Origin of the sequence: Streptosporangium sp. CA-135522 (assembly GCF_050949235.1) — a bacterium.
GTDB lineage: Bacteria > Actinomycetota > Actinomycetes > Streptosporangiales > Streptosporangiaceae > Streptosporangium.
This window is the reverse complement of sequence record NZ_CP192026.1, coordinates 221,005-277,306: the sequence shown is the minus strand read 5'-3', so window position 1 is coordinate 277,306 and position 56,302 is coordinate 221,005. Positions and strand designations below refer to the sequence as shown.

Sequence of the window (56,302 nt, the reverse complement as noted above, 5' to 3'; positions counted from 1 at the left end):
GCATGTTCTAGCAGCGGATCTGAGCGCACCGAATATCAGCCATCAACACCTGCAGCCCAAGAACCCCAAAGCGGATCCTCACGTTGATGAGGTCCCGGAAGTTGTTCAGGCGGTCTCCGAGTTCCGGCGCTGTCCGTCACCGTTAGGTGCCAGCGTGATGAATTGGCCACCACACCACATGCCGAGCCGGCCGATGTCCTTCCTCATCAATATCACCGCGCAGAGTCGACCGTTCGGGAACGAACCCGTGGTTCACCTGTCCATAGGAACACGCCGGTGGGCACACAAGGACGCCAAACTCAGCTTCAATCGCGGCCATAGTGTCTACCTCCTGCCCGCTCTGCCATGGCTCCCCGGTCTCGTCCACTCCCGGAGTTTCCTCACCGCTGCCATCGAGCCATGGAGGAAGCCAGCGCCCGACACCGACGAGGGATTCGAGTACTCAGCCCGATGGTCTGGCGGCAACATCGGAAGGATCCTCCGCGAACTCGGACTCGATGACCGACTAGCCGACCCTGAACAGCTTAAGAAGGCGCCGGCCGACTTCCTGTCAGCCACAGATGCGGCAGCGTTGGTCTACCGAAACGGCATGTACTCCTTTGAACATCCCGTAGCGCCCGGCGCATCGTTGGCAGACAAAGTACCGCTGGTCAACTGGGTAACCCGCACCCTTTCAGATCACCTGACCCCGGTCGAGCCTCTCCCGAAGGGCAACACCGTCATCCTCGATGCCAAGGCCTTTAAGGCGGCCAAGTACAGTGCGGCATCCGACGCGCAGCTTAGAGCTGCGATTGCGGATACCGTGGGCAGGACCATCGGTATTGATATTTTCTACGACACCCAGCACACCAAGAACGACGCGCGCACATCCCTTTCGAATCTGCTCGGAATTGAGCTACCTGAGGAAACCAACCATCTTACAGGTAAACCCGAAACGATCAACACAGACGAACTGACTGTTCTCGCCACCGTTCGCCCAGTAGGTTCGTGGGGCGGCGCACTTGTCGGCGACGAGAGCATTACTGGTAACAAGGAGCGGATGCAAGCCGCAGTGAGCAGTCGCATCGATACGATCGAAACCTCACTCGGCGGCTCTGAGGTTCCCACCATCTCTCTAGTCGAGATCAAGGGCAAGAAGGCCTACTCGGGTAAGCAACGTGCAGCCGACCCTAAGTTCGCGATCAAAGTCGGCCTGTCTCGTACGGGTCGCCTAGCTCAATGCGTGACCGCGACACAAGGGCCGGACCCCCTTGAGGATGAACAAGGTACATCGGGCTCCGGTAGCGACCTAGAGAAGATGGCCAATAGCTGGTATGACTTGCTGCGGCAGCTCGGCGTCCGCAGCTCTGACTTTCCAGTGCGACTCGACAGAACCAAAATCAACGAGGCGCCAGCCTATTTGGCTTTCTGGCTTATACGTCAGAATCAGAATGGCTGGGAGGGAATCACGCGCCAGATTCCCGTCGCCGTCCTGATAGATCCGACCGGGCGAAAAATCCAAGCCTGCGCCCCCATGGTCACATGGACGCCGTTGCATCGAGCCCAGCATGAAATCAGCCGACACCACATGCTGACTGATCAGAAGCGAACTCCTGAGGAAATCACCCGCTTCTTTGAACGGGTCCTGCGAAGTGTCGCCCGCCAGTACCCATCTCTACTGCTGTTGACGTGCGCTCAAAACCTGCGATGGGGCTGGCCGCACCTCACAAACCCAGACATGGGAATGGATAAGCTCAAGTTCGGACAGAATCCTCAAGACATCACTCGCTATCCCGGCCTACGGCACGTTCGCGTGCGGACCACCGATCGAGACGAAGTGCCCGATTCCTATGCCGTCAATAGCAAAGAAGCCGGTCACGCCCCCTCCTATTGGATCGCCGACGATCGCACATTCTTTAGCACCGGCGAAAAGCCCGTCAGTGCAGTCAGGGCAGTCAAGACCGCTTCAAAGGTTGTCGGACGATGGAAGAAAGAGGAACTGCTCAACCATCACACCAGAGCTATGGTCTGGAACTCCCGCGCGCTCGAATACACCGTCGCTGCTATACAGCCCGGAGATGCGGCCGAGGATTGGGCAGCTCTAGCACACGACCTGCGCTGGGCAACTCCTCACTACGGATATTCGGTATCACTCCCTTGGCCACTGATGGTCGCCAAACAGCTCGCTCAATATGTCATGCCTGTGGAGCTCTCAGAAGATGCTGAGGACGAGGAAACTCCACCAGAGGTCGATGTCGACATGTAGCAATGGCGCCGGACGTCGAGCGAGTTCCCCTGCCGATCTCCTCGGCCACACTTGGCCGAGACCCTGTACACCATATGCCTCAGGTACTGTTGGGCTCGCAGACAGGAGAATTTCGCTATGAACGCTCCACCTGAAATCCGGACATGTGGGCGCCCAACTCGATCTGGCGCTCCATGCAAGGCACGGATCTATGGATCCGATCTCGCATGCGGTATTCACCTCAAACCCCACGAGCGCGAACTAGCCGAGGCTTACAAGCGAGGCTGGAACGACGGCTATAAGCGAGCTTCCGAATCGGCTCAGAAAGTTTCGTCAAGTCAGGTTGAGTGGCTCAAGCGTCGCATCGAGGAATTAGAGCAGCTCCTGGACGAGGCGACCCGTGTCTACGAAATCGGCGGTGACCAACTCGTCGAGGTGGGCCGTTACGCCTACCGATGGGCAGGGCAGCCCAAACTGGAAGTAGGGGAGCGGGTACTGCTGCCCCAGAACTGGGTGAGTAAAATGACCGACGGGCCGGGGCCAACTCTCGGAACCGTCACCAGGCTCGGGAGCACCTACCAAGGGGAACATGCTCGCATCGTCCGTCGAGCGCCAACCGAGCCCGCTGAGCAGAACCAGGGCGACAATCAAACACAAAGGGGCACGGCAGTATGACCCTGTACGCCATCGACCAGTCCCGGAACGTGCTCATCGCCACCTGGAGCGTCGGCTCGGCGACACGGCCATCACCGTGGCAGAACTGCCTCCTGATGTCCAGACAGACCATACCCTGCGCCTAGCAGAAGCCCTGTCAGGGCTCTCACGTACTTGCTGGCGTTTTAATCCGTAGGTTCAGGATTCGAATCCCTAGCGCCCCACCACCTCACATACCAGATTGCTTTTGTCCAAAGCTGAACTGCTACCTAGCGTCACCTCCTCCATTGAGGAGGAGGATCTGCAGCTTGTCGGTGACGTATCCACACGAATGATTGCCGTTGCTTCAGAGGTACGAATCCTCTAGTCGCAAGCGGAGTTCGGCTGCACGCACCCATGCTTCGCGGAACCCAAACTGGTCTTGGTGTCAATCCTGGGCCGCGATAAATGATTTATCGCGGCCCAGAAACTTGATCGTTGCAGAATGGGAGACCGCCCGATGATCGAACTGGGCGATTGGAGGACGACCCGACCACCCCGTTAGCGATGTCCTTTACTATGCACCACAGGCCTCGCTCGTGCCGGTCGAACGGAGGCCTCCCGGCGGCGGCACGACGCTCTCTGAATCGGCCACCTCGACGATGGCGTGGGCCCGCTCCTTCTCCACCTCGGCGATGATCTCCTCGGCCTCACGCTGTTCCAGTCCCCACCGACTCATCAGCGGGCGTCGGCCGACCCGCTGATTGCCCTCATTGAGGCTCTCGATATAGGTGAGCCGCGCCGCCTCGTACCGGTCGGTGGGCAGCACCGGCATCACGCGTTCCACCTCGACGAGAGTCTGGGCGGGCTGGCACACGTGGTCTTTGGCCGGCGTCTCGATGGACGGTTGCCGGGTGTTCCGGACGATCCACATGAGCAGTTCGTACGCGCCCGCGAAGGCCAGCGGTGCCAGAGCGCTGACCAGGCGCGACCCAAGTCCGCCGGACCAGCCGTGCGCCACGTTCGCCGCCAGCGTCACCGCCCCGCCCAATGCAAGCGCCACCCACGCCAGCACCGGCACACGTAGCCGACGACGCGAGCAATAGACCATCACCAGCGACGCCATGACGATCACACCGTCAGACATCGCCGGATACAGAATGGCCATGTCGTGCCGCTCACCCAGAGCGATCGCCAGACCATAGAAGTGGTGATACGAGACGTAGGCAGCCGCACCGGCGACCGCCAGCAGCACAGCCACCGCAAAGCCCAGAATGATCCGGTCCCCGTACTGATCGCGCTGAGTGCACTCGACCCAAGCCCCTTCGACCGGAACCACCTCCCCGGCAATTTCTGGTGTCGAGGGGTGGCGTACGGCCTGGCTTCCGGGCTGATCAGGTTGCTGGGATGCAGGTAGGGGTTCGGTGCTGCGATCACCGAGCTCTTGCCCCCTTACCACCGCTGCCCTGAGCGCAGTTGAGACCGCCTGTTGAGGATCTTGAACTGGCGGTTGCTGGGCTTCCCCGGCATGGGCGTGTGCTGCGAGGTAGGACCCAATCTCGTTGAGGTGGGTGTGGGCACCGCCCCCTCTCCGCGCGCCTATTCCGGACATGAGAGGTCCAGCCACGGAGCGTCGGTGCTGCTCAGGAGATGGGCGAACGGTTCAAGTCCCCCCTCGGACACATATCTTTTGCAAATGGTGGAGGTCAGGCGACAGCCGGGCCTCCACTGGTTGTTTCCGGGCCGGTAGGTCGGCGCCGGTCGGTCTGCGCACAGGCCTCGGGTTCCATGGGTTCTCGGGCTCCGTGGGTCCTCGGGCTTCATGGGTCAGGGGCGGCGGGTGCCGGCGAGCAGTCGTTCGCAGGCGTCGAGCAGGCGTTGCCGTTGCGGTCGTGCCCGCTCGGCGAACCCTCGCTGCTCGGCGGCGTACTCGGCCCGTCCCTCGGGCGTCTCGATCCGGATCGCCCGGTGGCCGAGCGAGCTCAGGTCGTACGGGCTGGCCCGCATGTCCACGGCGCGGATGTCACGGGCCAGCATGAAGCAGTCGGCGACCAGCTCACCGCTGACCAGCGGCGAGAGTTTGTACGCCCACTTGTACAGGTCCATGTTGGCGTGCAGGCAGCCCGGCTGCTCCAGTTCCTGCTGTCGCTGCCGTGTCGGCTGCAGCGCGTTGAGCGGACGCGCCTCGGGGGTGAAGAAGCGGAACGCGTCGAAATGGCCGCATCGTACGCCGCGCTGCTCCACGACCTCCGCGATCTCCTCTCCGCTGAGCCGCAGCGGCCAGGCGCCGTGCCGTACTTCCACGGTCTTGTAGACCATCGCCCACTCGTGCAGGCCGAAGCAGCCCAGATACGCCGGCCGTGACGCGGTGGCGGCCAGCAGCCGCGCGATCCACTCGACGGTGGATCCGCGCTTGTCCATCAGCGCCGCGGTGTTGAGTGTGGCTCCCTCGGGGGTGTCGAGGTAGTCGCGGCCGAAGTCGTGTGCCCCCTTCAGGACCACCCCGGCGCCCGGATGCCACTGCCGCAGCCGCGCCGGCCGGTGCCCGTAGTAGGTGAACAGGAAATCCTCGACGGGATGGGCCTCGCCCCGCGCCTTGCGCGCCAGGTGCGGGGCCGCCCACGCCTCGACCCGTCGCCGGTGGGCCTCCGCCCGGGCCTGCCACTCCTCCGGCTCCAGAACCTCCATCGCTGAATGGTATGCGCGGGCCGGTGGTGCCCGGCAGGCGGCTCGGACGCCCGCGCCCGAGAGGGCACCGGGACCGGCGCTTCAGGACCCTCCCCGCCCACTCGCCGTGGGTGGCCGTTGGGCGTCTCGGCCGGCAAGGCTTCTCGCTCTGACGACCGTTCCCGAGGTGCCCACTCGCGATCTTCGAATGGCGTCCGGGCAATAGTCGATCATCGGCTCGAATGAAACCCTCGCTACCGGTCCTGCCGGACGGACCTCGTGTTCACCGGTCGGCGGCGGGACGCGGTGTCGCCCGTGCGTGGTGGCCGACCAGCCGCTCCAGAAATCCGATCAGCTGCTCACGCTCCGGTTCGGTCAGCGGGGCGAGCAGGTCGTCCTGGAAGGACGCCAGGAGGGTGTCGAGCCGGCTCAGGTGGTCGCGGCCCTGCGGCGTCATGGTGATGACGTTGCGGCGGCGGTCGGCCGGATCCGGCGCGCGCTGGACCATGCCGCGATCGGCGAGCTCGTTGATGACGGCGACCAGGTCGCTGCGGTAGATGCCGGTGCGGCGGCTCAACGTCGACTGGCTGGCCGGGCCGGACTCCTGCAGGGCGACGAGGACGGCGTAGTGCCATTTGCGCGCGTCCACACCGGCCAGCCCGGTGCTCACCAGCCGGTCGGCCTGCGCCGCCGCCACGGACAGCAGCCGGCTCGGCAGCTTCCGCAACCGGACGGGTGTGGCCTGGTCATCGCCGAGATGCGTCATGCCGGTGGCTTCGGTGCTCATGTCGTCGATTCTAGTCACTTGCGTTAGTCCACCTAACGATATAAATTCATTCGTGGCACAAACATTAGAAGCACTAACAGATTGTTCAGGTGATCCTGATGCCCATCGTCGACGTGCTCGATTCGACCATCTACTACGAGGAGACCGGCCACGGCGCCCCGCTCGTCTTCCTCCACGGCAACCCGGCCTCCTCGCATCTGTGGCGCGATGTGCTGCCCGGGATCGGCGAGCCCGGCCGCGTGCTGGCCCCCGACCTGATCGGCATGGGCCGTTCCGGCAAGCCCGACATCGGCTACCGGTTCGCCGATCACGCCCGCTACCTCGATGCCTGGTTCGACGCGCTCGGCCTGGACCAGGTCGTGCTCATCGGCCATGACTGGGGCGGGGCCCTGGCCTTCGACTGGGCGGCCCGCCACCCGGGCAGGGTCCGCGGTGTGGCCTTCCTGGAGACCATCGTCCGGCCGATGGCCTGGGACGAGCTGGGCGAGGGCCCGCGTTCCCGCGCCGAGATGATCCGGTCCCCGCAGGGCGAGTCGCTGGTGCTCGATCGCAACTTCCTGGTGGAGACCGCCTTCACCGGAGGCGTGCGGACGCCCCTGAGCGAGGAGGAGATGGCGCCGTACCTGGCGCCGTATCCCACCCGTGACAGCCGCCGCCCGCTGCTGGAGTGGGCACGCTCGCTGCCGCTCGATGGCGAACCCGCCGACGTTGCCGAACGCGTCGCCCGCTACGGCGACTGGCTCGCACACAGCGACGACGTCCCCAAGCTGCTGCTCACCTTCGACTCCTCGCCGACCCTGCTCATCACGCCGGACGTGGCCGACTGGTGCGCGGCGAACATCGCCGGTCTGGAGATCGAGCACTGCGGTCCGGCCGGTCATCACGCGCCGGAAGACCAGCCCGAGGCCATCACCTCGGCGATCACCAAGTGGGTGGCCCGGAACGAGCTCCGATAGATCCGGCCGGCCCACCGGCCCGAGTCTGTCCGACGAGAACCGCTTCGCCGTCCAGGTGAACGCCGCACCCCCCTGTAGCCGTCCAGGTGAACGCCGCGCCACACCTGTAGCGGTGAGCCGCTCCATGCCTTCGCATCTCGTGCCGGACCCGGCTCACCCCACACGCCCGTGGGAGTGAGCCGCCGTTCGTGTCCTTCAAACGCGCAAAGTGGGGCGAAAAGTGATCTTCGTTACCTATGATGATCGCGTTTCATCGAGATGACATGTCGTGACATGTCGCAACTGGAGGACGTCATGCGACCTCGCTTAGGCGCGATGGCGCTGTTAGTAGCAACCCTGACAGCCGTTACCGACCTGGTGGCCGTGAATCCCGCAGCCGCGACCGCCCTTGCCGACCAGACGGTGACCGTCGAAGCGGCCGAAGACACCTATGTCAGTCAGGCCGGCCCCACCAAGCCGCACGGCAGCCACACCTGGCTCTCGGCCAACGCGGCCACGTCCGATGGCGCGACCAACACCGAGCGCCGCTCCTATATCCGTTTCACCCTCAAGGACCTGCCCGACGACGCCTCCAACGTCAAGCTGACGCTGGAGCTGCAGTCGGCCAGGACGACCGACACCGTCCTCGAGGTGCGTCCGGTCACCGGAACATGGTCCGAATCCACCATGAACTGGAACAACCAGCCGACCACCGGCGCGGTGCTGGCCACCACCAAGGGCCTGGTCAGCGGGCAGACGGCCAAGCTGGATGTCTCTTCCGCCTTCACCGGTAACGGCGACTATTCCTTCGCCGTCACCTCTCCCTCGAACGTCCAGAGCGTGCTGCACTCCTCGCAGGCCACCAGCGGCGAGGGGCCCAAGCTCACGGTGGCGTACGGCAAGGCGGTCCCGACGGTCCCGCCGGTCTCGGCCGGCCCGCTGCCGTTCGACCTGCCGTCGACCTCGGCACTGCGCGCGTCCTCCCACAAGGTGTTCGCGCACTACTTCACGCCGTACCCGGTCTCGCTGAACAACAGGGCCGGGGGCGACGACTACTACGCCAAGAACTACCTGAACCCCATCGGCGAGAGCGGCAAGCACGCGGCGTACGGCGGTCTGCTGCGTGACCGTCCCTTCCCCCGGGACGTGCTGTCCGGCGACTGGCAGCTGGCCGACATGAAGAAGGAGGTGCAGATCGCGGCCAAGGCCGGGCTGGACGGCTTCACCGTGGACGTGCTCTCCCTCACCAGCGCCCACTGGGACCGGCTCAAGACCTTGATCAAGGCCGCCGAGTCGGTCGACCCCGGATTCAAGATCGTGCTGATGCCGGACATGACCGCGCTGAACACCGACGCCGGCACGCTCGCCTCGGCCATGGCCGGTCTGGCCGCGTCCAAGTCGGTCTACCGTCTGGGCGACAACCGTCTGGTGATCTCTCCGTTCAAGGCCGAGCAGCAGAGCGCCGCCTGGTGGAAGAACTTCATGAACATCATGAAGAGCTCCCACGGCATCAACGTCGCGCTGGTCCCGGTCTTCCTGAACTTCTCGTCCAACGCCTCGGCCTTCGCGCCGATCAGCTACGGCTTCTCCAACTGGGGCAACCGCAGCCCGGCTCAGCAGAGCGGCATCGAATCCAACATCTCCAAGGCGCACGGCCTTAACAAGATCTGGATGCAGCCGGTCTCGATCCAGGACGAGCGGCCCAACCAGAGCATCTACGACGAGGCCAACAACACCGAGAACCTGCGCACGACGTGGGAGAAGTCCATCTCGGGTGACGCCGACTGGATCCAGCTCACCACGTGGAACGACTTCTCCGAGGGCACCCAGTTCGTCCCCTCGGTGCACAACGACTCGGCGTACCTGGACATCTCGTCCTACTACCTGACCTGGCTGAAGACCGGCAAGGCTCCGGCGATCGTGCGTGACACGCTCTACCTGACGCACCGCTCGCAGTTCGTCGCGGCCAGGCCGACGTCGGGTTCGCAGACCAAGTTCATGAACCCGCGCGGGGGCACCTCCACGCCCCGCGACAAGGTCGAGGTGCTGTCGTTCCTCACCAAGGCGGCCACGGTGAAGGCGACCGTGGGCGGCAAGGAGCAGAGCTACGACGCCAAGGCCGGTGTCCAGGCGCAGCTCTTCCCCTTGGCGTACGGGCTGAACAAGGCGTCCGTGGGCGCGGTGACGGTCTCGTCGCCGTGGGAGGTCAAGCGCAGCTTCTCCGTGCAGGACCTGCAGTACAACGCGGTCAGCAGCGGCCGTAAGTGAGCCTTTCGCGCCCGCCCGGGCCGGGCGGGCGCGAAACCGGGACTCGACCGGAACGGCCCACGACTCACGACCACCGGCGCGACGTCTGGGTCGCCCAGCGGCGTCATTCAGTAAGTAAGCGGCGCCCGGCGAGCAAGCGCGCCACCCGGTGAGCAAGCGGCGTCACCCGGCGAGGATGCGTAGGACGGGACGGGCCACCGCCGCCGGATCGTCGCCCAGGTCGGCGGGCAGCGCGCCACTCAGCCACAGGCTGGCGAACCCGTGTGCGAGCGACCAGGCGGCGATCCGGACGTCCCTGGCCCGCGACGCGTCGACGGGCACGGTCGCGGCGCCCCTGGCCAGCACCGTGCCGGCGCGCTCCCGCGCGGCGCTCACCTCGGGATCGTCGGCGTGATACAGCTCTGGCCTGAACATCACCTCGAAGTACCCCCGCCGTTCGACGGCGAAGCGTACATACGCCACCCCCATCTCCGTCAGGTCGTCGTCGGCCGCCGCCAGCGCGTCGGCGAACAGCGTGTAGCCCTCCGCCGCGACCGCCGTCAGCAACCCGCTCTTGTCGCCGAAGTGGTGCGCGGGCGCCGCGTGGGACACCCCGGCACGCCGCGCCAGCTCGCGCAGGCTCCACGTGGCCGCGCCCGTTTCGCCGATCGCCTCGACGGCGGCGTCGAGGACGACCCTGCGCAGATTGCCGTGATGGTAACTGATGGCACTCGCCTCCCTGGGAATAGAACTTGTCAGTGTCTAGTTTAGGTGCAACACTAACTTGCCACTGACAAGATTTGGAGTCTGACATGATCCCTCTTTTCGCCCTGATCGGCGGGTTCGCCGCCCTGCGGCTGCTGGGCGTGGCCGGAGTGGAGGCACTGGACGGCTGGCAGCCCGCGTTGCGCGGCGGACTGGCGCTGATGTTCGTGCTGACCGGTGTGTCCCACTTCGCGCCCGCACAGCTGCGCAACGACATGATCGCGATGGTGCCGCCGCAGCTTCCCCGGCCCGACCTGCTGGTCACGCTCACCGGCGTGCTCGAACTGGCGGGCGCCGCCGGACTGCTGCTGCCGCCGACCGCGTCCCTGGCGGCGGGCGCGCTCGCGTTGCTCATGCTCGCGATGTTCCCGGCCAACGTCTCGGCCGCCCGCCGTCGCCTCACCCTCAACGGGCGCCCCGTCACCCGGCTGATCCCCCGCATCCTGCTGCAGATCGTCTTCGTCGTCGCCGCCGTCGCCGTCATCTGAAAGGACACCCGACATGCCCACCATCCCCTGGATCACCACCGGCACCCCCGAAACCGATGCCCCCGTGGTCATCATGGCCTCCCGCCTGGAGGTGCGTTCGCTGCGGCAGGTGCCCGGCTTCCTGCTGACCTCGTTCGTGCTGTGGCGTCAGGCGCTCAAGTCGCCGGGCGCGGTCGGCGTCTCGTTGAAGGCCGAGCTGTTCAAGCGCACGTTCTGGACGCTGTCTGCGTGGAAGGACCAGGCGGCCATCCACTCCTACGCCCGCACGGAGCCGCACAAGTCGGCCATGCGACGCAAGCGCGCCGTGATGCGCGCGTCCACGTTCGTCTTCTGGGACGCGCCCGCCGGACAGCTGCCCGTCGGCTGGGAGGAGGCGCAGGAGCGCATCGCCAAGGAACGCGCGTGACCGGGTCCCGTTCCCCGGGCTCGACGGCTAGCCGAGCCGTACGGTGACCGTCTGCGAGCCGCCGCCCCGGTCGGACAGCCGTCCGAAGGCGAGTGTGAGCTTCGCGCCGGTCGTGGCGCTCTCCAGGAGCGGATGCGCCTGGAGCACCTCGGCCACCGGCCGGTCCCAGATCACGGTCAGCTCGCTCAGGTCGCACCGGGGGTCCGACACGGTCAGCGTGGCCGTGCCGTCACCCCGCTCCCTGACGAGGACCGCGCACGGGGCGGAGGCGGCCAGGGCGCCGGCGACCCCGTCGTTCCAGAAGTTGACGGCGGTGATCCCGAGCGACGGGACCCCGACACCCTGCCGGCGGGCGGTGTTGGCCAGCACGCGCGCCCAGCCGGGGTCGGCGGCGCGGGCCCGGGTCTGCGCCAGGCTCGCACCCGGCAGAAGCAGGTAGACGTAGCTCGCCGAGGCGGGGTCGACACCGTGGTCGAGCCAGAGGGTCGCATAGCTCCGGGTCACCGGGCCGGCGCCGGTACGCTCCTCGCGCAGCGTGTGCAGGCGGGCGCAGGGCACGACATAGCCGCCGTGGCCCTCCAGGTGCGCCCAGCCCGCCCTGTCGTCCACGGTGAGAAACGCGCCGGTCCTGCGGTTGTCCACGATGGTCTCGACCGGCACACCATCGTCGCCGGTGATCCCGGCACCCAGGCAGACCACCGCGTCGTCGAGGAAGAACCACGACTTGAAAGCCTCCATCGTGCTCTCGAATCCGTTCAGGTGCTGGCCGACCGTCGCGTACGTACCATCGGTGGCGCCGCCCACCCAGCGACCCGGCGGGCAGGTGTCGCCCCATTCCGCGCCGGCGCCGTCGGCCAGCCGCCGGGTGGAGACGGTCGTGCCCGGCAGGCGGTAAGGGTCGACGGTGGGCCAGAAGGAGTCGGAATACTGGTCGCCGTGGCCCTCGCCCCACCAGTAGAGCATCCCCGAACCGGTGTGCCAGCCTCGCACGTTCTCGCCGTTGCCGTGCTCGTAGTGGCCGATCCGGTGGGAGGCCATGCTGAGTCCCGCACACCAGCCCGGTCTGCGGTGGACGGCGCGGGCGCTCATCGCCGACAGCCGATGTCCGACGGGTTCGTCGGCCGCGGGGATCGCGTCGTCGTCCAGGATCGCGGCGAGGCGGGCGTGAAATCCCAGATCGCCGCTCTCGGCCGCCTTGAGCATGGGCTCGACGGTGTTGCGCCGTGCCCAACCTTTGATCATGCCCTGCCAGCGGACCCGCTCGGCGGGGGAGGCGGCCTCCCCCAGGAGCAAGACCGAGGAGGCGATCGCGCGCCCTCTCCGGTGGTCACCGTACGGTTGCCTGTCGATCCCGCGGCCGCTGACGAGGTCCATGCAGAATCCGTCGTGGACGACCGGCGCGAACGACCTCTCGACGGCGTCGAAGACGATCTGCCTGTTCGGGTCGGTGATCTCCCACGGCGAGCCGCGCAGCACCGCGAACAGCACCGCCGATCCGGACAGCATCACCGCTCCGTACCCACCCTGGTAGGGGACGTGGGTGTGCTGGATGAACGAGCCGTCCCGGTAGAGCCCGTCGCCGTCGCGGACGTAGGGGAAGACCGGGGAGAGCGCCGCGACGGCCAGCGCGGCCTTCCGCGGATCGGAGCCGAGGATGGCGCGCAGCAGCATCACCACGCACATGTCCACCCGGTTGGCCCCGGTGCTGGTGCCGCTGTAGTCGTCCAGACGGCACTCGGGCAGAAAGTGGTCCACCGCGTCCCGTAGCGCTCCGCTCTGCCGGTCCGTCAGGTGTGAACCGATCAGCACGGCCGCGTCGAGGAGCTTCTTGGGGGTGCCGATCCACCAGTTCCACCAGTTGCCGACCGGGTCCGCGCCTGCGGCGTACACCTGCCGACGGTAGTGGTCGATGCCGGCGGCGACGGCTTCGGCCAGGTTCGCGTCGCCGGTCAGGCCGGTCCCCGGCAGGGCGTACGCGCGGGCCATCGTCTGCAGCCGCGCCGGGGTGCCGGTGAAGGAGGGGAACGCCAGGTCGGGCCAGAGCGAAGTGCCGGTCGGCGCCATGGTGTCGCGGTGTCCGGCCGCCGTCGTCCCCAGCCGCGCCAGCCGGGTCCGGTACGGCTCGGCCGCCGCGTCGAACCCCGAACCAGCCGTCACCTCCCGCCATCGGCGGCGCAGCAGGGCGAAGGAGTCGTCCCCCATGCGTGCGGCGGGCACCGGGGCCGGCGGGTGCGTGGTGGGCACCGGGGCCGGCGGGTGCGTGGTGGGCACCGGGGCCGGCGGGTGCGTGGTGGGCACCGGGGCCGGCGGGTGCGTGGTGGGTGTCGGGGCCGGCGGGTGCGTGGTGGGTGCCGGGATCAGCGCTCCGGCCGCGGTGACACCGCCGAGCCGGAGGAATGATCGCCTGGAATATCCATTCACGCGTGGATTATCACGGGGTGATCACTCCTGCCCCGGATGCCACGCCGTACCGTCCCACCCGCTCGGACCGACCTGGGCGCCCCTCCGAAGCAGCCCAATCCGGTGGCCCGATATTGGATCTGCACATAGGTCCAATCGCCTCGTAGGGTTGCCGCCGTGACCACCGCCCGGGTGCCGGCGTACGGCTCGCGCCCCTGGACGCCGACGGTCCGACCGGTGCGTTTCGCCGGGACGACGGCCCCTGCCCCGGCGACGCCCCCTGATCTGGTGACGAACCGGCCGTCCTCACGGCCGCCGGCGGCATCGGCCGGCGCGGAAGGGGGCGCACCCCGAACAAGCACGTGATTCATCATTGAGGAGAAGTGACATGACGAACGACGGCCTGCGAAGCGTGGTCAGGGGCCGGGTGCTGCTTCCCGGCGAGGACGGGTTCGACCAGGCCGCCAAGCCGTGGAACCTGGCGGTCGAGCAGTCCGTGGCGGCCGTGGTGGAGGCCGAGGACGTCGAGGACGTGTCCGCTCTGGTGCGGCACGCCCGGCGGGCGGGCCTGGCGGTGGCCGCCCAGCCGAGCGGGCATGGCGCCTCCGGATACATCGACGGGGCGATCCTGCTGCGCACCGGACGGCTGGACAGTGTGGAGGTCGCTCCGAGGAGCGGGTGGCCCGCGTGGGCGCGGGCGTGAAGTGGGGTCAGGTGCAGTCCGTGGCCGGAGCGCACGGCCTGACCGGGCTGGCGGGCAGCAGCCCCGCGGTCAGCGTGACCGGCTACACCCTGGGTGGCGGGCTGAGCTGGTTCAGCCGAAAGTACGGCTGAGCCGCCGACAGTGTCCGGGCCTTCGACATCGTCGACGCCGACGGCGCCCGGGCCCGGGTGAGCCCCGGCTCCGACCCGGAGCCGTTCTGGGCGCTGCGGGGCGGTGGTGGTGACTTCGCGCTGGTGACCGCCGTCGAGTTCGACCTGTACCCCGCGCCCACCGTGTACGGCGGGCGGATGATGTGGCCGAACGAGTGCACGCCCGAGGTGTTCGAGGCGTTCCTGGAGCTCACCGCGCAGGCGCCGCCCGAGCTGTCGATCTGGGTCAGCCGGCTGCGGTTCCCCCAGGCGCCCCCCGTGGTGGTGCTGGACGCCGCCTACCTGGGCGACGCCGAGGAGGGCCGGGCGCTGCTGAGCCGCCTCGACGAGATCGACGGCGCGATCACCGACCGCCGCGGCGTGGTCGCGGTGTCCGACCTGGGCGACATCACCGCCGGACCCGGCGCCTCGGGTCCCTCGCTGTCCCGAGTGGAGCTGCTGACCGGGCTGGACGACCTGGCGGCGGGAATCCTGCGGGCCGTGTCCGCCGAGCAGAAGGAGCTCGTCGCCGAGCTGGACGAATACGTCAGCGGACGCAAGCCGTACGGCTTCCTGGCTCCCGGCGACAGTGCCGCGACGGCCTTCCCCGAGCGGACCCTCACCCGGCTGCGCGAGCTCAAGCGAGCTCGCGACCCGCGCGATGTGTTCCGCGCCGACTTCCCCGTCCTCGGATGACGCCGGGAATCCCTCCGGAGGGGATCGCCGCGTTCATCGACGGCGAAGGCCTCAGATGACTTCGGCGTTCAGGGTGTCGTCGATCGCGGCGCCGGCGGAGGCGCCGCTCGCCACACCGCCGGCGCCCGCCATCGCGTAGCCGGCCGGCGCGCGGTCGTTGGCGCGGAAGGTGTGGCGGTAGGTCGTGGGCGACACCCCGATCGTGGTGACCAGGTGCTGGCGCAGGGAGGCGGCGGTCCCGAAGCCCGCCTCGCCGGCGACGCGGTCCACCGGCAGGTCGGTGGTCTCCAGCAGGCGGCGCGCGTGCTGGACGCGTTGCTGGACCAGCCACTGGCCGGGGGTCATCCCCACCTCGTCGCGGAAGCGCCGGGAGAACGTGCGGACGCTCATCCGCGCGTGCCCGGCCAGCTCGGCCAGCGAGAGCGGCCGGTGGAGCTGTTCGAGTGCCCACACCCGGGTCGCGGACGTGGTGGCCGCCGACGGCTCGGGCACCGGGCGTTCGATGAACTGTGCCTGGCCGCCCTCGCGCCACGGCGGTACGACGCAGCGGCGAGCCACCCAGTTGGCGATCTCGGTGCCGTGGTCGCGGCGCACGAGGTGCAGGCACAGATCGACGCCGGCGGCGACTCCCGCCGCGGTGAGCACATCGCCGTCGTCGACGAACAGCACGTCCGGATCGACCTTGACCTTCGGGAACGTCCGCTGGAAGTGGTCGGCGTCGTTCCAGTGCGTGGTGGCCGGGCGTCCGTCGAGCAGGCCCGCTGCCGCGAGGACGTAGGAGGCGGTGCAGAGCGACACGATGCGGGCGCCTGGCCGGAGGCGGGGGAACGCCTCGGCCAGCGGCTCGGGCAGCCAGTTCCTGTCTTCCGTGGGGCCGCAGACGAACGGGGGGATCACCAGGGTGTCCGCCGTCTCGAAGACCTCGACTCCGTGCTCCACGGTGACGGTGAAGTCGGCGTCCGTCCTGACCGGACCGCCGTCGAGGCTACAGGTGATCACCTCGTAGAGCGGCTCGCCGTCCTTTCCGGCCACGGTGCCGAAGATCCGGACCGGGATGCTCAGCTCGAACGGATAGACACCCTCAAGGGCCAGTACGACGACTCGATGCATGGCCAGATCCTTTCACATATTGTCCATCTGGCCACTCGTGAGGCGTCGGCCGGTTCCGGCAATGTCGTACGTACGCCGCCAGGCGACCACACGAGAGCAAGGGAGCAGGACTATGCGCGCTATCGGTCAGGACTCGCTCGGAGGACCCGAGGTGTTGAAGATGGTCGAGGTGGACCGGCCGGAGCCCGGGACCTCGGAGGTGCTCGTCCGGGTCCACGCGGCCGGAGTCAACCCGACCGACTGGTGGCACCGGTCCACCGGGGGACTGCTGGGCGACTCGCCGGTCAGGCTGGGGTGGGACGTGTCCGGCGTGGTCGAGGCCGTCGGGCTCGGCGTGAGCGTCTTCAAGCCCGGTGACGAGGTGTACGGCATGCCGCGCCTGCCGCAACCGGCGGGCACGTACGCGGAGTACGTGACCTCCCCGGCCCGGCACCTCGCCCGCAAGCCGGCCGGGCTCTCCCATGTGGAGGCCGCCGCGCTCCCGTTGGCGGCGCTCACCGCGTGGCAGTCGCTGGTGGACGCGGCCGACGTGCGTCCCGGCCGGCGCGTGCTGATCCACGCCGCGGCGGGCGGCGTCGGCCACCTCGCCGTCCAGATCGCCAAGGCCCGCGGCGCGTACGTCATCGGCACCGCCCGCACGGCCAAGCACGACTTCGTGCGCGGTCTCGGCGCCGACGAGGTCATCGACTACACCCTGGTGGACTTCGCCTCGGCGGTCGGCGACGTCGACATCGTGATCGACACCATCGGGGGCGACTACGGGCCGCGCTCGCTGCGGACCCTGCGCCCCGGTGGCATCGTCGTGTCGCTGGCCTCACCGGCCGAGGCGCATCTGGCGGCCAAGGCGCGTGAGCTCGGCCTGCGGGCCGGGTTCACGATCGTCGAGCCCGACCACGCGGGGTTGAAGGAGATCACGGCCCTCGTCGAGGCGGGACGGCTGCGTGCCACGATCGACACGGTCCTGCCGCTCGATCAGGCGGCCAAGGCGCACGAGATCGGCGAGGGCGGCCGCACCAGCGGAAAGATCGTCCTCACCGTCGTCGATTAGGGGATCGCCGGCGGGCACGTCGCCGTTCCGGAAACGGCGACGCCTACGAGGGCCGGACGCGGCGGCCCGCCACGACGACGCCGGCCCGCCGCACCCGCGGCGGAGACGGGCGAAGGCAGGCGGAGACAGGCGGAGACAACGGCCCGGAGGCTCAGACGTCCATGGGACTCACGTTGTCCTCGAAGACCTTGTCCAGGAACGCCTCCAGATTGACGACGGTGCGGGCGACCCGCTCCGGCACGGTGAGCGTCTCGAACTGCGTGCCGAAGTCGGTCTGTTTCCTGCCGCGCACGTAGAGGGAGCAGGCTAGGTCGGCGCATATATAAGTGCCGACCGTATTGCCCTGGCGACCCGCGGCACCCACTCTGGGCGCGGTGAACAGGGCGACGCCGGTGCCGCTGTGGGGGGTGATGCACAGAGAGCAGACGGTGCTCTTGGTGAAGCTCCTGCGCACCTCCTGCGCGAGACGCAGCGTGACGCCGGCGAGGTCGCCGTTCCGCTCGGCGACCACGTAGCCGCGGTCCGGCGCGCCCGGGTCGCGCCAGCCCAGGAAATCGAGATCCTCCCAGGGGAGCTCGGGCAGTCCCCTGGGCAGGTTGAGCCTGCGCGCCTCGCCCTTGGAGCAGTTGACGAAGGACGCGCGTATCTCCTTCTCACCGATCGGATTCATGTTTCGCCTCCACACCGACGCGGGCACCGGGACACGTCCGGAACCGGCGGTGCCCGCCAGGTTCGTGACCACATCCGTCATGTGCTCCGCCGCCGCGTCTGAATAAGCCATGCGGCACTTCCATCAAGAGGAAACTAGTATTGCAAGGCTTAATCCTGGATGCATTAGGTTTTTCCTGCGGGTCGCTGCGAGCCCCCGGGGGCGCGGTTCGCTCAGGCCTCGCGAGGTCCATGAGACGGCGCCTGGGCAGCGGCGGCGACGGCGGGTCGCCTCGCGGCGCGCCGGACCAGTCGCCTGCCGAGGCGCTGGGCGGGGGCTTCGATCAGGCGGTGGGTCAGGTAGCCGAGCGACACCAGGACGAGGAAGAACACCGGAAGGTTCGGGCTCACCCGCAGCAGGAGCGGGTGCAGGAGGTAGAGGGAGAAGCTGATCACTCCGAGATGGGCGAGCCAGCGGGGGAACGGCCTGTGCCGCAGCACGAACGCGGCCGCGAAGAAGCCGGCGGCCGACAGGATCGCCGGCGCCCAGCCGGGGTCGTCCTTGGCGAAAATCCCGCAGGCCAGGACCGTCAGCACGGCGGCGATGGCGGTGCGCCACCGGATCGTCCCCTGCTCGGCGCGGTACACGGCCGTGCCGGCGAACATCATGGCCAGGATGATCAGGCCCTGCCACGCGCCGATCCGGCTGCCCAGGATCACCAGCGCCAGGCCGAGGACGCCGCCCGCCACCGCGGCGGCCTTGCGTGTCCCGCCGCTCGCCCACGCCGACACGACGACGACCACGACGACCGCGGCGCCGAGGAGCCCGGCGACCAGGTCGGCACGCCCGCCGATGACCGCGCCCGGCATCACGAACCCGAGAAGTACGGCCAGCAGCGCCAGAGCGATCGCGGTCGCGGCCGACCGGTGTGCCTGCCGTACGGTGAACAGCCCGACAGCCAGCAGGTAGAACGCCATCTCGTAGGAGAGCGTCCACATCACGTTGATGACGGCGGGCACACCGAGCAGTTCCTGCAGCATCGTCACGTTCCCCAGCGCGACGAGGGGAAGGGGACGCAGACCCAGGCCCGGATGGAGGGCGAACGCGCCGCCGTGGGCGAGCAGGAGCGCCAGGCCGAGCGCGACGCCCAGCAGGGGGAGGAGGCGGAAGGCCCGGCCGATCCAGAAGGCTCGCAGGTCACCGCGCCGCTCCAAGGAGGCGGGAATGATGTAGCCGCTGACCAGGAAGAACACGAAGACGCCCCAGGTGCCGACGTCGATTCTGCGATCCACTTCGGCCCAGACGCCCGGCAGGAATGTCCAGGCGGAATGGTGCAGCGCGACGGCCAGCGCGGCAGGCCCCCGCAGGGCGTCCAGCCAGGCCAGCCGGGAGGGAGTCGGGGCCATTCGCCCGACTTTAGGCGATGGCCATCGGTTCCCGGACATCGGCAGGGCCGCGTCCTCGGCCGCCCGGAGCACGGTCGTGCCCGTGCCGCAGGCGGACGGAAACACGCGATCTCGTCGCCCTCCATCGCGCGACCGCGGCGATGTATCCAGAACGTTCCCCTTTTGACCCCCATATAGTGATGAAAAACACCCAGTTTTTTCTTCCACGTCCACGCCGGGACGCAGCCGCTCGCGGAAGCGGCCGTGCCACACCGGCGGGACTTCGGAACGAGAAAGGCAGCGCATCCCCTTGATGCCCGACGCGTGGGCCGCACCGCCTCCTGGACCGCTGTCCTCCATGCCCGTGGAACCCCTGCTCACCAGGGACTACGACTCGAATCCGGCTCTCGTCCACGAACGCCTGCGCGCCAAGTACGGGCCGGTCGCGCCCGTCGACCTTCTCGGCGTGCCGGTCTGGTTGGTCCTCGGATACACCGAGGTGCTGCGGGTCCTGCAGAACGAGGGCAACATCTGGAGCAAACGCCTGGACAACTGGCGGGCCAGGGCCGAGGGCCGGCTGCCGGCGGACTGGCCGATCTCCCCCGTCTTCGAGATCGACAATCTGGCGTTCCAGGACGGAGCGTCGCTGGAGCGGATACGCAACGCGTGGACGTCGGCGCTGGCGCCGTTCCAGGATCACACGCTCCCGCAGGCCCAGAGCCTGGAGAACGCGGCCAGGAAATACGCCGACGACCTCATCACCGTACTGTCGGAGGGCACCGCCCGTACCGGGTGGGCGGACCTGTCCGCGCAGTACGCGCGGCCGCTCCCGCTGATGGTCATCAACCGTCTCTTCGGCTTCGAGACGGCGCAGGGCGACGAGCTGCTCATGGACGTCTGGCGGATGGTGGACGCCGGTCCGGAGTCGGCGGCGGCGGCGCAGCGGATGTTCGCCTCGGTGACCGACCTGGCGCGCGACAAGATGAAGAACCCCGGCGACGACTTCACCTCGTACATGCTGGCGGCCGATCCGCACTTCACCCTCGACGAGGTGGCCCGCGAGCTCATGGTGCTGCCGGTGCTCACGGGCGAGTTCACCACGAGCCTGATCTGCAACACCATCGTCGAGGTGCTGATCAACCCCGATGTGCGGGCGAGCCTGTCCGCGGGGACCATCGAGGAGACGGTGAACCGCGTCGCGCTGGTCAACCCGCCGCTGGCCAACCTCACCTTCCGCTTCCCGACGGCGGAGGTGCGCATGGGCCGCTTCACCGTCGCCGCGGGCGACCCCGTCATGCTGTCGGTGGCCGGCGCCCACACCGATCCGCTGTTCCGGGGCGCGCTCGACCGTCACGCCATGCGCAGCACCCGTGCCCACCTGGCATGGGGCGCGGGACCGCATCGCTGCCTGGGACAGCGGCTGGCCACCCGTATCACCACCATCGCGGTGAGCCGGCTGTTCGAGCGGTTCACCAACCTGCGACTCGCGCTTCCGGCCGACCGGCTGCCGTGGCGGCCGTCACCGTTCATCCGCTCGCTGAGCTCCCTGCCTGTCCAGTACGAGCTGGCCCAGACCTACCTCCCGCCGAGCGAGGCCGCGTTCGGGTTCGCGGCCGGATCCCGGCCCCGGCCGCCCTCCGCGGCTCCCACGGGCGAAGAGCCTCCCCGCTCCGCGTTGTGGCGCTTCCTGCGCGGGCTGCGCCGGGAACGCCAGTGATCGCGAGGCCACCCGTCGCCCCGCCGCTCCCGGACCGAGGCGACCTCCCCTGATTACTGTGCGGAAGCAGATGATTAGTACAGATGATTATTCGGTAGTTAAATTTTCACCATTTATGGTCTGTCCTTAATAGACTCCCATCCTGCCTGATTCCGCATGAAAACTTAGGTAGGACGGATGCCCTCTTCCAAGTTCGTCGTAGCCGCGGTCGCCTGCCTCGCAATGGCGAGCGCCTCCGCATTCGCGGTCAGCACTCCCGCCTCCGCCGACCTCATCCCCTCCATCCTGGCCGGCCCCGCCGTCCCCGAGGTCGCCGACCTCAACAAGGACGGTCACCCGGACGTCGCGATCAGCAACTTCCTCCTTGGCGCCTCGGTGTCGGTCTTCCTCGGCAAGGCCGGGGGCGGCTTCCAGCCCGCCGTCCGCTACCTCACCGGCGGTCAGGCGGACTACGTCGGCATCGAGGACTTCAACAACGACGGTGACCTCGACCTCGCCGTCACCAACCTGACCACGCACAACGTCTCCATCCTGATCGGACGCGGCGACGGCACCTTCCTCAACTCGGTCAACTACCCGACCGGCATCGGCCCCGGCGCGATGGCCGTCGGCGACTTCAACGAGGACGGCAACGTCGACCTGGCCACCTCCAACCAGGAGCCGACGATGTCCGTCCTTCTCGGCAAGGGCGACGGCACCTTCGCCAGGGCCGTCCCGCTGTTCACCGACCTGGGCGTCGGCACCGGGTCGGCCGACACCGCGGACTTCGACGGGGACGGCCATCTCGACCTGCTCCGCGGCAACTACGTCAACAGCACCACCCAGATCTTCCGCGGCCGGGGCGACGGCACCTTCTCGCCCCCGGAGACCACCGGCGAGGGCGGCTTCACCGCCTGGTACGGCGACGCGACCGACGTCAACCGCGACGGCAAGCCCGACGTCCTGTTCTCCAACCTGGCCACCAGCACCGTCTCCATCAGGCTCAACACCGGCTCCGGCACCTTCGGCAGCGCCAAGAGCTACCCCACGGGCCTTCTCCCCCAGTGCTTCGACCTCGCCGACATCAACGGCGACCAGGAGCTCGACATGGCCGTCGCCAGCGGTGGCACCGGCAGCTTCTCGATCCTGCTCGGCGCCGGCAACGGCACCTTCAAGCCCTCCCGCACCTACTTCTCCGGGCTCGTCCCGCTGTCCACCCCGCTCCTCGAAGACTTCAACGGTGACGGGAAGATCGACGCCGTCATGGGCAACACCGGTTCCGGCACCATCTCCCTGCACCTGGGCAACGGCGACGGCACCTTCCAGAAGCCGACCTACTACCCGGCCTGACGGCTACCCGGTCTGACGGCCCTCGCCCGGCCCCGGCGTTACGACGCTCCGGGGCCGGGCGGCGGGGCGACCGAGGAGCGCACGATGAGGCGTGAGCGGAGGGTGTGCCTCTCGCGGCGGGGCTCGGCACCCTCAAGGGTGTCCAGAAGCACCTCCGCCGCCTTCGCGCCGAGCTGGTGCACGGGCTGCTCGATCATCGTCAGGGGCGGCTCCATGACCGCGGCCCACGAGCTGTCGTCGAAACCGATCAGCGCGATGTCGCGCGGGCAGGAGAGCCCCGCCGCCCGCAGGGCGCGCAGGGCTCCCGTCACCGCGTCCGTCTCGGTGCAGAACACCGCGGTTATCCGGTCGGGGAGGGCGAGCATGCGGGCGACCTCCCCGGTCACCCGCTCCTCGGTCTTGCGCCCGACCATCACCAGCTCGGGGTCGAAGGGGATGCGCGCGTCGTCGAGCGCGTCGAGGTATCCGCGCAGGCGCTCTCCGTCGGTCCACAGGTTGCGGGACGCCTCGGCCAGCAGACCGCGCCGGGTCGCGGGCTGCTGCGCCGCCGGCGGCCCCCACACGAACCCGATGCGGCGATGCCCTGCCGCGATGAGCGTCTCGACCGCCTCCCGGGCCGCCTCGCGGTTGTCGATGACGACCGCGTCGAGGTCGAGCGACGCGACCGCGCGGTCGACGAGCACCACGGGGATGCCCCGGTCCATCGCCGCCCTGATGTGCGCGACCTCACCGCGGCCGACCGCGGCCGAGGCGATGATGACGCCGTCGACGCGCTTGTCGATGAGCACGTTCGTCGCCGCGACCTCCTCTTCGAGGTTCTCGTAGGTGCTCAGCACGATCGTGTCGAAGCCCCGGGCACGGGAGGTGTCGGAGATCCCGCGCACCACGCCGGCGAAGAAGGGGTTGCCGATGTCGGCGACGATCACCCCGAGGGTGTGGCTCACACCCGTCGACATGCTGCGTGCCAGCGCGTTCGCGCGGTAGCCGAGCTTCTCGGCCGCCGCGAGCACCCGCTCCCGCAATTCCGGACTGACATACCCATACCCACCGAGCGTGCGGGCCGCGGTCGCACGACCGACACCGGCCTCGGCGGCCACCTCGGAGATCGTCGGCGCTCCCGCCGCCTGCCCCCGGTCAGCTGGCATGGATGGCGTCCCTCATTTCTCGGATTCGGAGGCTCGCAACATGCTAGCCACGACCGGTCGTCCGGTGGGCCGGCCACAGCCGAACGCGCCTTCGACGAGACATTGCCCGTAGGCCGTCTCCGCGCCTTCGCGCAGGGCGTGCTCGATCATCTGACGCCGTGGCGGCGTGTCCGCCGACCAGCCGTCGCGCAGCAACGAGACCGCGAACCCGGCGAGGAAGGCGTCACCACAGCCCATCGTGTCGATGATCTCACGCGGGTCCTCCACACGGCGCGCCGGAGCCGTGACGGTGACGTGGCCGTCGTACGCGATCGCTCCGGCCACACCGCGGGTGGCGAGCGCGAGCCGCGCGCCCCGCCGTACGGTCTCGGCCAGGAGCTCGCGGGTGGCGGCCTCGTCCAGGTGGGAGCATGACAGCAACACCAGATCGGCGTGCGGGCAGACGCGGTCGAGGTAGGAAGGGGTACGGAACTCCTCCTCGCTGGAGAGGTCGAAGCTCACCAGCGTGCCGAGCCCGGCCAGCTTCGGCAGCTCGCTCTCGCTGCCGGAGTAGACGCTCGAATGCACCAGGTCGAAGGACGAAACGTATTCGAGCAGCCCGTCGTCGAGCACGAGCGGCTCTCGTACCGTGACTCCGCCGCCGTTCCAGCCGAGGAAGACGCGGTCGCCGTCGTCGACGCGCAGGGTGGAGACGCCGGTCTCGCCGGCCCGTACGACGCAGCGGTCGACGGCGACTCCCTGGGCGACGATCGACTCGACCAGGAAGCGGCCGAGATCGTCGTCGCCGAAGACCCCGAGGTAGACGGCTTCGAGGCCGAGACGGCGGACGTAGACGGCGACGTTCACGCTGTTGCCGCCCGGGTAGTCGATGCCGCGGTCGACGAATCGGTCGACGATGTTGTCGCCGAAGCCGAGGACTCTCATAGGTTTCTCCTGTGCGCGGACCCCGTACGCCACCGAAGAGGGGCCCGGGAGGGTGCGCGGGCGCCGCGGTGGCGCCGGCGTACGCGGACGGTCGGTTGTGGCACGTGCGGGAACGCGGTCGCCGAAGGCCGCACGTGGGGCGCCCCGCCCGGGGGATCCCCTGGGCGGGGGCAGGGCTCAGCGGTCCGTGACGCGGTGGTGCTCAGTAGTCCATGACGCGGTAGTAGCGGCGCAGGTCGAGCGAGTGGTCGCGCACTCGTTCGAGGTGCTTGCTGACGCGGCCCATCACGGTGTCGAGCACGATCGGCGCGAGGAGGCCGCGGAACTCCGGGCTGATCCCCACCATCGGGTAGTCGCGGGTGTCGAAGACGGTGACGTCCTTCGAGATGCGCTTGGCGAAGGATTCGGCGCGGTCGGTGAGAGGGCGCGTCTCGTCCTCACCCTGGAAGATGATCACGCTCGTGTCCTCCTCGATGAGTTCGAGGGACCCGTGGAAGAACTCGGCGCTGTGCACCCTGGTGGTGCGCAGCCACTGCATCTCCTCAAGGATGCACATGGAGTACAGGTAGGTGAATCCCCACAGGTTCCCGCCGCCGATGAGGAAGTGGTAGTCGGTGTCCTTGTGGGCCTCGGCGAAGGCGGACGCCGCGGGCTCGGCCTGCTTCGCCACCTCGACGAGGATCCGCGGGAGGTCGGCGAACTCGTCGGCGAACTTCTCGTAGCCGTCGAACTCGCCCCTGCGCGAGAGCAACCGGCCCATGAAGAGCAGCAGCTGCATGTCGAAGGGCCAGGTCTTCGGCTCCGTGATGAGGGCGACGTCGACGCTCTGGGCGATGGGCGACTCGGGGTAGCCGGTGAAGCCGATCGTGTAGGCGCCCTTGGACCTGCAGTACTCGATGGCGCGGATGCTGTCGTCGGTCGTGCCCGAGACCGAGGTGAAGATCGCCACCGAGCGCTCGCCGAGGGTCGCGTCGCCCGAGACGATCAGTTCCGCCGCGATCACGGCGCGCACGTCGAGGGTGGAGCCACGCCGGGCGAGGTGCTCATACGGCCACATCTGGGCGTAGGTGCCACCGGCGCCGATGAGGAGGATGTTGTCGAACCCCTCGTCCACGAGGCGATCGACGAGCTCTTCGATCTGGGGGCGCAATGCCACCGCGCTCGCTATCTGCGAGAGGAATTCCGGCTCGTTGAATCCGAGCATCTTCGCGTCCTTTCGGGAATGCTTGCGGCCGGCGCCGCCCTGCGGCCTGATACCGGTATCACGCGGGGATCACGCTGACACAACAGACGAGCGACGTCAACACCCCACTCGTCAACAAGGACATTTCCTGGCTTGGCCTGCTAGTTGACCTTCGAGGAACGTCACATAAGGTCACAAAAAATAAGATCTTGGTTTCAGGCCTGGTACCGGTATCAGTTCATCTGTACAGTCAGCCCACACCAAGCGGTTCCTGTCAGGGACACCCCACGGCGGATCTGAGGTGCCACCGCACCGGCGGTCCCCTCCCCCGGGAGACCCCGAGTCTCCCCGAGAGACCCCGAGAGAAAGGAAGCCCATGCGCCCTCGCGCACTGACGACGTTCGCGGTAGTCGCCGGGACCTCGGTGCTCACCCTCGCCGGCTGCTCCGGCGGGCCGGCGAACGCCCCCGCATCCGACATCGCCGCCAAGCCGGAGTTCTCCGGCACGCTGAGCATCCTCACCAAGTTCGCCGGCGATCCCCTCAGCTCCTACTTCGAGAACCTCGCCGCCGAGTACAGGCGGACGCACCCCGAGGTGAAGATCGAGCTCATCCAGGAGACCGATCAGAGCATCAAGGACAAGACCAAGACCCTGACCGCCTCGGACGCCCTTCCGGACATCTACTTCACCTGGACCGGCAACTGGGCGGAGAACTTCGTGCGCGGTGGCCGCGCGGCCGACCTCACCAAGGTGATCGGCCCCGACACCCCGTGGGGACGGACCTTCAGCAAGGCGTCACTTTCCGCCTTCGCCTACGACGGCCACTACTACGGGATCCCCCTCTACAACAACGGCAAGTTCATGGGCTACAACAAGGCCGCGTTCGACAAGGCCGGGATCAAGGTGCCCACCACCTTCGAGGAGCTCGTCAGCAGCTGCCCCGCGTTGCGCAAGGCGGGATACGAGCCCGTCGCCTTCGGCAACAAGGACGGCTGGCCCGCCCTGCACTACCTGCAGCAGCTGTTCGCCTACACCGTGCCGAACGCCACCCTCCAGGCCGACTTCCGCCCCGCGACGGCCACACTCGACCACCCCGGCTACGTCACCGCGCTCAAGCAGTTCAAGACCCTCGTCGACAAGTGCACCGACACCGGCAGCGGCACCAACGGCGTGCTGTACACCTCGGCGCAGGAGGCGTTCGCCAGCGGCAAGGCCGCGATGTACTACCAGGAGGTCCTGGAGTTCGACAACGCGACCACCGGGCGCGGGCTCAAGCCCGACGACTTCGGCATCTTCCCGCTGCCGGTCCCCGAGGGCGCCGGAGGCGACCCCAAGGTCATCGAGGGGGCGCCCGAGGGATACCTCGTCAACGCCAAGTCGCCGCGCGCGGCACTGGCCATCGACTTCATGAAGTTCGCCACCGGCCTCGGCAACGCCAAGAAGCTCTCCGCCCCGCCGTACGGCCAGCCCAGCACGGTCGTCGGCGCCGTCACGCCCGAGACGTCGAGCAAGGCGGTGTTCGAGGGCATCGAGGCGGTCAACCACGCCTCCCAGCTGGCGATCTGGCTGGACACCGTGACGGTGCCCGAGGTCGCCGACGCGTGGCTGGCCGGTGGGGAGGCCGTCGTCAGCGGCGGCACGACCCCCGAGAAGGTGCTCGAAAGCGTGCGCCGGGCCTCGGCGTCGGCCAAGTAGCCCGCACGGCCGAAGGAGAGCATGCCGGTGCGCACCATCTTCCAAAGGGCACTCGGGCTCGCGTGGGTCGTCCCCGCCCTCGTGCTGGTCGGGGTGTTCGTCTACCTCCCGCTCGTGCAGAACTTCGGGTTCAGCACCCTCAAGTGGGACATCTACAGCGGAAGCCAGGAGTACGTCGGGTTCGACAACTACCGCAAGCTCCTCGACGACCCGATCTTCTGGTCGTCGTTCGGCAACAACCTGCTGTACGCGGTGATCTCGATCGCGTTCCAGGTGTTCGGCGCGCTCCTGCTCGCCGCGCTCATCGAGAGCATCCGCAGCGAGCGGTGGCGGCGCAGCCTCCGGGCGATCTACTTCATCCCCTCGGCGATCTCGCTGACCGTCGCCGGTCTGCTCTTCTACTTCATCTACGAGCCCAACCTGGGCCTGCTCAACCACGCGCTCGACGCGGTCGGGCTCGGGCGGTTCGGCCAGTCGTGGCTGGGCCAGGAGAGCACCGCGATGGACGCGATCATCGCGATGAGCCAGTGGCAGGGTTTCGGATACTCCACCCTGCTGTTCGCCGTCGCGATCCAGCGCATCCCCTCGGAGATCTACGGCGCGGCGGCCATCGACGGCACCGGACCGATCCGCCGCTTCGTCCACGTGACGGTCCCCCTGGTGCGCGAGATGACCAGCCTCATGACGATGGTCACCATCTCGGGCTCGTTCCAGGTGTTCAACGAGGTCATGGTGATGACCAGCGGCGGGCCCGACAACTCGACCCAGGTGCTGGGGACCTGGCTGTATCGCAGCGGGTTCGTACGCAACAACTTCGGCTACGCCGCCGCGATCGCGACAGTGCTCTTCGTGATCACGCTCGGCATCGCCCTGGCGCAGCTGTGGGTCACCCGCAGGAGAAGGGTGGAATGGTGAGTCGCCTGAGCTTTCTCGGTGTGATCGCACGCGTGTTCATGTGGGTCTTCCTCCTCGGGCTCGCGGTGGTCGTGCTCTATCCGCTGCTGTGGATGGTGCTCAACGGGTTCAAGACCAACGCCGAGCTCTTCGGCGACCCCTTCGCCCTCCCCGTCGACTGGAGCTTCGACAACTACCGCAAGGCGTGGAACCGCGGGGTGAGCGACTACCTCACCACCAGCGTGCTCGTCACGGTGACGTCGACGGTCGCCACCGTGTTCGTCAGCGCCTGGGCGGCCTACGGCCTGACCCGCGTGAACATCCCGTTCAACAAGGTGATCACCTCGGTGATCCTCGGCGGGCTCATGCTCGCCCCCACCGTGGCGCTCGTCCCCCTGGTGAAGATGTTCCAGGCGATGGGGCTGTACAACAGCTTCTGGGCGCTGCTCATCCTCTACACCGCCTTCCGCGTCCCCTTCACCACCTTCCTCCTCCGCGCCTACATGCTCGATCTTCCGCGCGAGGTCGACGAGGCAGCCGACGTGGACGGCGCCGGCCGCTGGACGGCCTTCTGGCGGATCATCCTGCCCATGTGCAAGCCGATCATCACCTCGACGGTCCTGCTGCACGTCCTCTTCGCCTGGAACGAATACCTCTTCGCGATGGTCTTCACCAGCGGCAGCGGCGTGCAGCCCCTCCCGGTGGGCCTGACGAGCCTGATGAGCAAGCACGGCACCGAGTTCCCCGTCGTCTTCGCCGGCATGGTGATCGCGGCCCTTCCGGTGGTACTGCTGTTCTTCTTCGGCCAGCGCTACATCGTCAAGGGCCTCGCCGACGGGATCGGAAAGTGACCGTGACCCGCCTCCCCCGTCAGGAGTCCCGATGACCGTCTCCGTCGCCACGAGGCGGTCGCTCCGGTGGGAGAACCGGGCCTTGCTCTTCGCCCATCGACTGGATAGTCTCGCTATCTAGTACTTAGATAGCGAGACTATCCATTGGTGGGAAGTCATGTTCGACATCGTCATCGTTCTCACGGTCGCCCTGCTGGGCTTCCGCCTGCTGGGCGCGCTCGGCGCAGGCCGGTTCGCCACCTGGACGGCCGGCGCGGCACACGCGATGGCGGTCATGCTCGTCGTCACCGCCAGCGCGCATTTCGTCCCCGCGAGTGTCACGGTCATGCCCAACCACGCCGATCTGGCGCGCATGGTGCCGTCATTCGTGCCGTATCCCGATGTCATGGTCTACGTGAGCGGGGTTCTGGAGCTGCTCGGCGCCGCGGGGCTGGTCCTGTCCGCCACCCGCCGGGCCGCCGGGATCTGCCTTGCGGCGCTCTTCGCGCTGCTGCTGCCGGCCAACGTCTACGCCGCGGTCACCGACGTGCGGTTCAACGGCGACGAGGCGACGCCCCTGTGGTTCAGGATCCCGGAACAGCTGCTGTACATCGCCGTCGCGCTCTGGGTGGCCCGGTCGGCCGGCGCCACGACGGCCCGGCACGCGCCGGGTTCGCCGCGGCCTCGTCTCGGCGGCTCCGCCACGGCGACGTCGGCGCACAGGCACCGAGGTCGCCGCGCTGCCGGGAAAGTCGCCCCCGGGACCGCTACCACCCCTCCACGGTAAGAGCGTCCGCGCCGCCGGTGACCAGGATGTCGTAGCGGCCGGCACTCTCCTCGTAGCCGGGACCGACCAGCATCGCCTGGCGGCCGACCATGTCGAAGCTCTGGTCACCGAAGACGAGGCCGGTTCCGCCGCCGATGACGGTGAGCCGTACGGGGACACCGGACGGGCAGCGGAAGCTCACCGGCGCAGCCCCACCCGCGATGCGCACGGGTACCGTCCCCTCCGGGAGCCGCCGACGGCTTCCGCCAGGGACATCCTGCCCCCGGCGTACTCGATGAGGTTGCGGGACAACAGCTGCGCGTCGAGGATCGCGGTGTTCGCGCCCACGCCCGCGGTCGGGGGCATGTTGTGGATCGCGTCGCCGATGAGCGTGACGTTGCCGGTCTCCCAGCCCTTGACCGGGGTCGAGGTCTTCAGCGGGAAGATCGAGATGCTGTCGAGGTCGCTGCGCGCGATCAGCTTGCGCAACTGCGGGGTCCAGCCCTCGGTCGCCTCGAAAGCGACCTGCTGCAGCTCGGCGCCGTCCATGCGCTCCAGCTTGTCCCTGTCGCCGAGCCGCTCCCATGTGGTGACGATGTTCCACATGATGTAGTCGGCGGCGTTGTCCATGAGCAGGCCGGCTTCCGGCTTGCGGGCGACCGAGCTTCGGGAGCGGAACTCGTGCGCGGCCAGGAACACCGTCTTGCCCTGTGGCCCGAACAGGAAGCCGGAGCCGGCGAACAGCTGCGGTGGCAGCAGGCTACGTGTCTCGTCGTCGAGCGGCACCTTGGCCGACACCGACAGGGCGCCGGTGTCCTGCCGTTCCGCATGCGGCAGGAGCTGCTTGCGCACCCGGGAGCCGACGCCGTCCGCGGCCACGAGCAGGTCACCGTCGGCGTGTGTGCCGTCCTCGAAATGCGCACGCACCCGCCCGCCCGGCAGCTGCTCATACCTGGTGAACGTCTTGCCGTAGTTGACGACGTCGTCGAGACCGGACAGCAGGACCTCGCGCAACGAGATGCGGCTGACGGACTTGAAGCTGTCGATGTAGTGCTCGGGGGCGTTCTCGTCGCCTATGACCAGCAGCTCGCGCAGCCGGTCGTCGTAGAAGCCGAGCGTGGTGTTGGGCTTGCCCGACGTGGCGACGAACCGGTCGTACAGCTCGGGCGGCAGGCAGTCGTGCAGGGCTCGGCAGCCCTTGGGCGTGATGTGGATGCGGTAGCCCTGCAACCTGTCGCCCTTGGCACGGTCACGCTCGTAGAGCGCGACGCTGACACCCGACTTGCGCAGACCCTGGGCGAACGTGAGCCCGCCGATGCCACCGCCGATGACCAGGACATGGAACGGCATGGCTTCCTCCACCGAGACAAGAGTGATTCCGACCTCCGCCACACTAGGAAGCCGCCGAAAACGAGGAATCAGTCATCTGACCGGGGTGCTCTGACGGCCACGGCTCCGCCCTGACCTCCGTCGAAGCGGACGACCTTCCGCTGATCCTCTGATCTCGGGGAAGGGCGGGCGCCTTGTCGAATTCGGTCAGGGCCGCCGGGGCTTCGGAGAAGCCCCGGCGGGCATGCCGGAATCAGTCGGCCACGAGGCGCGCCCTGCGGCCTTCGTGCTCGCGCTGCCGCCGGACGGCGTAGGCACCCGGCGTGCAGCCCGTGGCTCCGTGCTCGGGATGCAGCAGGTAGACGACGGCCGAGGTCACGAAGACGCCGATCGCCAGCCCGTCGGAGTCCGACACGTCGGTCGTCCACCGGCAGGTGGCCGGGTCGGCGACGAGCGTGTGCGGGTTGCCCCCGGCCGCGCCGCGGAGCAGTTCGACGCCCTCGGGGGGCACGTCCGTCCAGCCGGCGTCGGGCCGGGGGCTCACGGACGACGCGATGACGGGCAGCGGGATGACGATGAGGTCGCCCTGGGCCTGGAGCCCGTCGACGACGGGGACGCTCACCGACCGTTCGAGGTGGTCGAGCACGGCGAGCCCGGTCTGCCGGGACAGTGAAGCGAGAGTAACGGTCATGTGAGTCACCTCAGGTTCGGCGGACGAGAAGGGAGTACTGCGCGGCGGACAACCCGTAGGTCCAGCCGGCGGCGGCGATCGGGTCGTCGAGGAAGCCCGGCACGGTCAGCCCGTATCGGCGGCGGCGCCCGTCGCGTTCGACGGACCCGTTGACCGCGACGAGCACCCTGGTCTCCTGCCGCATGTCGAAAAGCCGCAGTTCCGAGCCGGGATTGCCGGGGTCGGGCGCGGAGGCGACCAGCCGCAGCCCGGCCTGTTCGATGTAGGACGTCCAGCCCACGTGCTCGATCGCGCATCGCCTGACCTCGACGTTGGTCTCCCGCGCGATCCGCTGGACGCTCGGGTCCGTGATCACCCAGGAGGGCACCCGCGTCCCGTGCCAGGAGTGCACCTCCCACCCGTCCGCGTAACGCACCGCGGGGCCGTCCGCACGGTGCAGTCGCACTTCGCCGTCGTCGCCCCACACCTCCGTGCGCATGGCGATGGGCCGCTCGGCGATGACGCACACGTCCTCACGAGGCCACCACCAGCCGCACGATCGGGCCGCCGTCGTCCACAGATCGAGCCGGCGGGTCTGCTCGGGAGTGAAGACCACGCCGGCCGCCCGGCGGAGGGCGTCGTAGTGGGCGAGCCAGGAGACGCTCAGCGTCCCGTACCAGTCGTTCCTCAGGCGGTAGGACGAGTCATGCGCCGTCTGGACCGAGACGAGAAGCGAGTCGTTGACGGATCGCGAGAGCGAGCCGCGGACCTTCTGGCGGATCAGCCGGTCCATCGGCTGATGAACCCATCTGACCCGGGCGTCGAGTTCGCGGCACAGCTGCCTCATCAACGAGGAGAACCGGGGTGGCAGCGGCCATTCGGACATGCGGTCGACGGCCTCCGAAGGCCGCAGACGCACCCCCGGCGGGACGGTCGTCAGGGCCGCGACAGGCGAGGAGGCCCAGTGGAACCGCGGTGGATCAAGCCCGATCAGGCGATACAGCTCGGAGATGGCGGCCTCTGCGGCCGGACGGTCGGCGGGCAGCGTCGACAACGCCCGGCCCAGCCATTCTTCACGAATTTCGGCAGCTTCCCGCTGCACGAGAACGCTCACCGGATGGAGGTGGCGTCGTCCTTTCCTATGATCATGTCCGAAATACTGGCAGATCGACGCGGCGCGTGTCCATCGCGGGTGCCGTCGCCGGGCGGATTCAGTCCGCGGCCGGCTCGCCTTCGGCGCCGCCCGGGTGCCGGCCGCCGACGGCTCGCCACACCAGTAAGGCGGTGCGCCGCGGCCACCGCTCCGGCGGCTGGTCCTTGGCGAGGGCGCGGGCGTACCAGCTGCCCGTGCACAGGGTGACGGCGATCTCCAGGTCGGCGTCGGCGTCGATGAGCCCCATCCGCACGGCCGTGTCGAGGATGGCGCGCAGGCGTCGACGCCGGGGATCGATCACGCGCGCACGGTAGCGGGCGAGCACGTCGGGGGTGGTGGTGTCCTGCAGCATGGTGCCGACCAGCGACATCCTGCCCGGCGTGGAGACCCCTCGCTGGAAATCGGCGAGCTCGGCGACCAGGTCGGCGAACGGATCGCCGGTGGGCACGCCCTGCCCCTGCTCCTCCAGCGTGGCCACCGCCGCGGCGGCGAGCTCGGCCTTGCCCGGCCACCTGCGGTACAGAGCCGGACGGGTGGTGCCCGCTTCCTGTGCGACCGCGGCCAGCGACATCCGCGCGTACCCGTAGACCGACAGGTGCCGTCGGGCGACGGCCAGGATGCGGTCGTCGATCGAGGCATCCCGCGCCCGCCCGGTCCTTTGCATCATGATCTCACCTTCAAATTCCATTACAATGCTGCAATGTAATGAAAGCTCGTCTACCTCCAACTTTACTGAAGAGGTTCACCGTGGTCGTCGAATACATCAGATACACCGTCCCCGCCGAACGCTCGGCCGACTTCGAACAGGCGTACAAGGCCGCGTCGGGCGTCCTGGACGAAGACCCGCATTGCCTGGCCTATGAGATCGCCCAGGGCGTCGAGGAGCCCGAGCACTACACCGTCAGGATCGAATGGGACTCGGTGGAAGGACACGAGCAGGGCTTTCGCCGCAGCGCCCGGTTCGGTGAGTTCTTCACCGCGGTCAAGCCCTTCTTCGCACAGATCCAGGAGATGAAGCACTACACCGTCCGGTTCGGAGCACGTCGATGAGCGTGACGATCGGCATGGCCGAGCTCCTGACACGGGCACGGCTGCTCGACCGCGACCTGGCGCCCGGCGAGCCGCTGGCCGAAACGGTGATCCGGCCGCTGACCGCGGCCGTCGCCGAAGCCCTCGCCGAGCCGGAGCCGGAGATCATCGAGACCGGCTCGCCCGCGGACCGCCTGTGGGAGCTGGCCAAGGACGCGACCCGGCTGCGTGTCCAGCCCGGCGCTCCGGAGGGCTTGATCGAGGCGACCGCCGCGTTGCAGCACCTGGCCTGCCTCTTCGCCGAGGACGCCGACTCCCTGGCCGCCCGGATCGCGGAGCTGGCGGAAATCCAGTCCGGCCTCGAAACGCGGATCGACGTCGCGGTCGACGGCCCGTACCTCGTCACCAACCCCTCGAAGATCATCAACTGGCTGGGGGAGACCGTCTCGACGTTCCCCCAGATGGCCCTGTGCCGATGCGGCCAGTCCACGACGAAACCGTTGTGCGACGGCAGCCACGCCCGCGTCGGATTCAGCGGCGCCAAGGACCCCGCCCGGGTGCCCGACCAGCAGGACTCCTACGAGGGCGTGCAGGTCACCGTGCTGGACAACCGCGGCGTGTGCGCCCACTCGGGCATGTGCACCGACCGGCTGTCCACCGTGTTCCGAGTGGACAAGGAACCCTTCGTGGCGCCCAGCGGCGGCCGGGCCGACGAGATCATCCGTGCCGTGCGAGCCTGCCCGTCCGGCGCCCTCGGATATGCGGTCGACGGCAAGAAGGCCCCCGACCCGGAACGCGAACCCGCGATCGAGGTGTCCAAGGACGGCCCGTACCGGGTCACCGGCGGCATCCCGCTCGACGGCGACGTGCCCAGGGAGCACTACAGCCTGTGCCGGTGCGGCCATTCCCGCAACAAGCCGTTCTGCAGCGGCATGCACTACTACGTCGGCTTCGCCGACCCGCCGCCCTCCGACGAGCCGTCGCTCTTCGAATGGGCCGGCGGGCTGCCCGCGCTGACGCGGATGACGCAGATCTTCTACGAGAAGTACGTCCCGCAGGACGACCTGCTCGCACCGCTGTTCGCCCGGATGTCACCGGACCATCCCCAGCGCGTCGCCGCCTGGCTCACCGAGACCTTCGGCGGCCCCAAGCTCTACACCGAGCAGTACGGCGGCTACAACCACATGGTCGCCGAGCACGCCGGCAAGACGCTGAGCGAGCAGTGGCGAGCCCGATGGGCGCAGCTCATCGGACGGGCCGCCGACGACGCCGGACTGCCCACCGACCCCGAGTTCCGCGCCGCGTTCGCCGGCTACATCGAGTGGGGTTCCCGAATCGCGGTGGAGAACTCCCAGCCCGGCGCGACACCGCCATCGAACATGCCGGTGCCGCAGTGGTGGTGGGTGTGCGAGGCCAAGCCCGGCTCCCGCGTCTCCGCCCTCGCCACTCCCGAGGAAAAGCCGCAGGTGCAGATCCCCGCATCGGACGAGCCGGTCGGTTTCGCCGAGCACGTCAAGCCGCTGTTCCGCGAGATGGACCGCAAGTCGATGAGCTTCGTCTTCGACCTGTGGTCGCACGAGGACGTCACCCGGCACGCCGATGCCATCCTGGACCGGCTCCGCCAGGGCACCATGCCCTGCGACGGCGCCTGGCCCGCCGAGCACGTCGACCTCTTCGCCCGCTGGATCACCGAGGGGACCCGACCATGAACGACGCGCCGGGGGCATCGGCCATACCGCAGCCTGGCCGAAGCCCCCGGCGCGTTCGGCGCTCAATGATCCTCAACAGGTCGAGCTCATCCCCGAACGCCGCGCGCTGCTCGACCGCGCCGACGAGTCGCTTCGCGCGGACGACCGCGATCGAGGACCCGCCTTCGGATTGAGACGATGCCCGCCAGGATGTCCAGTACGGTCTTTGACTGACATTTGTGGCAATACGGCGAAAGGGATAGACACCATGCGAAAGGTGCCGCTCATCGCCGCCCTGGCGGCAAGCCTCACCGGTTGCGGCCTCGTTCCCGGCCCCTTCGCCCAGCCGACCGCCCCGCCCGGGCCGATCTCCCCCGCCCCGTCCGCCTCGGCGTCCATACCGACGCCCTCGCCCTCCCCGCCGGCCGAGCGTGTCCGGCTCACCGTCTCCGACGCCAAGAAGGCCGCGGCCTCCTGGGTGGCCGAGCACAACAGAACGATCAAGGATCGCGACTGGTGGGATGACTCGTCCAAGAGGGACGAGCTGTTCTGGGACGGCACCCGGCACGAGGTGGTCATCGATCAGGGCCACGTGGAGGACGGCGAGAAGGACAAGGCCCGCAGGCCGATCCGGTTGACCGGCAGGCAGACGTACTACGTGCCCCGCCAGCAGCCGCCCGGCGGGGAGTGGTTCATCCTCCAGGCGACCTACAAGGGGCAGGACCGGTCACACGTCCTGGCCTTCTGGCGGCCGGAGGGCGAATCCTTCAAGCTGGCCGCGAAGACCCCGCTGCACTACGGCCACCGGATGCCCGCACCGCGCCTGGACGCCGAGGGATACGTCACCGCCGCGTCACGGGTGAACGGCACGGCCATCGCCCTGGAGTACATGACCTTCTGGAACTACTCCACGAACAAGAAGGCGGGAAGGTCCGGCTACCGGCTGGCCGGAGACAACTACAGTCGCCGCGCCTACGCCAGCGTCTCCAAGGGCATGTACATGGGTTTCGGGACGTTCACCGCCTCCTACGGCTTCCGCACCGAAGACGGCGGCTCGTTCTACGTCTTCAGCCTGCTCAACCGTCCGCAGTCGATCACGCAGGTCCTCACCGTCGGCGCGTTCGTCCCCCGGGGCGGCAAGGCGATCCAGGAGATCGCCGGAGACTGGTACGCCTAGGTTCGTAGGCGGTGGCCTGGCCGTTTCCAGGTTTCAGCGCTGTCTGAAGGATCTGCGGTAGTCGCGGGGCGGCACGCCGCGGCGGAGCGCGAACTGCTCCCGGAACACGGCGGCGCTGCGGTAGCCGACGTGATGGGCGATGTTCTCGACGGGTAGATCGGTGGTCTCCAGGAGCTCTTCGGCGAGGTTCAGGCGCTGGGCGAGCAGCCAGGCGTGCGGGGTCGTGCCGGTGGCGGCCTTGAAACGGCGGGCGAAGGAGCGGCGGCTCATCAGGGCGCGGGCGGCGAGATCGTCGACGGAGATCCGGCGGTCCAGGCCGGCCCTGGCCCAGGCGATCACCTCGGAGAGACGCTCGTCGTCGCCGTCGTCTGGGACGGGTGCGGGCAGGTACTGCAGTTGACCACCACTGCGGTAGGGCGTGGTCACCAGGTCGCGGGCGATCGCGTTGGCTCGCGTGGCGCCGTGCTCGCGACGGATCAGGTAGAGGCAGAGATCGATACCCGCCACGGCGCCCGCGCCGGTGACGATGCGGTCCTGGTCGACGTAGAGGGACTCGGGACGGACCCGCACGGCTGGGTGGCGGGCGGCGAGGTCGGCGGCGAAGCGCCAGTGGGTGGCCGCCTCCAGGCCGTCGAGCAACCCGGCGGCGGCCGGCAGGAACGTGCCGACGCAGTGGGCGGCGATGATCGCTCCCCTGCCGTACGCGGCGCGCAAAGCGGCAAGGACGGCCTGCGGCGGGTCGGTGCGAAACTCCACCCCTGGCAGAGCCAGGACCAGATCGGCGCCGGCGAGCCGGTCCAGGCCGTGCTCGACCGGCAGGGGCAGGCCGAGGTCGGTGCGCAGCGCGCCGGGCCGCTCGGCGCAGATGGCGAAGTCGAAGCCGGGGCGGCGGAAGATCTCGTTCACGATGCCCAGCCCCAGCGCGGCGACCCCCTGCGGGGCATAGGCGGCGACCGATCGAAACTTTGGCACAAAACCCACCATAATGGGTATTGTGACCACTGTTCGGGGAGTCGCGTCGTCGTCAGACTGCTTTCCATGACCGACGCACCCGTTTCCATGACCGACGCACCCAGCGGCCGTTCGGCCGCCTTCCATATCCTCGCCACCGGCTACACGACCTCCACGGGACCCGGCGTGGCCGCGACCGTGTCCTACGTCACCGAGGGCGACCTCAGAATCGTGGTGGACCCCGGCATGGTCGCGAGCCAGTCGGTGATCACCGACGCGCTCGCCGATCTCGGTCTCAAGACAGATGACATCACCGACGTGGTGCTCAGCCACCACCACCCCGACAACATCCTCAACGTCGGCCTGTTCGGCCAAGCGCGGATCCACGACCACAAGGCGATCTACCGGGGCCATGAGTGGACGGACCGGGACGCCGAGGGCTACGAGTTCTCTCCGTCGCTCAGATTGATCGCCACCCCTGGCCACAGCGCCGAGGACATCACTCTCCTGGCCGGTACCACCGAGGGGGTCGTGGCCTTCGCGGGCGACCTGTGGTGGCGCGCCGACGGCCCGGCCGACGACCCGGTCACTATCGACCGCCAGATCCTTCGGTCCAGCCGGGAGCGTGTGCTGGCCATCGCCGACCTCATCGTCCCCGGCCATGGCGCGCCCTTCGCCCCGACAGCGGCCACCCCTCGCTGACACCTGGAAATGCCAAGATCAACAGCTGGCCCAAGGCCTTCACCGACCTCCGCCTCCGCGCCGCCGTCGTCGACCGGCTCGCCTCCGGCGGCGGCATCATCGAAGCCGGTACCCAGCCCTACCGCCTCGCCGGACAAAGGCTCGAACCGGTTCTGAGGGGACTTTCGCGAGAGGCGACCTGAGCGAACGTCGAAGAGGTGACCGGTTCCGACGGCCGTCACAACCGGTGGTTTCCGAGGAGAGCAACTTCTGCGCGGTGCTAGCCGTGCGCGGTGCTAGCCGTGCGCGGTGTGCTTCGCGGCATGGGCCTGCCGCCACTCCTCGGCCGCCTGGATCATGGTCTGACCGACGTGCTCGAAGAAGTGGCCGATGTCCTGCATCCGGGTACCGGCGGGTGTGGTTGCGCCGAGGACCTGGGCGCCTTGACGGGCGAAGTCGGCCAGCATGGTGTTCTGGCGGGCGCTGGCCATCCAGCCGCGGAACCAGGCGTCGGCGTCGATGACATACCGGTCGCGCCGCCGGCGGGGGTCACGTTCGCGCCGGATGAGCTCCTGCTGTTCGAGTTCGCCGACGGCCTTGGAGATGGAGGCGGGGCTGACCTGGAGGCGCCGGACGAGCTCGGCGGCGGTCAGGCTGCCGTTGTCGGTGACGTACAGGCAGGTGAGCACCCGGGCCGTCATCCGCGGCAGACCCGTGCCGACCATCATCGCGGTGAACTGCTCCTCCAGCTCGTGAACCGCCTCGGGGTCGCGCCCGTGCGCGTCGACCGCGGTAGGCGAGACCTGGGCCGGGGTCGGCTTACGGCGGCGCGCACGGCCTTCGGCCGCCTGCTGTGCCCGGTCGGCCCGGTAGCCCCCGGGGCCGCCATTGCGGGCCACCTCCCGGGTGACGGTCGAGATCGGTCGCTCCAGACCCCCGGCGATCTCGGTGTAGGTGAGTCCTTCGGTCAATCCCTCGGCGATCTTCCGCCGGTCCTGGTGGGTCAGCCTGCCTCCGGGCATCGGTCTTACCTCCGTGTCATGTCTTTCGGTGTGGTCAGTATTGCGTTCGCAGACATTCCATTGCAAACGAGTCGAGGCCAAATTTGCATTCACTCTCACCATCATTGCAAGATTCGATGGCTTCGACCTGCGAATTTACGGTTTTCATAGCTTTCTAGATTGACGAATCTATGAAAGCAAGTTAGCTTTTAGCTATTCGCAAACAAGCGACATGATCGGAGCCGCCCGAACGAGGGCTGCTTGTCGCCGTGATCGGAGCCCCCTCATGACTTCCTTCCTCACCCCCTTGCGCACCTGGCACCGGCCACTGATGGTCTGCGCGCTCCTCATGCTGGGCCTCGTGCTGGCCGCCGGTGTCGGGCTCGTGGTGGACGGCCGGACGCTGCTGGGTGAGTCGGTGTGGGTCAAGCCGCTCAAGTTCGGCTTCGCCTTCGCCCTCTACGCGGGCACACTGGCGTGGCTGCTGACCAAACTACGCAAGGGAAAGCGGCTGGGCCGGTGGATCGGCACCGTCTTCGCACTGGCCGCGACCGTCGAGGTCGGCGCCATCACCGTGCAGGCGGCGCGCGGCACCTTCAGCCACTTCAACGCCGAGCAGACCGACCCGATCACCCTGGCCCTGGTCCCCATCCTCACCTTCGGCGTGATGATCATTCTCATCACGCAACTGATCCTGGCGATCGTCGTGCTGATCCAGCGCACCGGCGGGGCCTCGTTGAACCGAGCGATCCGCGCCGGGCTGGGATTGGCCGTCTTCGGCATGCTGGTGCCGGTCTACTGGCTGGTCGCCGAGATCCACCCCCGCACGGTGACCGACGCCAACGGCCACCAGGTGCCGATGTACCAGGGCCACGGCATTGGCGACCCCGACGGCCACGGCATGCCCCTCACCGGCTGGAGCGTGACCGGCGGCGACTTCCGGGTAGCGCACTTCTTCGCCCTGCACGGCATCCAGGTGCTGCTCCTGCTCACCGCGGTGCTGGCCGCCCTGGCCGCCAAGCACGCCTGGCTGCGCGCCGAAAAGGTCCGCGCCCGCCTGGTCGGCAGCGCCGCCCTCGGCTACACCGGGCTGGTCGCGGTCGTGACCTGGCAGGCCTGGCGCGGCCAGTCCCTGATCCACCCGGACACGGCCACCCTCGCCGCCTCCGCCGCGGTGGCGCTGATCACCGCGCTCACCGCCACCTGGACGATCCTCGCGGCCAAGCGCGCCACCGCGCGGGCCGCCGTCGAGGCCGAGCCCCGCCAGCCGGCCACCCGCTGAACTCCCTTCGAACAACCCCTGAAGGGAATCGACATGGTCTCAGGCCCGCTCACCGCCGAGTTCTGCCCGACCACGTCCCGATAACCGCCACCACGCCGTAGGGCTCGGGGCGGCCCGGGAAGGCGCCGCCCCGAGTCCGTACCCGACCCCCAAGGACCCCGATCATGACTGACCTCGCGATCTCCGCCACCGGCCTGCGCAAGGCGTACGGCGAGCACCTCATCCTCGACGGCGTCGACCTGGACATCACGGCAGGCACCATCTTCTCCCTGCTCGGCCCCAACGGGGCGGGCAAGACCACCATGGTGAAGATCCTGTCCACGCTCATCTCCGCCGACGCCGGCGACGTCTGGATCGCCGGCCACCACCTGACCGAAGACGCCCAGGCAGTGCGCGCCGCGATCGGCGTCACCGGCCAGTACTCCGCGGTGGACGGCCTGCTCACCGGCGAGGAGAACCTCCGCCTGATGGCCGACCTGCACCATCTGGGCCGATCCGGCGGCCGCAGGCGAGCGCGGGAACTGCTCGAGCAGTTCGACCTGACCGAAGCCGCACGCAAACCCACCGCGACCTACTCCGGAGGCATGCGACGCCGCCTCGACCTGGCCATGACCCTCGTCGGCGACCCCCGCGTCATCTTCCTCGACGAGCCCACCACCGGCCTGGACCCGCGCAGCCGCCGCACCATGTGGCAGATCATCCGCGGCCTGGTCGCCGACGACGGCGTCACGATCTTCCTCACCACCCAGTACCTGGAGGAAGCCGACCAACTCGCCGACCGGATCGCCGTGCTCAACCACGGCAACTTCGTCGCCCAGGGCACCGCGGAGGAACTCAAGCGCCTGATCCCCGGCGGGCACGTCCGCCTGCGCCTGGCCGACCCGCGCGGCTTCGCGACCGCGGCCCAGGCGCTGCGCCCGACCTCCCACGACGAGGAGACGCTCACCCTGCACGTGCCCAGCGACGGCGGCGTCAGATCGCTGCGTGCCCTGCTCGACTGGCTCGACAGCGCGTCGATCACCGTCGACGAGCTGACCGTCCACACCCCCGACCTCGACGACGTCTTCCTCGCACTCACCCAGGAAAGAGAACCCGCCCGATGAACGCGCTCAGCGACTCGGCCACGATGCTGCGCCGCAACCTGCGGCACATGCTCCGCTACCCCACCCTCACCCTCATGATCATCGGCATGCCGATCGTCTTCCTGCTGCTGTTCGTCTACGTCTTCGGCGGCGCCCTCGGCGCCGGGCTCGGCCAGGCCGGCGGCCGCGCCGACTACCTCGCCTACATCACTCCCGGCATCATCCTGATGACGATCGCCTCGGGTGCCACCGCCACCGCGGTGACCGTCGCCACCGACATGACCGAGGGCATCGTCGCCCGCTTCCGCACGATGGCCATCTCCCGCGCCTCCGTCCCGACCGGTCACGTGCTCGGCAGCATGATCCAGACCCTGCTCGGCGTCGCGGTCGTCACCGGCGTCGCCGTACTGCTCGGATTCCGCTCGACCACCGGCCCCCTCCAGTGGCTCGCGGCGCTCGGCGTCCTGACCCTGTTCGTCCTCGGCCTCACCTGGCTGTCGGCCGCGCTCGGCCTGGTCTCGCCCACCGTCGAGATCGCCAGCAACGTCCCCATGCCGCTGATGCTCCTGCCGCTGTTCGGCAGCGGTTTCGTCCCCACCGCCTCCATGCCCGGCCCGCTGCGCTGGTTCGCCGAGCACCAGCCGTTCACCCCGCTCATCGAAACCATGCGCTCCCTGCTGCTCGGCACCCCGATGGGCAACCACGCGACCGTCTCCATCTGCTGGAGCATCGGCATCACCCTGGTCGGTTACCTGTGGGCCAGGAGGCTCTACAACCGCGACCCCGCCCGCTGAGCGTCCCAGCTACGACACGGGGTGATGAGCCTGGCCGGTCTGGGGCTGACCGCCGAACAGGAACGCCTCTACCGCTACCTGTTGCGCAACCGTACGCCGATGCAGCCCGATCCGGGACCTGACGAAAGTCAGGTGAGGTCCGTCCGATCGTGCGCTGTGCGGCGCCTCCACCGACTTCTACCGTTCGTCTCCTGTAGATGGAGATCTCGGAGGAAAGTCGATGAAGATACGGAAGGTCGCGGCGATCGCCGGCCTGGCCGGCGTGTTGCTCGCCACGGGGACGACGGCGGCAGACGCCTTGACCGAAGCGCCGAAGGCCGGTGAGCCGAGCGCGACCGCGATCGACCACTACATGCGCGCCTACATCGAGCGGACCCGGCTACCCGGCGCCCTGGTCGCGATCACCAAGGGCGACCGGGTGGTGCGCACCGCGGGTTACGGCCACACGGCCGGCGGCGAGGAGATCACGAAGGAAACGCCGATGCCGCTCGCCTCGGTCTCCAAGTCGTTCACGGCTCTGGCGGTGCTGCGCCTCGCCGACCAAGGCAAGATCAGCCTGGATGCTCCCGTCCGGAAGTACCTGCCCGAGTTCACCATGGCCGATCCCCGCGCCGGGAAGATCACCGTGCGGGAGTTGCTCCAGCAGACCTCGGGGATGAGCGACCAGACCTTCCCCGAGCTGACGCTTCCCGCTCCGGACACCCTCAAGGACGCCGTCGCGATGCTGCGGACCGCCCCGCTCAGCACCGAGCCGGGCGTCAAGATGATGTACCACAACCCCAACTACGCCCTGGCGGCACGGCTGGCCGAGGTGGTGGCCGGGGTGCCGTTCGCCGACTTCATGGCCGCCACCGTGTTCGGTCCGCTCGGCATGACGTCCACCAGGACGGTGAACACCACCATGGACCTGCCCGGCGCGGGTGAGGGGTACATCCGCGCCTACGGCCAGGTCGTCGAGCGCGCCCATCCGAAGTGGTTCGTCAACGGCTCCTACGGCGTCGTCAGCACCGCCGACGACATGGCCAAGTGGCTGATCACGCAGAGCGGCGCCGGCCACGTCTTCCCCAAGGAGACGATCAAGACCGCCCAGACCGCCTCCGGCGTGGGCGGCAGCGACTACGGCATGGGATGGGTGAGCGGGAAGACCGCCGCAGGAGCGCCCCGGCTCCTGCACACCGGCTGGCTGCTCACCCACAACTCCGTGCAGACCCTCCTGCCCGCGAGCGGGTACGGCATCGCCGTCGTCACCAACACCGGGATGGTCTCCGGTGACGACGCGGCCATCATCACCGACGGGCTGATCGACCTCATCGAGGGCCGCCCCGACGCCGAAGCCGTACCCTTCACCGCGACCGCGGACCCCTGGCTGGCCGGTCTGACCCTGCTCAACCTCGGGCTCGGCCTCGTCGGGGTCTTCCGTGCCCGCGGCTGGGCCCGCCGCCGCGCGGGCCGCGCCGTGTGGCGCCTGATCGTACGGCTGGCCCCCTACGCTCTGCCGATCGCGCTCTTCGCCGGTCTCGCCGGCCTGTTCGGCCTCCTGACGCACCGGGTGGGCACGCTGGACCAGATCACCTACGTCTGGCTCGCGCTGTACGTCTGGACCGGCACCGGCGCACTGGCCGCCGCCGCCGTCGTCGTCTCCCGGCTCGTCCACATCGTCCTGACCCGCCGCTCGGGCGTCCCCGCCCCCGCGGGCGGGCCGGCGCCGACCTCGGCCGCGCCATCCCCCTTGGGGTAGCGTGCCTGCTTGACCGGGCGGTATCCGGCTTCCGGGTGCCGCCTCCGCGAACGGCGAAGGCGGGGCCGATGATCCGAGTGCTGCTGGCGGACGACGAGGCGATGATGCGGGCCGGCGTACGCGCCATCCTCGGCGCGGCCGATGACATCGAGGTCGTCGCGGAGGCGGCCGACGGGCACCAGGCCATCGACCTCGCGCTGAGACACCGCCCGGACGTCTGTCTGCTCGACATCCGGATGCCGCGGCTCGACGGGCTCCAGGCGGCGGCCGAACTGCGCCGGGTCCTCCCCGAGACCGCCGTCGTGATGCTCACGACCTTCTCCGAGGACGAGTACGTCGCGAGCGCGCTCGGCTCCGGCGCGGCCGGCTTCCTCCTCAAGTCCGGCAACCCACGCGAACTGATCGCCGGCGTCCAGGCCGTCGCCGGAGGCGGCGCGTATCTCTCCCCCGCCATCGCACGGCGGGTCATCACCCACCTCGGTGCCCGGCAGTTCAGCAAGCAGGCCGCCGCCCGCGCCCGCGCGGAAGAGCTGACCGACCGCGAGCGCGAGGTCCTCGCCCTGGTCGGGTCCGGCCTGTCCAACGCCGAGATCGCCCGGCACCTGCATGTCGTCGAAGGCACGGTCAAGGGGTACGTCAGCCAGATCCTCACCCGCCTCGGCCTCAAGAACCGGGTGCAGGCCGCGATCCTCGCATACGAGGCGGGCCTCGTATCCGAGGAGGAATCCCTACTTTCGTCAGAGTCGCCGGTACGCGGGCATCGGCGATCCTGAAGTCATGCGCAGCGTGTCCGGCCGGCTCTCCCGGCTTTTCGACCTCGGGCTGTGGCTGGTGGTGTGCGCGCCACCGATCACAGCGGCCTTCTCCCCGCATGGGCAGGATGTGGTGACGGCGGCCGTGGGCGTCCCGCTGCTGGGGGTCGCGGTGGCGCTGAGCCGGAGATGGCCGCTGGTGGCGCTGGCCGTACCGGTGGCGCTGAGTCTGACTCTGGACCCGCAGATGTTGACCCCTCTGTACTGGACGGCGCTGGTGCTCTTCGGCTATCTGGCCGGGCACCGGATGACGACCGTCCGTCCGGCGCTGTGGTTCTTCGCGGCCGTCGCCGCCGCCGGGCTGCCGCTGTGCGTGCTCGTCCTGCGTGATCTTTGGGGCTGGCCCACGCAGCTGCTGACGCTGCTGTTCGCCGTGGGCCTGCCGTGGTTGCTGGGTCGCTACCGCCGCCAGTACGCCGAGCTGGTCGCCACGGGCTGGCGGCTCGCCGACCGGTTGGAGCGCGAGCAGCGGGCCTCCGCCGATCGCGCCCGTATCCGGGAACGGGCGCGCATCGCGGGAGACATGCACGATTCGCTCGGCCACGACCTGACGTTGATCGCGGTACGAGCCAGCGCCCTGGAGCTCGACCCCGGGCTGGACGCCCGGCAGCAGGCGGCCGTCGGCGAGCTGCGAGAGGCCGCCGGGGCCGCGACCGAACGACTCCGGGAGATCATCGGCGTGCTGCGCGCGGACGACGAGCGGCCGCCCAGGGTCCCGTCCACGGAGAACGTCGAGACTCTGGTCGAACGCGTGCGAGACTCCGGAATCACGATCACGCTGGAACGTCTGGGCGACACGGAGGACCTACCGCCCATGGTCGGCCTCGCCGTCCGCCGCGTGCTCCAGGAAGCCCTGACCAACGCCGCCAAACACGCACCCGGCGCGGCCGTGCATGTCCGGCTCGTACGGGATGAGGCGATCCTCGGTCTCCGTGTGGTCAACGACCCGACCACGGCGGCCCCGCTGCCGGGCGTGGCCTCGGGCGGCTCCGGGCTGGTGGGACTCGACGAGCGCGTACGTCTCGCGGGCGGCACGCTGCGCACCGGTTCGACCCCCGAGGGCGGCTTCGAGGTCGTCGCCGAGCTGCCGGTCGCCGGCGGCGTGATCCCACGTCCGCCCGGTGCCGTCCGGCCCACCGCCTCCGCCGTGGAACTGGCTCGTGCCCGGCGACAGGTGCGCCGTCGGCTGATACAGGCCGTCATGGTCCCTCTGGCGGTACTGGCCGGGATCCTCCTGCTCATGATCCCCATCAGCTTCGCCAGATCCTCCTTCTCGGTCCTGGATCGGGACCGGTACGAGCGGCTGACGGTAGGCGACACGCGCGACGACGTGCGCTCTCGGCTACCCGCGTTCACCAGGGACGGCCTGCCGGACGGCGCCCCGCCCGCGCCCAGGGGCGAGGAATGCGTCTACTACAACACGAGAACGGCCTCGGACGACGCCTACCGGTTGTGCTTCGTCCACGGGCGGCTCGTCTCCAAGGCGATCGTGGGAGGTTCGGGGTAGCCCGATCGCCGCCCGAACGGGAACCGGCGCTCCTTCGGGAAGAAGCACCGGTTCTCAGCGTCGCCCTCTCAGCGTCGCCCTCTCAGCGTCGCCCTCTCAGCGTCGCCCTCTCAGCGTCGCCCTCTCAGCGTCGCCCTCTCAGCGTCGCCCTCTCAGCGTCGCCTTCTCAGCGTCGCCGGTTCTCGCCGCCGCCGGACGTCACCGGCTCACTGGCGCCGCCAGAGGGCCGGGACGTTGGGCGGCTCCCAGCCGGGCAGTGCGGTGTGCTGCTGGAGGCATTGGTAGGTGACACCGTTGTAGACCGCCTGAGCGCCGGCCGCGTAGGCGGTGCCGGCGGTCCAGGGGCCGGCAGGTCCCTGGGTGGGCGAAACGGTGGGCGTGGGCGTCGGGGTGGGCGAAACGGTGGGGGTCGGGGTGGGCGTGGGGCTCGGCGACGGGTCGGAGCCACCGCCGACCTTGACGTCGACGCAGTTGTAGAAGGCCATCGCGGTGTCGGCGATGTTCCAGATGGCGAGCACCTTGAGGCGGCCGGTCCGGCCTCCCAGGTCGACCACGTGCGAGACCGTGGAACCCGGCACCTTACCGCGGTCGTCGAACACCGCGATGCGGGTGCCGCCGACGAAGTACTCCCACGTGCTGGTGGCGTGACGAGCCTCGATCCGCCAGTTGAAGGTGACCGAGTCCCCGACGTTGGTGACCGGCCAGGCCTTGCCGTCATCGTCGAGCGGGGCCCAGCGGGCGTCGCCACCGCTGCAGTTCCGCTGCCCCTTGGGGCCCTCGACGCTGGCCGGCTCCCAGATGATCTGCCCGCAGTTGGCGACCCTCCCCTGTGCGCAGAGGGCCTGCCTGCTGGGAGGGGAAGTGATGTAACCGTGCGCCAGGGCGGGCGAGGCGACGAACACCACGGACGCGACCGCGATGATCGTCGCCGCTAAGACTGTGATCAATTTGCGCATGTCGTGCTTCCTTTGCTGGGGGGTGAGCCCAAATATAAAGGAAACTTTACTAACAGTAAATATCCGTCCGACTCCGATCGAGCCAGGCGGGAGATCCGTCCGACTCCGATCGAGCCAGGCGGGAGATCCGTCCGGCTCCGATCGAGCCAGGCGGGAGATCCGTCCGGCTCCGATCGAGCCAGGCGGGAGACAGGGGAAACGAGACGACGGCCCCGCCCACACGCGCGGAGCCGTCGTCAGGTTCTACCGAGGCGGTATCCCGTCGGACACGGCACTCGGCACCGGGGCGTAGCCGGCGGCCCGGGTGGTGAAGGTTCCCCGGCCCTGGGTTCGGCCACGCAGCCGGGTCGCGTAGCCGAACGACTCGGCCAGCGGCACGGTCGCGGTGATCACCATCGTGCCCGCCCGTGCGGTCGAGCCCGAAACCCGGCCCCGTCGTGCCGCCAGGTCGCCCAGCACCCCACCGACGGCGTCGTCGGGTACGGTGACCGTGACCTCGACCATCGGTTCCAGCAATGCCATCACGCTGGCGCGCAACGCCTCCCGCAGCGCGAGCCGACCGGCCGTCCGGAACGCCATCTCCGAGGAGTCCCTGGGATGGGTGGCTCCATCGGTCAGCGTGACTCGCAGGCCGGTCACCGGGTGACCGGCGAGGGGACCCTCGGCCAGGGCGTCCCGGCAACCGGCGTCCACCGCCCGGACGTACTCCCTCGGCACCCGTCCACCGACGACGGTCGAGCGGAACACGAAGCCCGCCGCGCTGCCGCCGCCGTCGTCACGGGCGGCGTCCGGGGCGATCTCCAGCGCTTCCACATCAAGGACGACGTGGGCGAACTGGCCGGCGCCTCCGTCCTGCTTGACATGTCGGTACAACAGCCCGGACACCCCGCGGACGACCGTCTCCCGGTAGGCCACCTGCGGTCGGCCGACGCCGACGTCAAGCCCGCGAGCGCGACGAACCCTCTCCAGCGCGACCTCCAGATGCAGTTCGCCCATTCCCGACAGCACCGTCTGGCCGGTCTCGGGGTCGGTTCGAACCACCAGTGAGGGATCCTCCTCGACCAGCCGCGCCAACGCCGACGCCAGCCGATCGGTATCGGTGCTTCTGCGGGCCTCGACCGCCACGGAAACCACCGGATCGGCCATAGCCGGCGGTTCGAGGACCAACGGCGCCGCGGGTGCGCACAGGGTCGTCCCGGCGCGGGCCGCCTTCAGCCCGACCACCGCGACGATGTCCCCCGCCACCGCCCGGTCCACCTCCGTGTGCCGGTCGGCCTGCACCCGCAGGATCCGGCCGATCCGCTCGGTGCGCCGCGCGCCGGCGTCCAACACCGCATCTCCCTTCTGGATCGTCCCCGAGTACACACGCAGGTAGGTCAGCCGCCCGGTGGCGGTCGAATTCACCTTGAAGACCAGCGAGGCGAACGGCGCCGCCGGGTCGGCGACCCGCTCCTGCACCGCGCCGTCCCGGGTACCGCGCACCGCCGGCACGTCCAGGGGCGAGGGCAGGTAGGCCACGACCGCGTCCAGCAGCGACTCGATGCCGCGGTCGCGGTAGGCCGACCCGCACAACACCACCACGCCCTCACCCGTACGGGTCAGATCGCGCAGTGCGGCGGCAAGTGTCCGTGCGGAAATCACTGACTCCGTGCAGAACTCCTCCAGTGCGACCGGGTGCAGTTCGGCCACCGCCTCCTCGAGTAGCCGACGGCGCCGGTGCGCCTCTTCCCGCAGAGCGTCCGGCACGGGGCCTTCTTCGAAGGTCTCGTGGCCGTCAGCCCAGACCAGCGACCGCATACGCAGCAGATCCACCACCCCGGTGAACCCGTCCTCCCGCCCGATCGGCAACTGGGCCACCAGCGGGGTCACCTGCAACCGCTCGCGGATCGAATCGACCGCCGTGTCGAGATCGGCGCCCGCGCGGTCCAGCTTGTTGACGAAGGCGATCCGCGGCACCCCGTACTGGTCGGCCTGCCGCCACACCGACTCGCTCTGCGGTTCGACCCCCGCGACAGCGTCGAACACGGCGATCGCGCCATCGAGCACCCGCAGCGAGCGTTCCACCTCGTCGGAGAAGTCGACGTGACCCGGGGTGTCGATCAGGTTGATCCGGTGGCCGTCCCAGACGCAGCTCACCGCCGCCGCGAAGATGGTGATCCCGCGATCACGTTCCTGGGAATCGAAGTCGGTGACGGTCGTCCCGTCATGCACTTCGCCGCGCTTGTGGGTGGCGCCGGTGACATACAGAATCCGTTCGGTGATGGTGGTCTTACCGGCATCGACATGGGCGAGGATGCCCAGATTACGGACGCCGGTCAACGGATCGGGGAGATGACGGTGCAGGTTGGTACGCATGCCCATAGCCCTTAGAACAATCCAAACAGGACAGCGCAATCGCCGGGCGAGACGGCCTGAGGTCAGGCCGCAGAAGACCTGAGGCGGAAGACCTGAGGCGGAATAACCGCATCGCGACATATCCAGCCGGTTACTTCAAAACCGGACAGATAACGTCAGGCGTTCGTCACGGACGTCCGATGCCGGCCGCGCAGCCGACACCGGGTACCAACGAAGACACCAGAATCACCTCATACCGTGACCGGGGAATGACCACAGCGGTGCGATAGCGCACAGCCGTCTCCCCTCACTCGTAAGGTGCGCGCCACAGTGTCATGGCGGCGCGTTTCATGACGAATGTACTGAATCCAGCATGGGCGGGAAACCGGTTTTCTCGCCGGCGACGACGCACCGTCAACCACGGGCCTGAACCGTTCCGGGTCGATCCGGGTTAGGTGGCCGCGGGTGTGCTACTCGGCCCCGACGGCCCTCAGGTGATCGACTACGGCGACCCTGACAGATGGAACCGGCACTCTGCCGGCCGGGCCCGTGGTGGCCATCCTCTCCGGCGGAAACGTGGCGGTCCGTCCGACGCCGACGACATCGCCGACGACATGACGAGCTCGCCGTTCGGAACTGTTCGGCACTGTTCGAAACCCTTATAAATGCACGCCTCAATCCCCTTGAATGGGGACGTGGCGGAAAGCGCTTCGAGGCGGGAAGTCGCGCCCTTGGATACCGATTGAGGCCGTCGGAATATCGCGGTATCCGAGGGCGATACGAGCCATACCGGCGACAGTTCGCATCCGGGCGGCAAGACGGCCGGATCCGCTCCCCATGCCGCCACTCTTTCCGAGCAACGTCCTCGATAAACGGAAGGCCAAAAGGTGACATTGGACCAAAATCGATCAAATGTCGAGATTCGACACTCCCGCGACCGCCGGACCAACCGCTCCTTGAGAGCTCTTCACGTGGCGCTCGAACAACTCAGCTCGTCCACGGGATTCGACGTGATCACCGTGTCGGACATCACGAAGCTGGCCGACGTCCACCGCTCCACCTTCTACCGGCACTACCGCGACAAGTTCCACATGATCGAGACCCTCCACGCGGACGGCACCCGGAATGGCCTGAGTTCGCTTCTCGCAGCCACAGGCCATCCGGTCGCTCCCTGTCGATTCGTGGCGGCCCTCGTCGAGGTGCTGGAGCACTTCGCCGCGTACAGGAGCCTTTACCATGCGCTTCTGGTACACAGGAGAAGCACCTGGTTCGAGCAGTGGCTCAATGCGCACTGGACCGAATTGATTCACCGGATGTACAGCAGCCCCTCCTCCTCGTTGGCCCTGCCCGGAATCAACGACGCCGTCATCGACCTCAGGACCCGAATCACCGTCGAGACTTCCCTGGCCACACTGAAGTGGTGGGTTCAGGGTGACTGCCCGTTGACCGCCGGACAGCTCGCATGCTGGTATACGAGGCATATGACGAACGGACTTTCCCGAACCGTCATGCCCTGCCCGTCCGGCATCCACTAGCATCACGCCGAATCGCCGCCGGGGGCAACGAGATCTCCGCACCGGGCCCGCTGCTCGGACCGGTCGGGCCGGACGGGTCGCGCTCATCATGACCGCGAGTGGTCCACCGACGAAACGGGTCGATCACGCCGGCGGACCGGAGACCGCGGCGAAACTCTCAGGACTCGCGGTGGAGGTCCCCGTCCTCGGTCGATCCTCCGGCGACGGCGGGGATGACCATCAGAACGTCGTCTTCCCCCACCTCTGTCGCCAGGCCACCGGTCGACCTGACGTCCTCGTCATTGAGGTAGATGTTCACGAACCTTCTGACACCGGCCGAGTCCATGATTCGCTCGTAGAGCTGGGGATGGATCGATCCGACTTCCGAGAGGACCTCCTCCAGCGTGCCCGCGGAGACCCGGATCTCTTTCGCGTGAGCCGCCGCCGGTCGCAGGGCGGTGGCGAGGACGATGCGCGCCATGTGTGGTCCTCCTCTGTCAGACGCCCATGGACGCCGAGTCATTCGGTTTCCCGATGAAGCTGCGGACGAGTTCGACCGCTTCAGCAGGTTCGTCCGCGTACCAGTGAATCCTCGTGATCGGGTGCTCGGCCTTGCGCAGCTTCACGCTGTGCGTCGCGCCGAGCTCGACGACCACGTTCGTGGAGCTGGAGACCTCCATCACGAGGTCGTCGCCGACCACCTCTGCCGACCTGCGCATCCCCCTGCTCTTCTTCTCGATTCGCGCGGATCTGATGAGGGAGGTCGGTATGGAGATGTCATAGAACGAGGCGAAGCGCAGACGGAGCCTTCGAGGGCTGACGCAGTGGGGGTAGACGTAGAGCGTGGCCACGAAACCGGCCAGCCAGAGCACCCCGAGGACGCCCAGGACCAGCATGACCGTCCGGGCCGTGGGCCAGGGCAGTGCGGCATGGACGACCACGAGCAGCACACCGTCGGCGATGAGGACCAGCCACATGGTCAGCCGGACGTCCTTGCCATAGGCGATGGCGGCCTCGTCCGCACCGGCGTCCTTCTTACGGCGAACCGCCAGGTAGAGCGCACGCCACAGGAGCAGGTCCTGCTTGAAGACGGCGGCGGCCGGCGCGGGGAGGACCGCGTCCAGGGCGGTTGTGGCCGCGCCGACCTCGTCGTCACCGTCCGCGCGCGCGTCACGGTAGGTGGACCATGCCGCTCTCGCCTGCACGAGTACGAGCACGAAGAGCAGCGACTCGATGACCAGCACGATCTGAACACCGGTACCGAGATCGATGACGCCGGTCGCCAGAAGCGCCAATTCGAGCACGATGACGGCGGGAATCAGCCATCGCCCCACTGAGGCGATCCTTCTCGCGAAGGGCTTGCCTCCGGGGCTCAAGGGCCTACTCCTTCCATTTCTTCTCGAACACGATCCAGGCCTCCCTGATCAGGCGGTTTTCGATATAGGAGTACGGCAGCCACCCGTAGCCCCGCGCGGCCCACCCGAATCCCCAGCTGTTGCGCACCAGAAACGCGCCGGTCGCCTCTCCCCCACCGCATGTCCGATCATCGTCGTATCCGGCGATGATTACCACATGCCGTCCGAATGTCACCGCGCCGACCGGCGGGAGGGGGAGGACGTGACTCCGGAACGAGGAAAGCTGAACGGGATGGAGTGGCATGTCGACGGCCACCGGAATTCCGCTGAGAATGTACTGCCTCAGTACGCGAAGGTGATCGACGGGATCACCTGTCCCTCTCATTACCCGGCCATAGGTTATTCCCTTACGGGCCGCCGCCCGGACGAAACATGAATGCGGTGGATCCGCGTTCTCCCGGCCTGCCGTAAACGGCCATTCTTCCTCTCCGACCATACCGTACGTGTCCCAGGCTTCGAAGCTCCGGAACAGATTGGATCCGGCCCTGTCCCTTTCCCCGGTCATCAGGCGGGATGTGCGGTAGTTGAAGAGAACGGAGGCGACGAAATCGTCTTCCCCGCTCCGGCGCGCATAGTAGCCGGCGATGCCGGCGGCGACGGCGGCCGTGCACAGAGGAATGTTCCCCTGGTCCACCACCGGGGGGAACCAGGAGGTGAGATTCCAGGAGGCCGGCGTTTCGAGTCCGTTCACGGGCTCGGCCGCCCAGGGTGTCCGGGGAAAGGCCACGGCGTGTCACCCGCCTACCCCGTGGCGGTGCCGGTCATGTGACCGGCGCGCATGACATTCATCAGCCGGTCGTGCCGGATTTTCGTCGCTCGGGAAAAAGCCTTGATCGCCGCCGAACCGAACTCCTCGCCGAGCCGGGGTTCGAGGTCGTAGTGGCCGAAACCGTCCGCGCCTCGCACCAGGAGGGCGCTGTCCGGACCGGCCAGGGGCCGCACCCCCGGATGGATGAAATCGATGGCGAAACATACCCGATCCGTCAGGCTCACGCTGGGGCCGGAGCTGTGAATCGTCGTGGGGAAATGCAGCGAGCATTGACCTGCGGTCAGCGTGACGTCGACGGCGGTCTCGTCGTCCACGTCGAATTCGACCTCCTCGCCGCGCAGGAGGGCGGAGACACCGGACCCCCGGTAACGGTGCGGCATGATGCCGCCGTCGTGCGTTCCCGGGGCGTAGCGCATCGTGCCGTTGTCCCGGTCGGTGTCGGTCAGCGCTATCCACATGCGCACGGCCTTGCCCTGGAAACCCTCCCAGCCGAAGTACGGAGCATCCTGGTGCCAGGCGAGTTCTCCCGGGCTCCCCGCCTTCCTGAAGAACAGGTTCGTCGCCCAGACGAGCAGGTCGGGCCCCAGTATGTTCTCCGCGACGGTCAGAACGCGGCCGTCGTGCACCAGGCGATCGGCCCACCCGGCGACCAGATGGCTTTTCGGGTACGTCCAGTGATGGCCGAGGACCCCACCGACCCTGGTGGCGATCTCCTCGTATCGGCGCACGTCTGCGAGGATCTCCGCGGCCTCCTCCCGGCCGAGGAGGTCCACCGGGAAACAGAACCCTTCCGCGTGGAGCCGTGAGAGTTCCTCACGATGCGAACCTGTCATGCCGCGGGCCCCTCCTGCGGGGTCGCCGGCCCGGCCGGGGGCAGGCAGGCCACGACCCTGGACATCAGCTCGGTCGCGTCGTCGCGTTTGGTGTCGGGCGCGGAGGCGGCGAAGAACTCCTCGACGCGGCGGTGTTCCGCGTCGGCGATCTCCCCGGTGAGCAGCCGGAGCACCCGGGCGACCGTCCGCTCGGGGAAATAGAGGCGCTTGGCCGTCCGCAGGAAAAACTCCCCCGTGCGCTCTTCGAACGCCCCGGCGGACAGCCCCGCGGCGATGGCGAACCTCATGTTGACCAAAGGCTCGGAGATCGGCTGGAAGTCCTCGTCCGAATAAACCATGGCTACTTCGTCGTCGGCGTCAATACGCCCCGACAGGTATTCGCCGAAGATCTTTCCGACGCCCTCCATGCCGTACGGCGCGCACTCCACGGCCCGGAGCGCGCCCATGCTCGACGAGCCGAACACCTTGATTCCTCGATCGACGGCTTTCAACACCTCCTTCGGGGAGATCGAGAGGCTCTGCATGAAGCGGCCGTCGACGATGCCGATCACGGTGGGAGGCTCGTCGCGGGCGATGAGCGCGTCGATGTCACCTCGCTGGATCGGCGGCAGGATCTCGATGTCCTGCCGATGCGGCACCGACTCCCGGTCGAGGCTGGGGCCGGCGAACACCACGGCTGTCACAGGATGGCTCCTCACATCAGGCCGGAATCTCGGACTCACGTTTTCTCGCCGCCAGGTCCGTCAGCGCCCGCGTCCACGCCTGCGCGCCTCGAGGCCCGAGCTTGCTGTAGTCGACCCCCCAGGACTCCAGGTGCGGTACGACCACGCGAACCACGTTCACCGGAATGCCCGGCGGTGAGAGGTCCACCACCACCGCGCGATGGATCCCGCGGGAACGAAGCCGGTCCAACATGAACCGGATGTCCGCGACGATGTCGTCGCTCTGCCGGGAGGGGACGTCGGACATCCGGGTGAGCCTGCCGACCGGCCGCCAGGCCCACCCTCCCTTGTCCAGGGTCGAAGATCTCCGCACGTGGTACTGGTTCTTCGGGACGTCCTCACCCGGGAGGCTGATGTCCTCCCGCATCGCCTGGATGTCCACGGCCCTTCCCTGCGCGCATTCTGAGATGGCCCTCAGCAGCGCGACCTCCGCGTCGGGATGCGTCCCGAACCCACCGTGCCCCTTCGAAACGGTCGGTCCCAGGTCTTCGGCGGTCGCCGCCATGAAACTGGGGACGCCGATGTCGGTGGTGATGTTGATCACCCGCATCTCGATGCCGGCCGTACGGACCTGCTGGACGAGGGCCTGCGCGCGCTGCGGCAGGCTCTCCAGATCGATATGGGGATGCAGCTCCTTGAGCCGCTCCGCGACCGCCACCGGCTGACGTGCGACGTGCAGGCCCTTCTCCAGCACCTGGGACAGCTGGCTGCTCAGCAGCTCGGCGATGGTGATCGAGTCCCGTTCGATCACTTCGCAAAGCGCGTGGCAGAGGGCCTCCTCCAGGCTGTTCCCCGATGCCAGGCCGTTGGTGGTGGAGATCTCGTAGGTGGGCGGCTCATGCATCTTGATGTTGTAGACGGCGCAGTCCTGTGCCACAAGGATCGGTTCCTCGTTGAGGAGGTCGAAGCCTTCCACCCAGGAGATGGGCGCGTCATCCCGGTAGTGGCGGGAGAGTTCCAGGTTGTAGTCCCGCGGGTTGAGCACCGTCCGCCCCTGGGAGAGGAGCTCCTCGTAGGAGGCGATGACCGCGGGACGGACCGGCAGCCAGGCGGAGAACCGCTCGATCCCCTCCATGACCGCCGACGTCA

Annotated in this window: 52 protein-coding genes (2 of these 52 running past the window's edge); 26 read left to right on the top strand and 26 right to left on the bottom strand. The window is 68.5% G+C overall.

Translation table 11 applies throughout. The annotated features are described in order from the left end of the window. On the top strand, window positions 1–2,245 hold the 3' portion of the coding sequence (locus ACQPYK_RS01430; protein ID WP_433248941.1) for an RNaseH domain-containing protein. Its footprint begins 473 nt before the window's first position; only the last 2,245 of its 2,718 coding nucleotides appear in the window; its start codon lies beyond the left edge, outside the window; it ends in the stop codon at window positions 2,243–2,245. A 1,189-nt stretch (window positions 2,246–3,434) separates the two neighbouring features. Here ACQPYK_RS01430 and ACQPYK_RS01425 read toward each other — a convergent pair. From ACQPYK_RS01425 to ACQPYK_RS01415, 3 genes are all read right to left on the bottom strand, one after another. Next, a complete protein-coding gene (locus tag ACQPYK_RS01425) occupies window positions 3,435–4,196 on the bottom strand; it encodes a DUF2637 domain-containing protein (RefSeq protein ID WP_433248938.1) in 762 nt (253 codons plus the stop codon). A gap of 488 nt (window positions 4,197–4,684) precedes the next feature. Further along, the gene (locus tag ACQPYK_RS01420) at window positions 4,685–5,545 is read right to left on the bottom strand and encodes a 3-methyladenine DNA glycosylase (protein ID WP_433248935.1); all 861 of its coding nucleotides are present in this window, start codon (window positions 5,543–5,545) and stop codon (window positions 4,685–4,687) included. 262 nt (window positions 5,546–5,807) lie between these two features. Beyond that, on the bottom strand, window positions 5,808–6,311 hold the full coding sequence (locus tag ACQPYK_RS01415) for a MarR family winged helix-turn-helix transcriptional regulator (protein WP_433248932.1): 504 nt from the start codon (window positions 6,309–6,311) through the stop codon (window positions 5,808–5,810). A 98-nt stretch (window positions 6,312–6,409) separates the two neighbouring features. On the opposite strand from ACQPYK_RS01415, the gene ACQPYK_RS01410 reads away from it, so the two are divergent. Together ACQPYK_RS01410 and ACQPYK_RS01405 are read left to right on the top strand one after the other, a co-directional pair. Further along, window positions 6,410–7,267 (top strand): haloalkane dehalogenase, encoded by an 858-nt coding sequence (locus ACQPYK_RS01410; protein ID WP_433248929.1) that lies wholly within the window; start codon window positions 6,410–6,412, stop codon window positions 7,265–7,267. Between the two features lie 294 nt (window positions 7,268–7,561). Then, window positions 7,562–9,514 carry an endo-1,3-alpha-glucanase family glycosylhydrolase gene (locus tag ACQPYK_RS01405; protein WP_433248926.1) on the top strand — a complete coding sequence of 651 codons (1,953 nt, stop codon included), beginning with the start codon at window positions 7,562–7,564 and terminating at the stop codon, window positions 9,512–9,514. A 162-nt stretch (window positions 9,515–9,676) separates the two neighbouring features. On the opposite strand, the gene ACQPYK_RS01400 is transcribed toward ACQPYK_RS01405, so the two are convergent. Further along, window positions 9,677–10,198 (bottom strand): TetR/AcrR family transcriptional regulator, encoded by a 522-nt coding sequence (locus ACQPYK_RS01400; RefSeq protein ID WP_433258666.1) that lies wholly within the window; start codon window positions 10,196–10,198, stop codon window positions 9,677–9,679. 107 nt (window positions 10,199–10,305) lie between these two features. On the opposite strand from ACQPYK_RS01400, the gene ACQPYK_RS01395 reads away from it, so the two are divergent. Beyond that, complete coding sequence (locus tag ACQPYK_RS01395) at window positions 10,306–10,746, top strand: DoxX family protein (RefSeq protein ID WP_433248923.1); 441 nt, start codon at window positions 10,306–10,308, stop codon at window positions 10,744–10,746. Between the two features lie 13 nt (window positions 10,747–10,759). Then, window positions 10,760–11,152: a DUF3291 domain-containing protein gene (locus ACQPYK_RS01390; RefSeq protein WP_433248920.1), complete on the top strand. Its 393-nt coding sequence runs from the start codon at window positions 10,760–10,762 to the stop codon at window positions 11,150–11,152. A 27-nt stretch (window positions 11,153–11,179) separates the two neighbouring features. Here the strand turns inward: ACQPYK_RS01390 and ACQPYK_RS01385 are convergent, their stop codons facing one another. After that, the gene (locus tag ACQPYK_RS01385) at window positions 11,180–13,573 is read right to left on the bottom strand and encodes a polysaccharide lyase 8 family protein (protein ID WP_433248917.1); all 2,394 of its coding nucleotides are present in this window, start codon (window positions 13,571–13,573) and stop codon (window positions 11,180–11,182) included. A 367-nt stretch (window positions 13,574–13,940) separates the two neighbouring features. On the opposite strand from ACQPYK_RS01385, the gene ACQPYK_RS01380 reads away from it, so the two are divergent. The 3 genes from ACQPYK_RS01380 to ACQPYK_RS01370 are packed head-to-tail and all read left to right on the top strand — an operon-like array spanning window position 13,941 to window position 15,100. Further along, complete coding sequence (locus tag ACQPYK_RS01380) at window positions 13,941–14,255, top strand: FAD-binding protein (protein ID WP_433248914.1); 315 nt, start codon at window positions 13,941–13,943, stop codon at window positions 14,253–14,255. Next, entirely contained in the window at window positions 14,240–14,386 is a 147-nt protein-coding gene (locus ACQPYK_RS01375) for a hypothetical protein (RefSeq protein ID WP_433248911.1), read from the top strand. Before ACQPYK_RS01380 ends, ACQPYK_RS01375 begins: the two co-directional genes overlap by 16 nt. A gap of 57 nt (window positions 14,387–14,443) precedes the next feature. Next, window positions 14,444–15,100: a hypothetical protein gene (locus ACQPYK_RS01370; protein WP_433248908.1), complete on the top strand. Its 657-nt coding sequence runs from the start codon at window positions 14,444–14,446 to the stop codon at window positions 15,098–15,100. A gap of 51 nt (window positions 15,101–15,151) precedes the next feature. Here the strand turns inward: ACQPYK_RS01370 and ACQPYK_RS01365 are convergent, their stop codons facing one another. Further along, complete coding sequence (locus ACQPYK_RS01365) at window positions 15,152–16,210, bottom strand: GlxA family transcriptional regulator (protein WP_433248905.1); 1,059 nt, start codon at window positions 16,208–16,210, stop codon at window positions 15,152–15,154. 112 nt (window positions 16,211–16,322) lie between these two features. Here ACQPYK_RS01365 and ACQPYK_RS01360 point away from each other — a divergent pair, with 112 nt between their 5' ends. Continuing rightward, window positions 16,323–17,258 carry an NADP-dependent oxidoreductase gene (locus ACQPYK_RS01360; RefSeq protein WP_433248902.1) on the top strand — a complete coding sequence of 312 codons (936 nt, stop codon included), beginning with the start codon at window positions 16,323–16,325 and terminating at the stop codon, window positions 17,256–17,258. A 151-nt stretch (window positions 17,259–17,409) separates the two neighbouring features. On the opposite strand, the gene ACQPYK_RS01355 is transcribed toward ACQPYK_RS01360, so the two are convergent. Further along, window positions 17,410–17,928: an FBP domain-containing protein gene (locus ACQPYK_RS01355; protein ID WP_433248899.1), complete on the bottom strand. Its 519-nt coding sequence runs from the start codon at window positions 17,926–17,928 to the stop codon at window positions 17,410–17,412. Window positions 17,929–18,140: 212 nt separating this feature from the next. Continuing rightward, entirely contained in the window at window positions 18,141–19,313 is a 1,173-nt protein-coding gene (locus ACQPYK_RS01350) for an acyltransferase family protein (RefSeq protein WP_433248896.1), read from the bottom strand. A gap of 337 nt (window positions 19,314–19,650) precedes the next feature. Here ACQPYK_RS01350 and ACQPYK_RS01345 point away from each other — a divergent pair, with 337 nt between their 5' ends. Together ACQPYK_RS01345 and ACQPYK_RS01340 are read left to right on the top strand one after the other, a co-directional pair. After that, on the top strand, window positions 19,651–21,009 hold the full coding sequence (locus ACQPYK_RS01345) for a cytochrome (RefSeq protein ID WP_433248893.1): 1,359 nt from the start codon (window positions 19,651–19,653) through the stop codon (window positions 21,007–21,009). Between the two features lie 177 nt (window positions 21,010–21,186). Further along, on the top strand, window positions 21,187–22,338 hold the full coding sequence (locus ACQPYK_RS01340) for an FG-GAP repeat domain-containing protein (RefSeq protein WP_433248890.1): 1,152 nt from the start codon (window positions 21,187–21,189) through the stop codon (window positions 22,336–22,338). A gap of 38 nt (window positions 22,339–22,376) precedes the next feature. On the opposite strand, the gene ACQPYK_RS01335 is transcribed toward ACQPYK_RS01340, so the two are convergent. The 3 genes from ACQPYK_RS01335 to ACQPYK_RS01325 form a co-directional block, all read right to left on the bottom strand. Continuing rightward, window positions 22,377–23,483, bottom strand: coding sequence for a LacI family DNA-binding transcriptional regulator (locus ACQPYK_RS01335; RefSeq protein WP_433248887.1), 1,107 nt, complete (start codon window positions 23,481–23,483; stop codon window positions 22,377–22,379). Between the two features lie 12 nt (window positions 23,484–23,495). Then, a complete protein-coding gene (locus ACQPYK_RS01330; RefSeq protein ID WP_433248884.1) occupies window positions 23,496–24,407 on the bottom strand; it encodes a PfkB family carbohydrate kinase in 912 nt (303 codons plus the stop codon). 202 nt (window positions 24,408–24,609) lie between these two features. After that, a complete protein-coding gene (locus tag ACQPYK_RS01325; RefSeq protein ID WP_433248881.1) occupies window positions 24,610–25,611 on the bottom strand; it encodes an SIS domain-containing protein in 1,002 nt (333 codons plus the stop codon). 355 nt (window positions 25,612–25,966) lie between these two features. Between ACQPYK_RS01325 and ACQPYK_RS01320 the strand changes: the two genes are divergently transcribed. From ACQPYK_RS01320 to ACQPYK_RS01305, 4 genes are all read left to right on the top strand, one after another. Beyond that, window positions 25,967–27,286, top strand: a complete 1,320-nt coding sequence (locus ACQPYK_RS01320; protein WP_433248878.1) for an ABC transporter substrate-binding protein — start codon at window positions 25,967–25,969, stop codon at window positions 27,284–27,286. A gap of 21 nt (window positions 27,287–27,307) precedes the next feature. Further along, on the top strand, window positions 27,308–28,201 hold the full coding sequence (locus tag ACQPYK_RS01315; RefSeq protein ID WP_433248875.1) for a carbohydrate ABC transporter permease: 894 nt from the start codon (window positions 27,308–27,310) through the stop codon (window positions 28,199–28,201). Beyond that, window positions 28,195–29,031 (top strand): carbohydrate ABC transporter permease, encoded by an 837-nt coding sequence (locus ACQPYK_RS01310; RefSeq protein ID WP_433248872.1) that lies wholly within the window; start codon window positions 28,195–28,197, stop codon window positions 29,029–29,031. Before ACQPYK_RS01315 ends, ACQPYK_RS01310 begins: the two co-directional genes overlap by 7 nt. A 157-nt stretch (window positions 29,032–29,188) precedes the next feature. Continuing rightward, complete coding sequence (locus ACQPYK_RS01305; RefSeq protein ID WP_433248869.1) at window positions 29,189–29,797, top strand: DoxX family protein; 609 nt, start codon at window positions 29,189–29,191, stop codon at window positions 29,795–29,797. Here the strand turns inward: ACQPYK_RS01305 and ACQPYK_RS01300 are convergent. The 5 genes from ACQPYK_RS01300 to ACQPYK_RS01280 all read right to left on the bottom strand — a co-directional run bounded on the left by ACQPYK_RS01300 (window position 29,778) and on the right by ACQPYK_RS01280 (window position 33,595). Beyond that, window positions 29,778–30,005: a hypothetical protein gene (locus ACQPYK_RS01300; RefSeq protein ID WP_433248866.1), complete on the bottom strand. Its 228-nt coding sequence runs from the start codon at window positions 30,003–30,005 to the stop codon at window positions 29,778–29,780. The genes ACQPYK_RS01305 and ACQPYK_RS01300 overlap by 20 nt on opposite strands. Continuing rightward, a complete protein-coding gene (locus ACQPYK_RS01295) occupies window positions 29,975–31,126 on the bottom strand; it encodes an FAD-dependent oxidoreductase (protein ID WP_433248863.1) in 1,152 nt (383 codons plus the stop codon). The genes ACQPYK_RS01300 and ACQPYK_RS01295 overlap by 31 nt, the downstream gene beginning before the upstream one ends. Before the next feature lie 232 nt (window positions 31,127–31,358). Then, on the bottom strand, window positions 31,359–31,796 hold the full coding sequence (locus ACQPYK_RS01290; RefSeq protein ID WP_433248860.1) for a hypothetical protein: 438 nt from the start codon (window positions 31,794–31,796) through the stop codon (window positions 31,359–31,361). A gap of 10 nt (window positions 31,797–31,806) precedes the next feature. Next, window positions 31,807–32,889, bottom strand: a complete 1,083-nt coding sequence (locus ACQPYK_RS01285; RefSeq protein WP_433248857.1) for a DUF6745 domain-containing protein — start codon at window positions 32,887–32,889, stop codon at window positions 31,807–31,809. 97 nt (window positions 32,890–32,986) lie between these two features. Beyond that, the gene (locus tag ACQPYK_RS01280) at window positions 32,987–33,595 is read right to left on the bottom strand and encodes a TetR/AcrR family transcriptional regulator (RefSeq protein WP_433248854.1); all 609 of its coding nucleotides are present in this window, start codon (window positions 33,593–33,595) and stop codon (window positions 32,987–32,989) included. An 80-nt stretch (window positions 33,596–33,675) separates the two neighbouring features. Between ACQPYK_RS01280 and ACQPYK_RS01275 the strand changes: the two genes are divergently transcribed. The 3 genes from ACQPYK_RS01275 (at window position 33,676) to ACQPYK_RS01265 (ending at window position 36,822) form a co-directional block, all read left to right on the top strand. After that, entirely contained in the window at window positions 33,676–33,978 is a 303-nt protein-coding gene (locus ACQPYK_RS01275) for an antibiotic biosynthesis monooxygenase family protein (protein ID WP_433248851.1), read from the top strand. Continuing rightward, the gene (locus ACQPYK_RS01270) at window positions 33,975–35,666 is read left to right on the top strand and encodes a CDGSH iron-sulfur domain-containing protein (protein ID WP_433248848.1); all 1,692 of its coding nucleotides are present in this window, start codon (window positions 33,975–33,977) and stop codon (window positions 35,664–35,666) included. Before ACQPYK_RS01275 ends, ACQPYK_RS01270 begins: the two co-directional genes overlap by 4 nt. Window positions 35,667–35,913: 247 nt before the next feature. Beyond that, window positions 35,914–36,822 carry a hypothetical protein gene (locus ACQPYK_RS01265; RefSeq protein ID WP_433248846.1) on the top strand — a complete coding sequence of 303 codons (909 nt, stop codon included), beginning with the start codon at window positions 35,914–35,916 and terminating at the stop codon, window positions 36,820–36,822. A gap of 33 nt (window positions 36,823–36,855) precedes the next feature. Here ACQPYK_RS01265 and ACQPYK_RS01260 read toward each other — a convergent pair whose 3' ends face one another. Continuing rightward, a complete protein-coding gene (locus ACQPYK_RS01260; RefSeq protein WP_433248843.1) occupies window positions 36,856–37,794 on the bottom strand; it encodes a GlxA family transcriptional regulator in 939 nt (312 codons plus the stop codon). Between the two features lie 66 nt (window positions 37,795–37,860). Between ACQPYK_RS01260 and ACQPYK_RS01255 the strand changes: the two genes are divergently transcribed. Next, window positions 37,861–38,475: an MBL fold metallo-hydrolase gene (locus ACQPYK_RS01255; protein WP_433248840.1), complete on the top strand. Its 615-nt coding sequence runs from the start codon at window positions 37,861–37,863 to the stop codon at window positions 38,473–38,475. A 275-nt stretch (window positions 38,476–38,750) separates the two neighbouring features. On the opposite strand, the gene ACQPYK_RS01250 is transcribed toward ACQPYK_RS01255, so the two are convergent. Continuing rightward, window positions 38,751–39,476 (bottom strand): MarR family transcriptional regulator, encoded by a 726-nt coding sequence (locus tag ACQPYK_RS01250; RefSeq protein WP_433248837.1) that lies wholly within the window; start codon window positions 39,474–39,476, stop codon window positions 38,751–38,753. A 265-nt stretch (window positions 39,477–39,741) separates the two neighbouring features. Here ACQPYK_RS01250 and ACQPYK_RS01245 point away from each other — a divergent pair, with 265 nt between their 5' ends. The 6 genes from ACQPYK_RS01245 (at window position 39,742) to ACQPYK_RS01220 (ending at window position 46,670) form a co-directional block, all read left to right on the top strand. Beyond that, window positions 39,742–40,737: a hypothetical protein gene (locus tag ACQPYK_RS01245; RefSeq protein WP_433248834.1), complete on the top strand. Its 996-nt coding sequence runs from the start codon at window positions 39,742–39,744 to the stop codon at window positions 40,735–40,737. A 164-nt stretch (window positions 40,738–40,901) separates the two neighbouring features. Continuing rightward, complete coding sequence (locus ACQPYK_RS01240; RefSeq protein WP_433248831.1) at window positions 40,902–41,840, top strand: ATP-binding cassette domain-containing protein; 939 nt, start codon at window positions 40,902–40,904, stop codon at window positions 41,838–41,840. After that, a complete protein-coding gene (locus ACQPYK_RS01235; RefSeq protein WP_433248828.1) occupies window positions 41,837–42,613 on the top strand; it encodes an ABC transporter permease in 777 nt (258 codons plus the stop codon). The genes ACQPYK_RS01240 and ACQPYK_RS01235 overlap by 4 nt, the downstream gene beginning before the upstream one ends. A gap of 220 nt (window positions 42,614–42,833) precedes the next feature. Next, window positions 42,834–44,351 (top strand): serine hydrolase domain-containing protein, encoded by a 1,518-nt coding sequence (locus ACQPYK_RS01230; RefSeq protein ID WP_433248825.1) that lies wholly within the window; start codon window positions 42,834–42,836, stop codon window positions 44,349–44,351. Window positions 44,352–44,419: 68 nt separating this feature from the next. After that, the gene (locus tag ACQPYK_RS01225) at window positions 44,420–45,124 is read left to right on the top strand and encodes a response regulator (RefSeq protein ID WP_433248822.1); all 705 of its coding nucleotides are present in this window, start codon (window positions 44,420–44,422) and stop codon (window positions 45,122–45,124) included. A gap of 4 nt (window positions 45,125–45,128) precedes the next feature. Then, on the top strand, window positions 45,129–46,670 hold the full coding sequence (locus tag ACQPYK_RS01220; protein WP_433248819.1) for a sensor histidine kinase: 1,542 nt from the start codon (window positions 45,129–45,131) through the stop codon (window positions 46,668–46,670). 206 nt (window positions 46,671–46,876) lie between these two features. Here ACQPYK_RS01220 and ACQPYK_RS01215 read toward each other — a convergent pair whose 3' ends face one another. Both ACQPYK_RS01215 and fusA read right to left on the bottom strand, forming a co-directional pair. Then, window positions 46,877–47,626, bottom strand: coding sequence for a lytic polysaccharide monooxygenase (locus ACQPYK_RS01215; protein ID WP_433248816.1), 750 nt, complete (start codon window positions 47,624–47,626; stop codon window positions 46,877–46,879). Between the two features lie 243 nt (window positions 47,627–47,869). Continuing rightward, the gene (gene fusA / locus ACQPYK_RS01210; RefSeq protein ID WP_433248813.1) at window positions 47,870–49,981 is read right to left on the bottom strand and encodes an elongation factor G; all 2,112 of its coding nucleotides are present in this window, start codon (window positions 49,979–49,981) and stop codon (window positions 47,870–47,872) included. 950 nt (window positions 49,982–50,931) lie between these two features. Here fusA and ACQPYK_RS01205 point away from each other — a divergent pair. Beyond that, window positions 50,932–51,495, top strand: coding sequence for a TetR/AcrR family transcriptional regulator (locus ACQPYK_RS01205; protein ID WP_433248810.1), 564 nt, complete (start codon window positions 50,932–50,934; stop codon window positions 51,493–51,495). A gap of 157 nt (window positions 51,496–51,652) precedes the next feature. On the opposite strand, the gene ACQPYK_RS01200 is transcribed toward ACQPYK_RS01205, so the two are convergent. The 6 genes in view from ACQPYK_RS01200 to ACQPYK_RS01175 are tightly spaced (at most 50 nt apart) and all read right to left on the bottom strand, a layout consistent with a single transcriptional unit that may run on beyond the window. After that, entirely contained in the window at window positions 51,653–51,955 is a 303-nt protein-coding gene (locus ACQPYK_RS01200; protein WP_433248807.1) for a MoaD/ThiS family protein, read from the bottom strand. A 16-nt stretch (window positions 51,956–51,971) separates the two neighbouring features. Next, window positions 51,972–52,808, bottom strand: a complete 837-nt coding sequence (locus ACQPYK_RS01195) for a hypothetical protein (RefSeq protein WP_433248804.1) — start codon at window positions 52,806–52,808, stop codon at window positions 51,972–51,974. A gap of 46 nt (window positions 52,809–52,854) precedes the next feature. Further along, on the bottom strand, window positions 52,855–53,580 hold the full coding sequence (locus ACQPYK_RS01190) for a C1 family peptidase (RefSeq protein ID WP_433248801.1): 726 nt from the start codon (window positions 53,578–53,580) through the stop codon (window positions 52,855–52,857). A 50-nt stretch (window positions 53,581–53,630) separates the two neighbouring features. Beyond that, window positions 53,631–54,491: a phytanoyl-CoA dioxygenase family protein gene (locus tag ACQPYK_RS01185; protein WP_433248798.1), complete on the bottom strand. Its 861-nt coding sequence runs from the start codon at window positions 54,489–54,491 to the stop codon at window positions 53,631–53,633. Then, window positions 54,488–55,174, bottom strand: coding sequence for a TfuA-like protein (locus tag ACQPYK_RS01180; RefSeq protein WP_433248795.1), 687 nt, complete (start codon window positions 55,172–55,174; stop codon window positions 54,488–54,490). Before ACQPYK_RS01180 ends, ACQPYK_RS01185 begins: the two co-directional genes overlap by 4 nt. A gap of 16 nt (window positions 55,175–55,190) precedes the next feature. Further along, window positions 55,191–56,302, bottom strand: partial view of a YcaO-like family protein gene (locus ACQPYK_RS01175; RefSeq protein ID WP_433248793.1) — the 3' portion only. 235 nt of this gene lie beyond the right edge of the window; 1,112 of the gene's 1,347 nt are visible here — the last part of the coding sequence; its start codon lies off the right edge, out of view — the gene reads right to left on this strand; its stop codon occupies window positions 55,191–55,193.

What these genes read in the sequence shown, in the direction of transcription:
- ACQPYK_RS01220 (WP_433248819.1), top strand. Translation starts at nt 45,129, where the DNA reads ATGCGCAGCGTGTCCGGCCGGCTCTCCCGGCTTTTCGACCTCGGGCTG.
- ACQPYK_RS01280 (WP_433248854.1), bottom strand. Translation starts at nt 33,595, where the DNA reads ATGATGCAAAGGACCGGGCGGGCGCGGGATGCCTCGATCGACGACCGC.
- ACQPYK_RS01360 (WP_433248902.1), top strand. Translation starts at nt 16,323, where the DNA reads ATGCGCGCTATCGGTCAGGACTCGCTCGGAGGACCCGAGGTGTTGAAG.
- ACQPYK_RS01265 (WP_433248846.1), top strand. Translation starts at nt 35,914, where the DNA reads ATGCGAAAGGTGCCGCTCATCGCCGCCCTGGCGGCAAGCCTCACCGGT.
- ACQPYK_RS01315 (WP_433248875.1), top strand. Translation starts at nt 27,308, where the DNA reads ATGCCGGTGCGCACCATCTTCCAAAGGGCACTCGGGCTCGCGTGGGTC.
- ACQPYK_RS01380 (WP_433248914.1), top strand. Translation starts at nt 13,941, where the DNA reads ATGACGAACGACGGCCTGCGAAGCGTGGTCAGGGGCCGGGTGCTGCTT.
- ACQPYK_RS01235 (WP_433248828.1), top strand. Translation starts at nt 41,837, where the DNA reads ATGAACGCGCTCAGCGACTCGGCCACGATGCTGCGCCGCAACCTGCGG.
- ACQPYK_RS01240 (WP_433248831.1), top strand. Translation starts at nt 40,902, where the DNA reads ATGACTGACCTCGCGATCTCCGCCACCGGCCTGCGCAAGGCGTACGGC.
- ACQPYK_RS01270 (WP_433248848.1), top strand. Translation starts at nt 33,975, where the DNA reads ATGAGCGTGACGATCGGCATGGCCGAGCTCCTGACACGGGCACGGCTG.
- ACQPYK_RS01350 (WP_433248896.1), bottom strand. Translation starts at nt 19,313, where the DNA reads ATGGCCCCGACTCCCTCCCGGCTGGCCTGGCTGGACGCCCTGCGGGGG.
- ACQPYK_RS01340 (WP_433248890.1), top strand. Translation starts at nt 21,187, where the DNA reads ATGCCCTCTTCCAAGTTCGTCGTAGCCGCGGTCGCCTGCCTCGCAATG.
- ACQPYK_RS01330 (WP_433248884.1), bottom strand. Translation starts at nt 24,407, where the DNA reads ATGAGAGTCCTCGGCTTCGGCGACAACATCGTCGACCGATTCGTCGAC.
- ACQPYK_RS01410 (WP_433248929.1), top strand. Translation starts at nt 6,410, where the DNA reads ATGCCCATCGTCGACGTGCTCGATTCGACCATCTACTACGAGGAGACC.
- ACQPYK_RS01320 (WP_433248878.1), top strand. Translation starts at nt 25,967, where the DNA reads ATGCGCCCTCGCGCACTGACGACGTTCGCGGTAGTCGCCGGGACCTCG.
- ACQPYK_RS01395 (WP_433248923.1), top strand. Translation starts at nt 10,306, where the DNA reads ATGATCCCTCTTTTCGCCCTGATCGGCGGGTTCGCCGCCCTGCGGCTG.
- ACQPYK_RS01185 (WP_433248798.1), bottom strand. Translation starts at nt 54,491, where the DNA reads ATGACAGGTTCGCATCGTGAGGAACTCTCACGGCTCCACGCGGAAGGG.
- ACQPYK_RS01365 (WP_433248905.1), bottom strand. Translation starts at nt 16,210, where the DNA reads ATGCATCGAGTCGTCGTACTGGCCCTTGAGGGTGTCTATCCGTTCGAG.
- ACQPYK_RS01295 (WP_433248863.1), bottom strand. Translation starts at nt 31,126, where the DNA reads ATGCCGTTCCATGTCCTGGTCATCGGCGGTGGCATCGGCGGGCTCACG.
- ACQPYK_RS01325 (WP_433248881.1), bottom strand. Translation starts at nt 25,611, where the DNA reads ATGCTCGGATTCAACGAGCCGGAATTCCTCTCGCAGATAGCGAGCGCG.
- ACQPYK_RS01405 (WP_433248926.1), top strand. Translation starts at nt 7,562, where the DNA reads ATGCGACCTCGCTTAGGCGCGATGGCGCTGTTAGTAGCAACCCTGACA.
- ACQPYK_RS01420 (WP_433248935.1), bottom strand. Translation starts at nt 5,545, where the DNA reads ATGGAGGTTCTGGAGCCGGAGGAGTGGCAGGCCCGGGCGGAGGCCCAC.
- ACQPYK_RS01415 (WP_433248932.1), bottom strand. Translation starts at nt 6,311, where the DNA reads ATGAGCACCGAAGCCACCGGCATGACGCATCTCGGCGATGACCAGGCC.
- ACQPYK_RS01305 (WP_433248869.1), top strand. Translation starts at nt 29,189, where the DNA reads ATGTTCGACATCGTCATCGTTCTCACGGTCGCCCTGCTGGGCTTCCGC.
- fusA (WP_433248813.1), bottom strand. Translation starts at nt 49,981, where the DNA reads ATGCGTACCAACCTGCACCGTCATCTCCCCGATCCGTTGACCGGCGTC.
- ACQPYK_RS01245 (WP_433248834.1), top strand. Translation starts at nt 39,742, where the DNA reads ATGACTTCCTTCCTCACCCCCTTGCGCACCTGGCACCGGCCACTGATG.
- ACQPYK_RS01345 (WP_433248893.1), top strand. Translation starts at nt 19,651, where the DNA reads ATGCCCGTGGAACCCCTGCTCACCAGGGACTACGACTCGAATCCGGCT.
- ACQPYK_RS01290 (WP_433248860.1), bottom strand. Translation starts at nt 31,796, where the DNA reads ATGACCGTTACTCTCGCTTCACTGTCCCGGCAGACCGGGCTCGCCGTG.
- ACQPYK_RS01390 (WP_433248920.1), top strand. Translation starts at nt 10,760, where the DNA reads ATGCCCACCATCCCCTGGATCACCACCGGCACCCCCGAAACCGATGCC.
- ACQPYK_RS01225 (WP_433248822.1), top strand. Translation starts at nt 44,420, where the DNA reads ATGATCCGAGTGCTGCTGGCGGACGACGAGGCGATGATGCGGGCCGGC.
- ACQPYK_RS01215 (WP_433248816.1), bottom strand. Translation starts at nt 47,626, where the DNA reads ATGCGCAAATTGATCACAGTCTTAGCGGCGACGATCATCGCGGTCGCG.
- ACQPYK_RS01250 (WP_433248837.1), bottom strand. Translation starts at nt 39,476, where the DNA reads ATGCCCGGAGGCAGGCTGACCCACCAGGACCGGCGGAAGATCGCCGAG.
- ACQPYK_RS01255 (WP_433248840.1), top strand. Translation starts at nt 37,861, where the DNA reads ATGACCGACGCACCCGTTTCCATGACCGACGCACCCAGCGGCCGTTCG.
- ACQPYK_RS01310 (WP_433248872.1), top strand. Translation starts at nt 28,195, where the DNA reads ATGGTGAGTCGCCTGAGCTTTCTCGGTGTGATCGCACGCGTGTTCATG.
- ACQPYK_RS01200 (WP_433248807.1), bottom strand. Translation starts at nt 51,955, where the DNA reads ATGGCGCGCATCGTCCTCGCCACCGCCCTGCGACCGGCGGCGGCTCAC.
- ACQPYK_RS01230 (WP_433248825.1), top strand. Translation starts at nt 42,834, where the DNA reads ATGAAGATACGGAAGGTCGCGGCGATCGCCGGCCTGGCCGGCGTGTTG.
- ACQPYK_RS01335 (WP_433248887.1), bottom strand. Translation starts at nt 23,483, where the DNA reads ATGCCAGCTGACCGGGGGCAGGCGGCGGGAGCGCCGACGATCTCCGAG.
- ACQPYK_RS01355 (WP_433248899.1), bottom strand. Translation starts at nt 17,928, where the DNA reads ATGAATCCGATCGGTGAGAAGGAGATACGCGCGTCCTTCGTCAACTGC.